The sequence below is a fragment of the Streptomyces sp. CMB-StM0423 genome (genome assembly GCF_002847285.1).
Lineage (GTDB): Bacteria > Actinomycetota > Actinomycetes > Streptomycetales > Streptomycetaceae > Streptomyces.
This window is the reverse complement of sequence record NZ_CP025407.1, coordinates 7849001-7906671: the sequence shown is the minus strand read 5'-3', so window position 1 is coordinate 7906671 and position 57671 is coordinate 7849001. Positions and strand designations below refer to the sequence as shown.

Here is a 57671-nt window from a genome sequence, read left to right as displayed (position 1 = left end):
CGCCGTACGTACGGTCGGGAATCAGGCCCGTCAGCGCAAGCCGGACGTGCGTCGTGCCGCGCCGGGCCACCTCGACCACGCCGATGCCGGCTCCCGCGGGCACGAGCGCCGGGTCGTACGTGAGCCCGTCGTCCGGCTCGGCGTCCTCAGGCGGCAGGAAGTACGCCTCGCGGGCGACGACATCGAGGCCCGCGCCCTCCGCGGCCGAGGCCGGCGCGGGGCCGGCCGCCCCGGACACCAGCAGCGCCACCGCCGCGGGCACCGCGGCCAGCGCCGCCGCCCTGCCCTGGTGCCGCCGCACCGCCTTCGCCGCTCTCGCCACCGCCTGCATCGCCACCACTCCTCGCCGCCGCTCCACGCGCCTGCACGTACGCCTCCACCCTGGCGGCGGCGGGGGTGGCAGCCGGGTCGTACGCGCGTGGCGTCCGGGTGAAGCGGCGGGCGACGGGGCCCGGGGCGCGCCTACTTGCCGTGGTGCGAGCCGCTGGAGCCGGTGCGGCTCCAGGTCTGGCAGCCGGTGCTCCGGACGAATTCGCCGTCGTGGACCGTGATCTGGGTCGGACCCGAGGTGGAGCCGCTGATGATCGGGATCAGTTCGCCGCGGTTGTCGGCCAGCCGCGCCCACCGGCACCCGCCCGGTTCGCCGTCGGAGCCCTGGGTCGCGTACGTGCCGGGGGCGATGGCGCCGCCGACGAAGACCGTGCTGTTGTCGAACGAGGTGGCGAGCCGGTGTCCTTCGCCGGCGGAGCGGCGCTGCGGGTGGTGCTCGCCGCCGGAGGGCGCGGGCGGCTGCTCGCCGCGCTTCGCCGAATCCTGCCCCCGCTCCGGGGTTCTGCGGCCTGCTCCTGGCCGGACTGCGCCCCGGCCTCCTCTTCGGCCTGCTCCCCCGACTCTTCCTCGGACCGGTCCTCGGGCTCGGCGACCTCGGCCGCGGTGTCCCGTACGGCCGATTTGGCGTCGCTGACCGGTTCTGTTCCGCCGGTGGTCAGCATGGCGGCCGCCACCCCCGTCACCACCATGAGCGCGCACGCGGCACCGATCGCCAAGCGGTTGCCCAGGAACCGCTGCACCAGCGGCAGATCAAGGAATTTCGTCAGTCTCTTCATGGCCCCATCGCTCGCATGCGCATAGTGGATGATTAGCTACATAACCTACTTTTCGCATGCAGGAACCGGGCCCTTGTCCGGCCGCGCCACGGCGCGCGTCACCGCATTGGCGCAGAGAACTCCGTGCGGCACCCACCGGTTGTCGGCGCTCTCTGCCCACGGAGGGGGTCAAGCCCGGCGGGTACCGCACGGAGGCTTTACCCCGGCTCGGCGGGCGCGGCGTCGGCCGCGACGGGTATGCAGGGCATGGCCGGGTCCTCCGGTAGCGGTGCCGGGCGCGGTATCCGGGCGCGGCGGATGGGGACTTGCTGCTGATTCGAGGAAAGCGGTGAATTCGGCGGGGTGCATATCCATGCCCCGCCGGTACGGGCCGCGGCCGCCCCGGATTGCCATGTCTGCGCAGCTCAGGGGTGATGTGGGCGCCGCCGTACAGGTTCTGGCGGCCGTGCCCCGTCCGGGTGAACGGGGCGCGGGGCGGCGGCCGGTGCAGGGTGCTCGCCCGGTCGGGTGTCCGGGTGCGGAAGGGAATCCGGGTTACGGCGCGGGGGCGATTGTCCATGCCATGATCACGACCGTTTCTCGGCGCCTATTTCGCAGGGGAAGAAATGTCAGCGCGGATCCGTACGCTCGTGTGCGTCGTGCTTCTCGGGGTCGCCCTCGGCTGCCCGCCCCCGGCCGTCGCCCGGGATGCCGCGGGCGGACGGGTGGAGCCGGCGGCCGCCGCCGCACCCTTGTGGGTCGACCCCGACTCCGCCGCCGCCCGGCAGGTGCGGGAGTGGCGGCGGCAGGGGCGCGGCGAGGACGCGGAGTTGCTCAAGCAGATCGCGGAGCGCCCCGTGGCCACGTGGCCGCGGTGGGACGATCCCCGCCCCGACGTGGAGCGGGCGGTCGCGGGCGCGGCGGCAGCAGGGCGCCGGGCGGTGCTCGTCGCGTACAACATCCCGCACCGCGACTGCGGCCAGCACTCCGCGGGCGGCGCGGCGGACGCCGCGGCGTACCGCGCCTGGATCGGCGCCTTCGCGGACGCCATCGGGGACGGCCCGGCGCTGGTGGTCCTGGAGCCCGACGCCGTCGCGCACATGGTTGCGGGCTGCACGCCGCCGGAGTACCACGCCGAGCGCCTGGAGCTGCTGTCCGACGCCGTCACGCGGCTGAAGCAGCACCCGGGGGCCGAGGTCTACCTCGACGCCGGCCACTCCAACTGGATCGCCAACGTGGCCGACGTGGCCCGGTCGTTGCGCTCCGCCGGTGTCGACCGGGCCGACGGCTTCGCGCTGAACGTCTCCAACTTCCAGACCACCGAATCGGAGATCGGCTACGGCCGCCGGCTGTCCGAACTGCTCGACGGCGCCCGCTTCGTCATCGACACCAGCCGCAACGGCAACGGCCCGCTGCGCGGCGGCGCGGACGAGGCGTGGTGCAACCCGCCCGGCCGTGCGCTGGGCCGCCCGCCGACGACACGGACGGGCGTCGAGGGCGTGGCCGCGTACCTGTGGATCAAGCGGCCCGGGGACTCCGACGGCACCTGCCGCGGCGGCCCGCCGGCCGGCCGGTGGTGGCCGCAGTACGCCCTGGGCCTGGCCCGCGCCGCCGCGGCGAACGACGGCGGGACGCCCGGCGGCTGAGCCGCGGCGCCCCGTCCCCCGGATCCCGGCGGCGCAGTCGGGGGCGCGGGCGTACCGCGGGGGCGCTTTAGTGCACGCGCTTTCACTTTCAGTGTCCGTGCAAACGCTATGGGTAATCAACGAGCGATCTAGTGGTGCCCCCATCGCCCGGATCGGTTCGCCATCCCTCGTATCCCGCCCCGGGCTCCGCCCCCGTCACCGGCGGGAACCTCTCGGAGGTGTCCCTGGTGGAATTCACCGACACGCCCCTGACACCGAACTGCGCCCGGGTGTTCGACTCCGGCGTGCACGTCGTCGTCGGAGTCAGCCTGGGCAACAGCTACTTCAACGGCGACGTGCTGCGCGGGCTGCTGCGGTGGCTGCACGTGCGCTTCGAGACGATCGACATCGTCGTCCCCGACTCCTCCTATCACGACAACCTGCTGGTCGCGGGGCACCCGGCGGCGTACGCGAAGCGCAAGACCACCCGGGAGACCGTCACCGCGCGCAGCCGGATCCTGCGGTCGTGGCAGCAGGCGGGGATCGGCGCGCCGGGCGCGGAGCACCTGCACCTGCTGTCGGGGCTCGCCGGCGACGCGGCCTACCGGAGCCTGCGCGCGCAGGTGGTGCGGGGGCTCGCGGAGGACGCCGAACTGCGGCGCTGCTGCCTGGAGATGAGCGCGTCCGCACTGCGTTCGCAGTTACGGGGCGCGGAGCCCTCGCCGGGCCAGGTCGAGGCGGGCCTGGGGTACTTGGAGGCCGAGCTGCCGTTCTTCCTCGGCTCCGCCGACGTGTTCGGCGTCGCCTCGTCGCTGTGCTTCTACCACCGGCCCATTCCCGTGGCGGAGCTGCTCTTCGCCCGCGGCGGGAGCCTGCGCCCGCCGCCGTCGCAGGGGTACGCGCTGATCCGCCCGGCGCACGAGGCCGGCCCGGTGCCGGCGGAAGGGGAGGTGCAGGGTGTTCGCTCATGAACTGAACGCCGCCGGGCTGCGCGGCGCGGAGGCGGAGGCCGCGTACACCGCCTGCGGGCGGTACTTGAGGCGCCGCAACTCCGCGGCGTTTCCCGTGGCGCGCTTCCTGCTGCCGCCCGGCAAGCGCCCGTACTACGACGCGATGCTCGCGTTCTGCGGGTACGCGGACGACGTCCTCGACACCACCGAGCAGGGCATGCACGAGCGCGCCGAGCGGTTCGACGCGCTGCGGCACGAGGTGCTGCGCCGGATCGACCGGGGCACCGCCGCGACCGCGGCCACCGGCGCCGGGCCCGTGACCGCGGAAGCCGTGCTGATCTGCCGGGCGCTGGCCCACACGGTGCGTACCTGGGACATGGATCCGGAGGGGATCCGGCGCTTCCTGCGCACGCTGCGGACGGACCTGGACACCAGCACGTACGCGACGTTCGAGGATCTGGAGCTGTACATGCGCTCCGTCAGCGGGGACATGAGCATCTGGGTCAACACGCTGCTGGAACCGGTCGACGACGAGGCCACGGTGAAGGCCATCGCCCTGGGCTACGGCGTCTACATGCTCGACTTCCTCGACGACATCGCCGAGGACGCCGCCCTGGGCCGCGTCTACCTCCCCCTCGCCGACCTCGAACGCCACGGGCTCAGCCGCGACGACCTCACCACCGCGGCCGCCCGGCAGCGCATGACCCCGTCACTGAAGGAGGCCGTCCGCTTCGAGGCCGACCGGGTCCGGCGCTTCTTCCGGCTCGCGGACGGCTGGCACCGCCACGTCCACCCGTCGGGGCAGGAACTGCCGCGGCAGTATCTGGAGCTGGGCCGCACGGTCCTGGCCGAGCTGATCCGCGACGACTACGACATCTTCCAACGCCGCCGCAGCACCCGCCTGCTGTGCACGGCGCGCGCCGGCGGCACCACCGCGCGCTCCTACCTGCGCACCCTCCGGCACCGCCGCGCGCACCCCCACCACATCCCCGGCATCCCCGCACAGCGGGCGGACGGGGAGGCCCAGGGCGGGTAGGCCCTGTCCGGCCGCCCACGCGAACGCCCGGCCGGTGGGACCGGCCGGGCGTGGCGGCGGGGGTGAGCCGCGGCGGGGTCACCGCCGGCAGAAGGGAATCTGGTCCAGGTTCTGCACGTAGCGGGCGGACATGTAGCCGTGGCCGCCCCTCACGGGCACGCGGTACCACCTGTCGTTGCCCAGCACGTTCTGACCGATGACCTTGCACTGGATACGGACGATCGTCCCGGAGTCCGCCCACCCGAGGATGTCGCTGCGCGTCGTCGGCTTGGCCCGCTTGTAGACCACGCTGTTGCCGAGCACCTTGCCCCGGTACGGGTAGGGGTTGGCCTGCGCGACGGGCGCGGCCTGCGCCTTCTGCCCCTCGGAGTCGGCTGCGGCGAGCGACGGCGTCGTGGCGAGCGCGCCCAGGGTCAGGGCGGCGGTGGCCACCAGGGTGGCGGCAGCCTTGCGGATCGACATCGGGGATCTCCTTTCGCGGTGCTACGCACCAGAGCGGGGAGGAACGTGAGAACCGTAGGAGAAGCCGGTCGCGGCACCGCCCTATTGCGGGCAGACACACCCAACTGCCCCCCGTCCAGCCCAATCCGGGCGGGACCGTGGGCCACCGATACGTACGTCCGTGACGGAATCCGTGGTCGCCACGGAGGCGTTCCGCGGCTCCCCGGAGCGAGGCTGTGCGCATGGCGGGCGGACCGGTGCAGGACCGGGCCGGAGCCGGGAACACGGGAGTGATCATGGGCAAGAACGAGACGGGCAGCACGTACGAGGGTTTCTCGGCCGAGGAGCGGGCCGCGATGAAGGAGTACGCCCGGGAGCAGAAGAAGGCGGCACGCCGCGGTTCGAAGGCGGACAAGGCGGCGGAGGCGGCGCGGGACGTGCTCGCGAAGATCGCGGAGATGGACGACTCGGACCGGGTCATGGCGGAGCGCATCCACGCGGTCGTCACGGCGACGGCGCCGGAGCTGGCGCCGAAGACCTGGTACGGCATGCCGGCGTACGCGCGGGACGGCAAGGTCGTCTGCTTCTTCCAGAGCGCGGGGAAGTTCAACGCGCGCTACGCGACGCTGGGGTTCAGCGATCTGGCGAACCTGGACGAGGGCACGATGTGGGCGGCGGGCTTCGCGCTGACCGCGGTGACGGACGAGGTGGAGGCGCGGATCGCGGCGCTGGTGAAGCAGGCGGTCAGCTAGCGGAGCGCGGGTGCTGCGACGGCGGTACGGCGTCCTTCGGTGCGGCGTTCGCCGGTCCGGCGTCGTTCATTCCGGGTCCTTCGGTCCGGCGCCCTGCGGGCCGGTGTCCTTCGGTACGAGACCGAGGCCGGTCAGCGCCGCCTCTCCCGTCGCGGTGTGGTCTCCGCCGGCGAGCAGCAGGGTACGGGCCGCCTGGTACGGGCTTCCCGCCGCGGCGAACGCCCCCGCAAGGGCAGGCAGCCGGCGCAGGTCGCCGTCGAGCAGCGCCTCGGCGCGGTCGACCTGGGCGGCGGCGACCGGGTGGCCGGCGACGACGGCGCGGGCCGCGGCGATCCGCTCGCGGGCGGCCGGGTGGCCGGCGAGCACCGCCGCTTCCGCGCGCAGCGCGACGTACCAGTGCAGCCAGATCCAGCACACCCACTTCCACACCTCGTCCGGCTCGGGCGCGACCCGCTCCAGCGCGGCCTGCGCGTCGCCGCGGTGGAGCAGGGCGGTGGCGTCGAAGACCGCGCCGTAGCCGTGCCGGTGGTTCGGCGTGGTGTCCGCGCGGGCGGCGAGGTCGAGCCAGGTGGCGCGGGCGGCGTCGTCGCTCCGCAGCCCGTGGACCATGGCGACCGACGCGGCTCCGGCGGCGAGGGAGAGCGACTGCTGCCCGCCGCTGTGCTCGAAGGAGTCGCGGAAGCGGACGGCGTGGGCGAGGGCTTCGTCGGCGCGGCCGGCGAAGGCGTCGGCGACGAGCAGCCAGGAGGTGGCGTGGTGGCCGGCTTCCGCGAGCAGCGGGTGGGCGGCGAGTTCCCTGCCCCACTCGCGGGCGCGCTCCAGTTCCCCGGCACCGACCGCGGTGCCGGCAGCCATGGCGAGGGCGTCCACCCGCTCGTGGGTGACGGCGGGGGTGGGCGGCAGGGGCGCCAGCGCCTCGGTCCTGCGGCGGGTGGCGGCGGCGGTGGCGAAGGCGTCGCCGGCCCAGCTCAGGGCGCCGGACAGGGCGTCGAGGGCGGCTGATTCCGTCACCGGGTCGGCCGCGCGGCGGGCCAGGTCGACGGCCCGTTCGACGCGCTCGATCGTCTCCGCCACGGCGTTGTCCGCATCGCCCTGCACAGCGCCGTAGGCGTCGCTGACCACCGCCGCCTCGGCCAGCGCGACGGCGGCGCCCGCGCGGGGATCGGCGCCGGCCAGGTCGCGGGCGCGGGCGAGCATCGCCGTGACCTCGGCGACGGCGGGGAGCCGGGTGAAGGAAGTCGAGAAGCGGTACGCGGCGGTCGCGGCTTCTGCGAGGTCACGGCCGGCGCCTGCGGCGTCCCCCGCGCGCTCGGCGGCCCCGGCGGCGGCGCGGTGCAGGCGGTACATGTCGTCCCCGAGCCGCCGCGTGCCGGCCACTGCCGCGGCGTGCCGCAGCGCGACCGCGGCGCCCGCGTCGTCGGCGAGGGCGGCGGCCTGCTCGTACCGCTGCTGGGCCTCGCCGAGCAGGGTGCGGGTGAACGCCAGCCCGGCCAGCGACATGGCGAGCCGGAGGGCGTCGGTGCGCAGCTCCGGCCGGGCGGCGGCCCAGCCGAGCGCGACCCGCAGGTCCTCGGCGAGGTCGTCGAACCGGGCACGCCAGTCCGGGCCGCCGGCGCCGGTCAGGGCGTCGGCGGCGGCGGTGCACCAGCCGAGGTGGCGGGTGCGTACGGCGGTCTCCTCGCCCGCGGCGGCGAGGTGCTCGGCGCCGTACCGGCGGATGGTCTCCAGGGCCCGGTAGCGGGTGCCGGTCGCGCACGGGGCGACGGCGAGGAGGCTCTGCTCGGCGAGCCGGGCGAGGCCGTCGGCGACGCCGGCGGCGTCCTTCGGGCCGTCCCCGGCGACCTCGGCGGCCGCCGCGGCGGTGAACGGCGCGACGCACACCGACACCCGGCGCAGCAGCACCTGGTCCTCCGGCTGCAGCAGGTCGTGGCTCCAGTCGAGGACCGCGCGCACCGAGCGGTGGCGGTCGTCGGCGCGGGCGCCGCCGGTGAGGATCCGGAGCTGGTCGCCGAGGCCGGCGGTCAGGCCGTCGAGCCCGAGCGTCGCCCAGCGGGCGGCGGCCAGCTCGATGGCCAGCGCCATGCCGTCGAGCCGTTCGCAGACGGACGCGACGCCCTCGCCGGCGCCCGGTCCAGGAGGCCAGCCGACCGCGGCGGCTCGTTCCATGAACAGGGCCACGGCGTCGGATTCGTCGCCGCCGTCGCGGGACAGCGGGGGCACCGGGAAGGCGCGTTCGAAGGGAACCAGGAGGCGGGCCCTGCTGGTGGCGAGCACGCGCAGCTTGGGGCAGGCGGCGAGCAGCCGTTCGAGGAACGGGGCGACTCCTTCGCGTACGTGCTCGCAGTTGTCCAGGACGAGCAGCGCGTCGTGGTCGGCGAGCGCGGCGAGTACGGCGTCGTCCACGTCGCGTCCCGGCTGCTCGCCGACGCCCACGGCGGCGGCGACCGCGGCGCCCACCCGCGCCGGTTCCGTGACCGGGACGAGGTCGGCGAACCACACGCCGTCGGCGAACTCGCCGGCCAGGTCGCCGGCCGCGGCGAGGGCGAGGCGGGTCTTGCCGACGCCCCCGGGGCCGACGGCGGTGACCTGCCGCCCCGCCCGTACCGCGGCGGCCAGCTCGGCGCGCTCCCGCGCGCGGCCGACGAAAGCGGTCAGCGGCGCGGGCAGGGCGGGCGCGTCCTTCCCGGGGCGGGCGGAGGCGGTGGAGGCGGCGTGCCGGGCGAGGGCGCGCCGGTCGGGCAGGTGCAGCTTGCGCAGGAGGGAGGAGACGTGCGATTCGACGGTGCGTACGGAGATGAAGAGGCGGCCGGCGATCTCGGCGTTGCTCAGGTGCTCGCCGAGGAGCGCGAGCACTTCGGCTTCGCGGGCGGAGATCGACGGGGTGGACACGCTCTCATTATCCGGGGTGTTCTCCGTGGTCAGCACGGAGGCGGTGCGGGGGTGGGCGGGGCGAGGCTGGGGTGGCGGCGATCGGCCCGGTGCGGATTCGGCCGAGGCGGATCGCGTACGAGCCTCACGACGACCAGGAGCGAGAGATGACCGCAGCCACGCACCCCGCCGAGCCCCGCACCCGCGCGCTGCGCCGCCGGGACACCGAGCACCGGCTGGCTCACGACGTCGACGTCTGGGTGGCGAGCGCCACGCCGGACGGCGTGCCGTATCTCGTACCGCTGTCGTTCTCCTGGGACGGCGAGGCGCTGTGGGTGGCGACACCGGCGGAGAGCCCGACCGGCAGGAACCTGGCCGCAACCGGGGCCGCGCGGCTGGCGCTGGGGCCGACGCGGGACGTGACGATGATCGACGGCGAGGTCGAGGTCTTCGAACTGGACGCGCTGCCGCGGGAGCACGGGGACCGCTTCGCGGCGAGCTCGGGGTTCGACCCGCGAGGGCTGGCCGCCCGGTACCGCTGGTTCCGGATCAACCCGCGGCGGATCCAGGCGTGGCGCGAGGTGAACGAGCTGCCGGGGCGCGAGCTGATGCGCGGGGGCCGCTGGCTGGACTGACGCCGCAGCACGGCTGTGTCGCGCTTCACACCCTCCCGGGCGGGGGCATGGAACAACCGGAGGTCCCCTCCCGTTGAAGACGGTGTGGGTACGGAGGGAACAGTGTCCCCGGGCCTCACCTCTCGCCTGTGGGGAAGATCGTTCGGCTGAAGCCCCATGGAGCCTTTCGCCGCGAGGCGACCGCCCTCCGTATCCGCCCCGGACCGCCCCGGTCGGATCCCCCCTCCGGCCGGGGCTTCCCCTTACCCCCGCCGCGTACGGCGGCTCCTCCGCCCTCGTCCGGGCCCTTCCCGCTGCCTGACCGCCGGCGCCCGGGCGGTTACGCGCCCGGGCTTTTCTCCTCGCCGATGGCGTCGGGCAGGGCTATGTCGTCCAACTGGCGGCGCAGGGCTTCCTCTTGCTCCGTGAGCGGGAGGTCGGGGCGCAGGCGTTCGGGGTGGCCTGGGACGGGGCCCGGTGGGGGTGGGGGTGGCGCGGGGGGCTGAGCGGGGGGCGGGGGCGGGATGAAGAACCAGACCCGACCGAGCGACGTCAAGGCTTCCTGCAGCGCGCGCAGCAGCCAGGCAAGGGCAGCAACCATCCGGGCAGAATGTTGCGCGGCGCCAAAGTCCCGCCAAAATCTCGCTGCGCCACCCCCCTGCGGACCGGCCGCGGCGCCACGATGGGACCCGCGGGCGCACTCCGGGGGCTCACGCCCCGTCCGGTACGCCCGCCTTCGCTCCCGTAAGTCGGGAGCGGCGCTCGCGGACCGATGCGATTGTCCCAGGGGATGTATACTCCGCAGCACCACAACAAGGCCGGGATGAATGACGCAAAACGGACCTAGGCATTATCTCGCGACCTGAGAAAACCCGGCCTTGCGTAACCAAACTCGACCTGTGAAACTACTAACCGAATACGCGGTACGGCGCTTCCCCTGAGCGCCGTATGACCTGGACTTGCTCAGGTGCGTTGATTCTCACGACGAATCAATTGCGCCAACGGGAGGTGAGTAATCCGGTATGGCTTTCGTCATCCGTGCGGCCGAATTCGAGGCGCTGCGGTCTGCTTTCTCTCGCTGTCTCCACGGAATGTCGCGCACAATTCTGATCGAAGGCGGCGTGGGTTGCGGCAAGAGTGCGCTTTTACACGCCATCACAGAACACGCGGCCGACATGGGCGCGACCATCCTCAGCGTCCAGGGCAGGAGCACCGCGGCGCATCCGCCCATCTCTCTGTTCCAGCAGCTCGTCGCGCAAGTGCCCGCCCCGCCGCCCGGCGAGGGCCCCGCGGGGGCCACGCCCGCGCTGCAGTTCAGTGCCGCGCTGCCGCATGTCGCGGAGAACGGCGCGGTGGTGATCAGCATCGACGACGTGCAGGACATCCCCTGGGCCGAGCTGGACTTCCTGCTCCAGGCGGTCGGCTGGCACCGCAGCCGACGCACCCTCATCCTGCTGTCCCACTGCCCGCACCTGCGCCATCGCGACCAGCCGGTCAAGACGGAGCTGCTGCGGCGGCCGAACGCCCAGCGCATCCACCTGGGACCGCTGGACGAGCGCGGGGTGCGGGCGGCGGTCACGACGCGGGTGAACCGCCCGCACGAGCAGTGGATCGAGCTGCTGCACCACCTCAGCGGCGGCAGCCCGCTGCTGCTGCGCGCGCTGCTTGAGGATCTGCGCGACGAGGACATGGAGGCCCGGCCGACGGGCGCGGAGTCCGCGGCGGAGCTGGGCATGTACGGCCGTGCCGTCGTGTCCTGCCTTTACCGCAGCGGCGCCACCGCCGTCGAGCTGGGGCGGCTGATCTCCGTTCTCGGGGATTCCGCGGCGCCCGAGCTGCTGGCGGGCATGACCCGTATTTCACCGGCCGTCATGGACCAGCAGTTGGAGGCGCTGCGCCACTCCGGCCTCCTGGACGGTACGAATTTCCGGCACGAGAGCGCTCCCCGGGAAATTCTTGCGGACCTGGGCACCCTGCAGCGAAACGAATTGCACCGGCGCGCCGCCGTGGTCCAGAACAATGCCGGAAGTCCCACCACGGAAGTGGCCCGGCATCTCCTCGCCGCCCGGCACGCGGCGGAGGCGTGGCAGCGGTCCGCGTTGCGCGACGCCGCGGAGACGGCCATCGGACAGGAAAACATCCGGCTGGCCGTCAGGTATCTCGAACTGGCGCTGGAAAACAGCCCGAGCAGCCCGGACCGTATCGAGATATACATGCGCCTGGCGCTCATCACGCAGCGCATCAGCCCCGCGGCCACGGAAATCCGGCATCTGACCGCATTGCTCAGTGCCTTCCACGCGGACAAGATGCCGAGCACGGCGTACGACGGGCTCGCGGACCTGCTCTTCAGCTACGGCAAGGTCCAGGAGGCGTTCGCCGTGCTGCAGCGGCAGGGCGCCGAGTCGAGCGCCGCCGACGTACGCGCCGGAGATCATCCCAGCATCGCGTGGCTGTGGGCCTGGTACAGCCAGCACTCATCCGGGCAGGAGGACGGGCAGGAAGGGGCCGCGCAGACCGCGCGCCTCCCGCCCGCCGACGGCGGCGCGCGGAGCCCGTACGCGTCGGCGACCTCCTTGTTCCAGACCTTCGAGGGCTCGTTCCTCTTCGGCGGACGCGGCGACTGGGCCGCCGCCGCCGAGAACCTGCTGGAGGTCTCGACCCTCTCCGACGCCACGGTCTGGTCGCTGGCCAGCTCGATCAAGGCCCTCGTCATCGCCGACCGGCTCGACGCGGCCTGGCAGTGGTGCGAGTGGCTGGTCAAGGAGTCTGCGAGCCGGGACGCACCCGGCTGGCAGGCCATCTTCTCGCTCCAGCAGGCGATCATCGCGCTGCGGCAGGGCAAGCTGGCCGCGGGCCTGGACTGCGTCCGGCTGGTGGAGAGCGTCATCACCGAGCGCAGCACGGGATACGCGTGCGCGGCCGAGGCCGTACTCGCCGCGCTGCACATGGAGATGGGGCGCTACGACGAGGTGGCGCGGGTGTTCGCCAAGCCGATTCCCCCGGCGTGGGAGAAGAGCGTCTACTGGCTGAGCTACCTGTGCATCCGCGGCTGCTTCCACCTCGCCACGAACAGGCCGCACTCGGCGCTCGCGGACTTCCTGCGGATCGGGAAGGTGGCCGAGCGCAGCCTGGTCGACCACCCCACGCTGGTGCCCTGGCGGCTCTACGTCGCCCAGGCGTGGCTGCACCTGGGCGACAGCCAGATGTCCGCCCGCATGCTCGACGAGCACACCGCGCGCGCGCCCGGCCACGGCGGTCGCGACCACGCGATGGTGCTGCGGCTACGGGCCCGGCTGGCGCCGCCGCACAAGCGCCCCGGGCTGCTGTTCCGGGCGATCGACGAACTCCTCGCCACCGGCGACCGGTTGGACCAGGCACGTACGCTGCACGAGCTCGGCGTCGCGCTGCGCGGGCTCGGTCACGAGTCCTGGGCCGCCAGGGCGCAGGCCGCGGGGGCGCACATCGCCCGCAACTGCCTGCCCGACCACGCCGTGGCGCGCACGCCGGTACCGGAGCGGACGAGCAAGGCCGTGCACGACGCCCTGGGCAAGGAGAGGCTGCTCACCAGGGCCGAGCACCGCGTGGCCGCGCTCGTCGCCAAGGGCCTGACCAACCGTCAGGTCGCGAACCGGCTCCACATCACCGTGAGCACCGTCGAGCAGCACCTCACCCGCATCTACCAGAAGCTCGGCATCTCCCAGCGTGCCGACATCGGCACGCGGCTGAAGAGCATCCCGCCCTGACCACCGCACGCCGCAGGGGCGCGGCCGACACCGCGCCCCGCGGCACCGTCTCCCGGTCCCGTACCTCTTTAGAAGCTCTTTGTCGGGCTTTCAACCGGTGTCCGTAGCGTCGCGGTTCACAAACGAGTCGGAGTGCTCAAGGTGCGCTCTCCACCGTGTGCCGCCTCTCGCACCCGGGAGAGCGCGGGAAGGCGTTGGCACGGTGCCCACTGAGATCCCGTTCGACGAGACGTGGCTGCGCCGCTTCGGCACGGCCCGGCAGCCGGACGTACGGCTTGTCTGCCTGCCCCACGCGGGCGGCGCGGCAACCACGTTCTTCCCGCTGCAGCGGGAACTGCCGCCGTCGGTCGAGTTCGTGGCCGTGCAGTACCCGGGCCGGCACGACCGCAGGCACGAGCAGCCGCTGCGCGACGTCCGTACCCTCGCCGACCGCGTGGCCGCCGCGCTCAGGCCGCTGACCGACCTGCCGCTGGTCCTCTTCGGGCACAGCATGGGCGCGGTCGTCGGCTTCGAGACCGCCGCCCGGCTGGAGCGCGACGGCGCCAACCCGCCCCTCGGGCTGGTCGCCTCGGGCCGGCACTCGCCGGCGACGCCGCGCGTCGAGACCGTGCACCAGCGCGACGACGACGGGCTCATCGACGAGATCACCAAGCTGAGCGGCACCGACCCGCAGATCCTCGCCGACCCGGACATGCGCGCCATGATCCTGCCGGCGCTGCGCGCCGACTACACCGCCGTGGAGACGTACCGCTACGACCGGAGCTTCCTGCTGCGCTGCCCCGTCAGCGTCTTCACCGGCACCGCGGACCCGAAGGTGACCGAGCACGAGGCGGCGGCCTGGGAGCCGCTGACCTCCGGCGCGTTCCGCATCGAGCGGTTCCCCGGTGGCCACTTCTACCTCGACGGCGCGGAGCGGGCCGTCGCCACCGCCCTCCTGCGCGACATCAGGGCGTTCACGAACGCGCCCGCGCCGCAGCCCCGTTGACCCACCCCCGAAAGGTAGTGCCCGCTTCATGACGACCATCGACGATCTTGTGGTGCTGATCCGCGACGAACTGGGCCTGCCGGTGTCCGTCGAGGACGCCGACCGGCCTCTGGACGAGATCGCCGGCTGGGACTCGGTGCACCTGCTCTGGCTGACGGCGGCCATCGAACGCCGCACCGGCCGCAGCGTGTCGCTGCCGGACCTGCTGGAGGCCGGCAGCCTCAGCGGCATCCACAAGGCGGCGGTCGCGGCGTGAGCGTCAGCCGCTTCCCCGCCGAGCGCCGCCACACGCTCTACCACTGCGACGAGATACGGGCCACGGCGCCGGTCTTCCTCGACACCGAGGTGGACATGAGCCGGGTGCAGGAGCACCGGGCGGGGGCCAGGCGGGACGGCCGCCGGTACTCGGTGGTCTCGTACGTCCTCAAGGCGTCCGGCAGCGTGCTGGCCGCGCACCCGGAGGCCAACGCGGCCATCCGCGGCCGGCTCCGCCCCAAGGTCGCGCGCTACGCGACCGTCGGCGGCAAGGTGACGCTGGACAAGACCCTGGGCGGGCGCCGCGTGGTGCTGTCCTCGGTCGTGCCGAAGCTGGAGCAGTCGAGCCTGGACGACGTGCAGCAGCACGTGGACCGGCTGCGCGACGGAGACCCCGAGACCATGCCGGAGTTCGAGGCGGTACGCAAGCTGCACCGGCTGCCCGTGCCGGTGGGCCGCACGCTGTTCCGGCTGGCCACGCGGTCGTTCGCGCACCGCCCCGAGCTGCGGGGCACCGTCGCCGTCACGTCGCTGGGCCACCGCGCGGTGGACGGCTTCCACTCCGTCGGCGGCACGACCGTCACGCTGGGCCTCGGGCGGATCGTGGACCGCCCGGTGGTCAGGGACGGCGCCGTCGTGGTGGCGCCGGTGATGCGGCTGAGCCTCGCATTCGACCACCGGGTGATCGACGGGGCGGAGGCGGCAGACGTGCTGTCCGAGCTCAAGGACTTCCTGGAGGCGTACGCGCCGGAGGCGGCCCCCGAGACGGCTGCGGCCGGGAAGGCGGGCGTCACCGAGCCGGCCGCGGCGGAGTCGTCCGAGGAGCCTGCCGCCGAGGAACCTGCCGCGCAGGAGGAGGCCGTCGGCGAGGAGGCCGTGCACGAGGCGGTCGACGCCCGGGACCCGGCCTCTCCCGCCCCGAGTACCTGACCCTCTCCGTACCGCCCGCGGGGTTCACCGTCCCCGCCGCCTGCTCCGCCGGCCCGCGTACTCTCGTCGCGGGCCGGCGGTCTTTTCTTCCGCCCCGGTCCACCGGCCGGGAGGGGCGCGGGAGTCAGTCCCGGCCCAGCTCCCGGTCGATCATCGCGAACATCTCCTCGTCGCTCGCCGCGTCCAGCGCGCCGCCGGGCTCCTCGGCGGCCGGACCGGCCTCCTCGGCTCCGCCCTGCCGCACGTCTTCGAGCTGCCACAGCAGGGCCTTCAGCCGCGCGGCGAGCCGCGCCTGCTCCTGCTCGTCGAGCGTGCCCGCGGCCAGCATGTCCTCCAGCTCACCCAGGCTCCCCGCCCCGGCATCCGCCGGGGCCGCCGCGGCCGGCGCACCCGGCAGCTCCCCGTCGATCAGGGCGGCGAGCGCCTCCGCGGTCGGATTGTCGAAGACGGCCGTGGCCGGGAGCCGCAGGCCGGTCGCGGCGTTGAGCCGGTTGCGCAGCTCCACGGCGGCCAGCGAGTCGAAGCCGATGGTCTTGAACGCGGCTTCGCGCGGTACGGAGTTGGCCGAGCCGTGCCCGAGCACCGCGGCCGCGTGCGTACGTACGAGCCGCACCAGTGCCTCCGCCCGCTCCGCCGCCGGCAGCTCGGCGAGCTGTGCCCGCGACCCGCCCGAGGAAGGCGAGTCATCCGCCGCGACGGTGCGCCGCGCCGGCCTGACCACCTGCCTCAGCACCGCCGGCACCGCCACGCCCTCCTCGGCGCGCGTGCTCAGCCGCGCCGGCACGACGGCGGCGTCGCCCAGCGCCATGGCCTCGTCGAGCAGCGCCAGGCCCTCGTCGGTGGCCAGCGGCAGGATGCCGGTGCGGCTCAGCCGGGCCACGTCCGCGTCGCTGAGGTGGCCGGACAGCTCGCTCTCCTCGGCCCAGTAGCCCCAGGCGAGCGAGACCGCCGGGTGGCCCTGGGCCTGCCTGCGCTGCGCCAGCCCGTCCAGCCAGGCGTTGGCGGCGGCGTAGTTGCCCTGTCCCGCCGTGCCGAGGGTGCCCGCGATGGACGAGAACAGCACGAAGCCGCTGAGGTCGTGACCGCGGGTCAGCTCGTCCAGGTGCGCGACCGCGTCCACCTTGGGCGCGAACACCCGGTCGACGGCGGCGGCGTCGAGCGTCTCGACGGTGCCGTCCGCGGTCACGCCCGCCGCGTGCACGACGGCGGTGAGCGGGTGCTCCGCCGGTACGCCGGCCAGGAGCCGCACGACGTCCTCGCGCCGCGACACGTCGCACGCGGCGACGGTGGCCTCGGCCCCGAGACCGGCCAGCTCGTCGCGTAGCGCCGCGGCCCCTGGTGCGTCCATCCCGCGGCGGCTGGTGAGCAGCAGGTGCCGTACGCCGTGGACCGTCGCCAGATGGCGCGCGACCTGCGCGCCCAGCGCGCCCGTGCCGCCGGTGACCAGCACCGTGCCGGCCGGGTCCGGCGGCGCCGGCACGGTCAGCACGATCTTGCCGACGTGCCGGGCCTGGCTCATGAAGCGGTACGCCTCGGGCGCGCGCCGTACGTCCCAGGTGCGCAGCGGCAGCGGGGTGAGCACGTCCGACTCCAGCAGCATGACGATCTCGGCGAGCATCTCGCGGATCCGGTCGGGGCCCGCCTCCATCAGGTCGAACGCCTGGTACGCGACCCCCGGGTGCCGCTCCGCGACGTCGGCGGCAGCCCGGATGTCGGTCTTGCCCATCTCCACGAACCGCCCGCCCGCGGGAAGCAGTTCAAGCGAGGCGTCCACGAACTCCCGGGCCAGCGAGTTGAGGACGACGTTCATGCCGGCGCCGCCGGAGGCGCGCCGGAACCGCTCGACGAAGTCGAGGTCGCGGGAGGACGCGATCCGCTCCTCCGGCAGCCCCAGCTCGCGCAGCAGCCCCTGCTTCGGCGGGCTGGCGGTGGCGTACACGTCCGCGCCCCAGTGCCGCGCCAGTTGGACGGCCGCCATGCCGACGCCGCCGGTGGCCGCGTGCACGAGCACCGCGTCACCCTTGGCCAGCCGGCCCAGGTCGCGCAGGCCGTAGTACGCGGTGAGGTAGACCACGGGCACGGCGGCGGCCTGCGCGAAGGTCCAGCCCTCGGGCATCGGGGCCAGCATGCGCCGGTCGGCGACCGCGAGCGGGCCGAAGGAGTGCGGGAGCAGACCGAGCACCCGGTCGCCGGGCGCGAGGTCCGTCACGCCGGCGCCGACCTCGGTGACGACGCCGGCGCCCTCGCTGCCCATGATCTGCTCGCCGGGGTACATCCCGAGCGCCATGAGCACGTCGCGGAAGTTGAGCCCGGCGGCGCGTACGGACACCCGCACCGTGCCGGGGGCGAGCGGCGCCAACGCCTCGGGGTGGGACAGCAGTTGCAGGGACTCGATGGTGCCGGGGGTGGCGGTGTCCAGCCGCCAGGCGCCCGCGTCGGCGGGCGGGGTCAGCGGCGGATCGTCGCGGAGGTGGGTGAGGAGGGGGGTGTGGGCGGTGCCGTGGTGGAGGGCGAGTTGGGGGTTGGTGAGTGCGTGGGCGAGGGCGCTCGGGAGGTGGGTGCGGGTGTCGGGGTGGTCGTCGGTGTCGACGAGGTGGATACGGCCCGGGTGTTCGGCCTGCGCGGAGCGGGCCAGGCCCCACAGCGCGGTGTGCGCGGGGTCGGTGGCGGGGTCGGGGTCGGTGGGCAGGGCGTGGGCGTGGCGGGTGAGGAGGACGAGGGGGGTGTCGGTGAGCCGGGGTTCGGCGAGGTACTGCTGAAGCAGGGTGAGCAGGTCGTGTACTGCCAGGTGGGCGGCGGCGGGGGTGGCGTCGCCGGGGCCGGGGGCATAGACGACGGCGGTGGGCTGGTCGTCGGCGGCGAGGAGGTCGGCCAGGCCGGAGTGGTGCCGGACGGCGGTGTCGGGGACCGGCGCGGCGGGGCCGAGGGTGGCCCAGCCGGTGAGGTCCGTTGCGTCGGCGGGGAGTTGCTGCGGGGTCCAGCGCAGGGTGTAGAGGTGGTCGGGGATGCCGGTCGGCCGGGGGCCGGCGGGCAGGGTGCGCAGGGTCAGCTCGCCGACCTCGGCGATGAGGCCGCCCTGCGTGTCGTACAGGGTGAGTTCGACGGTGTCGGGACCTGCGGTGGCGGCCTTGACGCGCAGGTGGGTGGCGGCGGTGGCGTGCAGCGCCACCTTGGACCAGGCGAACGGGACACGGATGCCCGCGTCGGGGGTGTCGCCGCTGTCGACGAGGAGGGTGTGGAGGGCGGCGTCGAGGAGGGCGGGGTGAAGCCCGAAGGAATCGGGGCCGTGTTCCCCGCTGTGCTCCTCGGGCAGTACGACCTCGGCGTAGCGGGTCGAGCCGTCCTGCCACAGCGCGGTCAGGCCGCGGAAGCCGGAGCCGTACTCGTAGCCCTGCTTCGCCAGCCAGTCGTACGTGTCGGTGAGGTCCACGCTCGTGGCGCCCGCGGGGGGCCATGCGGCCTGCCACGGCTCGCCGTTCGTGTCGGCGGCGGGGGTGAGGCGGCCGGTGGCGTGCCGGGTGAAGGGGCGGTCGGGGTCGTCGTCGGTGCGGGCGTGCACGCTGACCGTACGAGCCGATCCGTCGTCCTCAGCGGGGTCGACGGTGACCTGGATCTGCGTACCGCCGGTCTCCGGCAGCTCCAACGGCGCTTCGAGAGTGAGGTCTTCGAGGACCGGACACCCGGCCTCGTCTCCGGCCCGCAGCGCCATCTCCACCAGCGCCGCTCCCGGCACCAGCACACGGCCCTGGATCCGATGCCCCGTCAGCCAGCCGTCGCCGGCGCGCGAGATACGACCGGTCAGCACCACCGCACCGGACGACGCCACGGTCACCGCCGCGCCCAGCAGCCCATGCCCGAACGCACCCAGGCCGAGCGTCGCCGGGTCACCCGCGGAGACGGGACCGGAGAGCCAGTAGCGACTGTGCTGGAACGCGTACGTCGGCAGCGCGACCGGCCGTCCGCCGGACCCGGCGAACACCGCGCGCCAATCCACCCGCACCCCGGCCGCGTAGGCGGAGCCCACACCGGACATCAGCATGCCCGCGGCACGGGAATCTGCCGCGTCGTTCGGCTCCTCGTCGCGCGGTGCGCGGGAGAGGGCGATCCACTGGATCGGCTCGTCCGGGAGGCATTCCTGTCCCATGGCGGTCAGGACGGGGGCGGGCCCGACCTCGATGAACGTCGACACGCCACTCCGGGCGGCGGCCTGCACGCCGTCCGCGAAGCGGACGGCGTGGCGTACGTGCCGGACCCAGTACTCGGGATCGCAGACGGTCTCCGCGTCGGCGAGTTGGCCCGTGACGTTCGAGACCAGTGTCAGGGAAGGCCGGTGGTACTCGACGTCCTCGGCCACCCGGCGGAAGCCGGCCAGCATCGGCTCGATCAAAGGCGAGTGGAAGGCGTGGGACACCCGCAGCCGACGGGCCCGGCCGCCACCCGCCTCCCAGCGGGACACCAGCCCTTCGATCTCCCGCTCATCACCGGAAATCACCACCGAACGCGGCCCGTTGACCGCCGCCACGTCGACCTGAGAACTGCCCTCCAGCAGGCCGTGAACCTCGCCCAAGCTGCCCCGCAGCGACACCATCGCACCACCCGCCGGCAGCGCATCCATCAACCGTCCACGCGCAGCCACCAGACGGCACGCATCTTCGAGCGACCACACGCCCGCACAGTGCGCGGCGGCCAGCTCGCCCACCGAATGCCCCACCAGCACGCCCGGCTCCACACCCCACGCACACAACTGGCGGAACATCGCCACCTCGAACGCGAACAACCCCGGCTGCGTGAACTCCGTGCGATGGATAAGCCCGTCGGAACCGGTGTCGGCCAGCACCTCGCCCAGCGGGCGGCTCAGCAGCCCGTCGAACCCGGCACAGACCTCCTCGAACGCCTCCCGGAAGACCGCAAAACCCGTCAGCCCCGCACCCATCCCCGACCACTGCGCACCCTGACCGGTGAACAGAAGACCCACACCACCGCCCGGCGCCACCGGCGTGGCCTCCTCCTCGGCCAACCGCGCCAGTCCGGCGCCGAGTTCGTCCGCGTCGGCGCCGACGACCACGGCTCGGTAGTCGCCCGTCGCCCTCGACAGCAGCGACGAACCGATGTCGACCGGAGACACCTCTCCCCCGGCGGCCGCGACGAACTCCGCCAGCCGCGCCGCCTGTTCCCGCAGGGCCTCCGCGCTACGCGCCGAGACCACCCACGGCACCGCCGGAAGCACAGCAGAACCCGGCTCCTCGCGCACCGGCTCGGCTGCCGGCTGCTCCAGGATCACGTGCGCGTTCGTGCCGCTGATCCCGAACGACGACACCGCGGCCCGGCGCGGCTCCCCCGTCTCCGGCCACTCCCGCGCCTCCGTCAGCAAGGAGACCGCACCCGCGTCCCAGTCGACATGGGTGCTCGGCGTGTCCACGTGCAGGGTCTGCGGCAGCGCGCCGTGCCGCATCGCCTCGATCATCTTGATGACGCCCGCGACACCGGCCGCGGCCTGCGTGTGCCCGAGGTTGGACTTGATCGAGCCGAGCCACAGCGGCCGCTCGTCGGAGTGTTCCCGCCCGTACGTCGCCAGCAGCGCTTCGGCCTCGATCGGGTCGCCGAGCTTGGTCCCGGTCCCGTGGCCCTCGACCGCGTCGACCTGCCCTGCGCTCAGCCCCGCGCCGGCCAGTGCCTGCTGGATAACCCGCTGCTGGGAGGGCCCGTTGGGTGCGGTCAGCCCGTTGGACGCACCGTCCTGGTTGACGGCGGAGCCGCGGAGCACGGCCAGCACCTCGTGCCCCTGCCGCCGCGCCTCCGACAGCCGCTCCACCAGCAGCAGCCCCACGCCCTCGCTCCAGCCCGTACCGTCTGCGCCCTCCGCGAACGCCTTGCAACGACCGTCCGGCGACAACCCCCGCTGCCGCGAGAACTCCACGAAGGTGTTCGGCGTCGCCATCACGGTGACGCCGCCGACGAGCGCCCGGTCGCACTCCCCGTTCCGCATCGCCTGCGCCGCCAGGTGCAGCGCGACGAGCGACGACGAGCACGCGGTGTCGATCGTCATCGCCGGGCCTTCGAGCCCGAACGCGTACGCCACCCGGCCCGACAGCACGCTCGACAGGTTCCCCGTCAGCGCGTAGCCCTCGATCTCCTGTCGCTCGGTCGACATGCGGGGCACGTAGTCGTGGTACATGACGCCGACGTAGACGCCGGTGCGGCTGCCGCGCAGGCTGTCGGGGTCGACACCAGCGCGCTCGCACGCCTCCCACGACGCCTCAAGCACCAACCGCTGCTGCGGATCCATCGCCAGCGCCTCACGCGGCGAGACACCGAAGAACTCCGCATCGAAATCCCCCGCATCATGCAGAAACCCACCATGACGCGCGTACGACTTCCCCGACTTACCCGGGTCCGCATCGAAAAGATCGGCGCCCCAGCCACGATCCGCCGGAAACTCCGAGATCCCCTCGCCGCCGGACCAGACCATGTCCCACAGCTCCGCCGGAGAGGTCACGCCGCCCGGATAGCGGCACGCCATCCCCACGACGACCACGGGGTCGTCCGCATTCACGGCGGTCACGGGCGCCGTCGCGGCGGAGGCGGTGACGGCTCCGAGTACTTCGTCGCGCAGGTGGCGGGCGAGGCCCGCGGGGGTGGGGTAGTTGAAGACGACCGTGGGGGCGAGGCGCACGCCCGCCGCGGCATTGACGCGGTTGCGCAGCTCGACGGCGGTCAGGGAGTCGAAGCCGAGTGCCTTGAAGTCCTGCTCGGCGTCGACGGCTGCCGCGTCGTCGTAGCCCAGGACCAGCGCGGCCTGGGTGCGGACGAGCCCGACCAGTTCGGCGTCCTGTGCCTCCGCGTCGAGCCCCGCCAGCCGGGCGGCGAGGGCGGACGTGCCGGCCGCCGTCCCGGCCGCCGCCACCCGGCGGGCGCGGCGGCGGGGGGCGAAGTCGCGGAGGAGGTACGGGACTTCGCCGACCTCGGCCTGCGCGCGAAGCGCGGGGAGGTCCATGCGTACGGGGATGACGTTCGGCGTACGGGTGCGCAGGGCCGCGTCGAAGGAAGCGAGCCCCAGCTCCGGCGTCAGCGGGGCGATGCCGCTGCGGTGCCAGCGCGCGAGTTCGGCCTCGCCGAGTGCGGCGCCCATGCCGCCGTTCCCGCCGACGTCGCCCCACAGGCCCCACGCGAGGGCCTGTCCCGCCAGCCCCTGGGCCCGGCGGCGGGCGGCCAGGGCGTCGAGCCAGGCGTTGGCCGCGGCGTAGTTGCCCTGGCCGGGGGTGCCGAGCACGCCGGCGATCGAGGAGAAGAGGACGAAGGCGTCGAGATCGAGGTCGCGCGTCAGCTCGTCGAGGTGCGTCGCGGCGTCGATCTTGGGGGCCAGGACGTCGCGCAGCGCCTCGGGCGTGAGGGACGCGATCGTGGCGTCGGCGACGACGCCTGCGGCGTGGATGACCGCGGTCAGCGGCCGGTCGCCGGGAAGGCCGGCGAGCATCCGGGCCACGGCGTCGCGGTCGGTGAGGTCGCAGCGGGCGAACGTGGCCTCGGCACCGGCGGCCCGCAGTTCCTCCTGCAATTCGGAGGCTCCGGGCGTGTCGATACCGCGGCGGCCGGCGAGCAGCAGGTGCCGTACGCCGTGCGTCGCCACCAGGTGACGGGCGACCAGCCCGCCCAGCGCCCCGGCCCCGCCGGTGATCAGCACGGTGCCGTTGCGGCGGCCGAGTGCCTGTCCTGCGTCGCCCGGGGGCGGCAGGTGGGTGAGGTGCGGGGTGTGCGGGGTGCCGACGTGAAGGGCGAGTTGGGGAGTGGTGAGCGCGTGGGCGAGGGCGCTCGGGAGGTGGGTGCGGGTGTCGGGGTGGTCGTCGGTGTCGAGGAGGTGGATACGGTCCGGCTGCTCGCCCTGCGCCGTACGGGCCAGGCCCCAGAGCGCCGCGTGGACGGGGTCGGGCTCGGCGGTGTGGGCGTGGCGGGTGAGGAGGACGAGGGGGGTGTCGGTGAGCCGGGGTTCGGCGAGGTAGTGCTGAAGCAGGGTGAGCAGGTCGTGTACTGCCAGGTGGGCGGCGGCGGGGGTGGCGTCGCCGGGGCCGGGGGCATAGACGACGGCGGTGGGCTGCTGGTCGGCGGCGAGGAGAGCGGTGAGGTCGGGGTGGTGCCGGGCGGCGGTGTCGGGGACCGGCGCGGCGGGGCCGAGGGTGGCCCAGCCGGTGAGGTCCGTTGCGGCGGCGGGGAGTTGCTGCGGGGTCCAGCGCAGGGTGTAGAGGTCGGCGGTGGCCTGGGGCTCGGCCGCGAGCGTACGGAGCGTCAGCTCGCCGATCTCGGCGACCGGACCGCCTTCGGCGTCGAAGAGGGTGAGTTCGACGGTGTCGGGGCCGACGGTGGCGGCCTTGACGCGCAGGTGGGTGGCGGCGGTGGCGTGCAGCGCCACTTTGGACCACGAGAACGGCACACGGATGCCCGCGTCAGGGCTGTCGCCGCTGTCGACGAGGAGGGTGTGGAGGGCGGCGTCGAGGAGGGCGGGGTGAAGCCCGAAGGAATCGGGGCCGTGTTCCCCGCTGTGCTCCTCGGGCAGTACGACCTCGGCGTAGCGGGTCGAGCCGTCCTGCCACAGCGCGGTCAGGCCCTGGAAGCCGGAGCCGTAGTCGTAACCAAGCTCGGCCAGCCGGTCGTATGCGCCTGCCAGGTCTGCGCCTTCGACCCCGGCGGGCGGCCATGCGCCCTGCCACGGCTCGCCGGCCGCGTCATCGATGACGGGGGTGAGGCGGCCGGTGGCGTGCCGGGTGAAGGGGCGGTCCGGGTCGTCGTCGGGGCGGGCGTGCACCGTGACCGTACGAGCCGATCCGCGATCCTCTGCCGGGTCGACGGTGACCTGGATCTGCACGCCCCCGGTCTCCGGCAGCTCCAACGGCGCTTCGAGAGTGAGGTCTTCGAGGACCGGACACCCGGCCTCGTCTCCGGCCCTCAGCGCCATCTCCACCAGCGCGGCCCCGGGGACCAGCACACGGCCCTGGATCCGATGCCCCGTCAGCCAGCCGTCGCGGGCGCGCGAGATACGACCGGTCAGCACCACCGCACCGGACGACGCCACGGTCACCGCCGCACCCAGCAGCCCATGCCCGAACGCACCGAGACCGAGACCCGCCGGGTCACCGCTCACCGCCGACCCGGACAGCCAGTAGTGGCGCCGCTGGAAGGCGTACGTCGGCAGCGCGACCGGCCGTCCGCCGACGCCGCCGAACACCGCGCGCCAATCCACGCGCGCGCCCGCGGAGAACGCGGCGCCCACGCCGGACATCAGCACACCGGCGGCACGCACGTCCTCGTGCGCAAATTCTTCGTTTGCCTTCGCAGATTGTTCGATCCGCGATTCTTTGGTTTCTTCCCGGGGCGCGCGGGAGAGGGCGACCCAATTGACGGGCGCGTCCGGAAGGCATTCCTGTCCCATGGCGGTCAGCACCGGGGCGGGCCCCACCTCCACGAAAACGGAGACGCCCGTACGAGCTGCCGACTGCACGCCCTCTGCGAAGCGGACGGCGTGGCGTACGTGCCGGACCCAGTACTCGGGATCGCAGACGGTCTCCGCGTCGGCGAGTTGGCCCGTGACGTTCGAGACCAGTGTCAGGGAAGGCCGGTGGTACTCGACGTCCTCGGCCACCCGGCGGAAGCCGGCCAGCATCGGCTCGATCAAAGGCGAGTGGAAGGCGTGGGACACCCGCAGCCGACGGGCCCGGCCGCCACCCGCCTCCCAGCGGGACACCAGCCCTTCGATCTCCCGCTCATCACCGGAAATCACCACCGAACGCGGCCCGTTGACCGCCGCCACGTCGACCTGAGAACTGCCCTCCAGCAGGGCGTGAACCTCGCCCAAGCTGCCGCGCAGCGACACCATCGCACCACCCGCCGGCAGCGCATCCATCAACCGTCCACGCGCAGCCACCAGACGGCAGGCGTCTTCGAGCGACCACACGCCCGCGCAGTGCGCGGCGGCCAGCTCGCCCACCGAATGCCCCACCAGCACGCCCGGCTCCACACCCCACGCACACAACTGGCGGAACATCGCCACCTCGAACGCGAACAACCCCGGCTGCGTGAACTCCGTGCGATGGATGAGCCCGTCGGAACCGGTGTCGGCCAGCACCTCGCCCAGCGGGCGGCTCAGCAGCCCGTCGAACCCGGCACAGACTTCCTCGAACGCCTCCCGGAAGACCGCAAAACCCGTCAGCCCCGCACCCATCCCCGGCCACTGCGCACCCTGACCGGTGAACAGAAGACCCACACCACCGCCCACCGAAGCCGGGGACCGCTCGGAGTCGTCCGCCGCCACCCGCGCCAGCGCCCTCGTCAACTCCTCGATGTCGGAACCCGCCACCACGGCCCGGTAGTCGCCCGTCGACCGCGACAGCAGCGAGAGCCCCACGTCGACGGGAGACACCTCTCCCCCGCCCGCCGCCAGGAACTCCCCCAGCCGCGCGGCCTGTTCCCGCAACGCCTCCGCGCTACGCGCCGACACCACCCACGGCACCACCGGAAGCACACCGGACCGCTCGGCAGTCGCCGGCTCCTCCTCCGGTGCCGCCTCCAGGATCACGTGCGCGTTCGTGCCGCTGATCCCGAACGACGACACAGCCGCCCGCCGCGGCTCCCCCGTCTCCGGCCACTCCCGCGCCTCCGTCAGCAAGGAGACCGCACCCGCGTCCCAGTCCACGTGCGTGGTGGGCTGATCGACGTGCAATGTCTGCGGCAGGGACCCGCGCCGCATCGCCTCGATCATCTTGATGACGCCCGCGACACCGGCCGCGGCCTGCGTGTGCCCGATGTTGGACTTCAACGACCCCAGCCACAGCGGCCGTTCCGCCGAATGCTCTCGCCCGTACGTCGCGAGCAGCGCCTGAGCCTCGATCGGGTCGCCGAGCTTGGTGCCGGTCCCGTGCGCCTCGACGGCGTCGACCTGCCCTGCGACGAGTCCCGCGCCGGCCAGCGCCTGCTGGATGACCCGCTGCTGGGAAGGCCCGTTGGGCGCGGTCAGACCGTTCGACGCACCGTCCTGGTTCACCGCCGAGCCCCGGAGCACCGCCAGCACCTCGTGCCCCTGCCGCCGCGCCTCCGACAGCCGCTCCACCAGCAGCAGCCCCACGCCCTCGGCCCAGCCCGTACCGTCCGCGCCCTCCGCGAACGCCTTGCACCGGCCGTCCGGCGACAGCCCCCGCTGCCGCGAGAACTCCAGGAACATCCCGGGCGAGCCCATGACCGTGACGCCGCCGACGAGCGCCCGGTCGCACTCCCCGTTCCGCAGCGCCTGCGCCGCCAGGTGCAGCGCGACGAGCGACGACGAGCACGCGGTGTCGATCGTCACCGCCGGGCCCTCAAGACCGAACGCGTACGCCACCCGCCCCGACAGCACGCTGACCGTGGTGCCGGTGAGCAGGTGCCCGTCGTGGCCGTCGTGCCCGTCGGCGAGCCGGGGCCCGTACTCCTGCGCGGTGGCGCCGATGTAGACGCCGGTGCGGCTGCCGCGCAGGCTGTCGGGGTCGACACCAGCGCGCTCGCACGCCTCCCACGACGCCTCAAGCACCAACCGCTGCTGCGGATCCATCGCCAGCGCCTCACGCGGCGAGACACCGAAGAACTCCGCATCGAAATCCCCCGCATCATGCAGAAACCCACCATGACGCGCGTACGACTTCCCCGACTTACCCGGGTCCGCATCGAAAAGATCGGCGCCCCAGCCACGATCCACCGGAAACTCCGAGATCCCCTCGCGCCCCGACCACACCAGGTCCCACAGCTCCGCCGGCGACGTCACACCACCCGGATAGCGGCACGCCATCCCCACCACGACGACCGGATCGTCCGCGTCCACGGTGGTGGCCGTCGTCACGACGCCGTCGTCGGCGCCGGTGAGGCGGGCGTGCAGGTGGGCGGCAAGGCGTTCGGGGGTGGGGTGGTCGAAGAGGACGGAGCTGGGCAGGTCGAGGCCGGTGGCGTCGGCCAGCCGGTCCCGGAGGGTGACGGCGGAGATCGAGTCGAAGCCCAGGTCGCGGAAGGCGCGCCGGACCTCGACAGCCGATGCGTCGGCGTACCCGAGGACACCCGCGGCCTCGCCCACGACGAGCGCCAGGGTCGCCGCCGGGTCGCCGCCGGTACCGGCGGCGGGGGCCGTCGGCGCGGAGGAGACAGACGATTCCGTACGGGCCCCGCCGGGGTCGTCGGCCGGGCGTACCGCCGGGGCCTGCCGCTCCCCCGTGAGCCAGTGGCGCTCGCGCTGGAACGCGTACGTCGGCAAGTCGACATGCCCGGCGTCCGCGCCCTGGAACACGGCGGACCAGTCGACGGCGACGCCGTGCAGATGGGCCCGTACGGCCGCCGTCAGCACCTCGCGCACCTCGGGCGTGCCGCCGCGGCGCAGCGGTACGGTCACGGCGCTCGGCAGGCAGTCCTTGGCCATGGCGGACAGGACACCGTCCGGACCGATCTCCACGAGCGTGGTGACGCCGGCCGCGCCCAGCCAGCGCACGCCGTCGTGGAAGCGGACGGTCTGCCGGACGTGCCGCACCCAGTAGCCGGGGTCGCAGACCTCGTCGGCGCCGACCTCCTGGCCGTCGAGGTTGGACACGATCGGGATGCGCGGCGGCCGGAAGTCCAGCTCGGCGGCGACGGCGGCGAAGTCGGCGAGCATGCCGTCCATGTGCGCGGAGTGGAAGGCGTGGCTCACCCGCAGCCTGCGCGTCTTCCAGTCGCGCTTCGCGCACACCGCGGCCAGCCGCTCGACCGCCTCCGCAGCGCCGGAAACGACCGTGGCCGCGGGGCCGTTGACCGCGGCCACGTCCAGCCCGGGGAGGGCGTCGGGGCCGGTGAGCAGCGCCTCGACCTCGTCGGCCGGGGCGCGGACGGACATCATCGCGCCGCCTTCCGGCAGCGCCTGCATGAGCCCGCCGCGGGCCGCGACCAGGCGGCAGGCGTCGGGCAGCGTGAGCACCCCGGCGACGTGGGCGGCGGCGAGTTCGCCGATGGAGTGTCCTGCCACCGCGTCCGGGCGCATGCCCCAGCTCTCCAGCAGCCGGAAGAGGGCGACCTCGAAGGCGAAGAGCGCCGGCTGCGCGTAGACCGTGCGGTGCAGCTCCGGGTCGTCCTCGGCGAACATCACGTCGCGCAGGGGGCTGTCGACGTACGGCGCGAGCGCGACGTCGAGCGCGGTGCACAGCTCGTCGAGCGCGGCGCGGAAGACCGGCCAGGTCGCGTGCAGTTCGCGGCCCATGCCCGCGCGCTGGCTGCCCTGGCCGGCGAAGAGGTGCGCGACGCGGCCGTCGCGGACCGTGCCGCGCAGGACGCCGGCGGCGGGGGTGTCGTCGGCGAGCGCAGCCAGGCCGGCGAGCAGGGCGTCGAGCGTCCCCCCGGCGGCCGGAGCCGCCGCCTCCGCGGGGGTGAGGGCGGGGAGGACGGCGGCCCGGTACTCGAAGGCCGCGCGGGTGGTGACGAGGGCGCGGGCGACGTCGACGGGAGGGGCGACGTCGCCACGCGCGGTCAGGTGGTCGTGCAGCCGGCGCGCCTGGGCCCGCAGGGCGGCGGCGCTGCGGGCGGAGAGGAGGAAGGGCAGCACGCCGGCGCCGGTGGCGGGCGCCGCATCCTCCGTGAGGTCGTCTTGCGCGGTGCCTACGCGACCGGGCCCCACCGCGGCGTCAGCGCTCCGCGCCGGCGGTTCCGCCACCACCACGTGGGCGTTCGCCCCGCCCATCCCGAACGAGCTGACGCCGGCGATCAGCCGCCGGTCCTCATGCGGCCACGGCCCGTGCTCCTCCTGCACCCGCAGCCCGAGGTCGGCGAGCGGGATCGCGGGGTTGGCGGAGCGGAAGTGGAGGCTGCGGGGCAGCTCCCGGTGGTGCAGGCTCAGCAGCGTCTTGATCAGGCCGGTGATGCCCGCGGCGCCTTCCAGGTGGCCGACGTTGGTCTTGGCGGAGCCGACGCGCAGCCGGTCCCCGTCGCCGCGTCCCGCGCCCAGGGTCTCGCCGAGTGCCGTCGCCTCGACGGGGTCGCCGAGCCGGGTGCCGGTGCCGTGCAGTTCGACGTACTGGACGTCGGTGGGCACGACGCCGGCGCGGTCGCAGGCCAGTCGCAGCAGGTCGGTCTGGCCCCGGCTGCCCGGGGTGGTGAGGGTGTCCGTGGTGCCGTCGTTGTTGACGGCGCTGCCGAGGATGACGCCGAGCACGCGGTCGCCGTCTTCGAGGGCGTCGGCGAGCCGCTTGAGCAGCACGAGCCCGCCGCCCTCGCCGCGTACGTAGCCGTTGGCGCGGTCGTCGAAGGTGTGGCAGCGGCCGTCGGGCGACAGGGCGCCGAAGCTCTCGGTGATCTCGTAGCCGTCGGCGGTGAGGTTGAGGTTCACGCCGCCGGCCAGGGCGAGGTCCGCCTCGCCGCGCAGCAGGCTTTCGCAGGCGAGGTGGACGGCGGTGAGGGAGGAGGACTGCCCGGTGTCGACGGACATGCTGGGGCCGGTGAGGCCGAGGAGGTACGAGACGCGGTTGGCGATGATGCCGCGGTGCAGGCCCGTCGCCGTGTGCTGGCCGACGGCGGCCGGGCCGAGCTGCTGGGTGAGCCGGGCGTAGTCGTCGGCCATGGCGCCGACGAACACCCCGGTGTGGGTGCCGGCGAGCGACGCGGGCACGATGCCGGTCCGTTCGAGCGCCTCCCAGGCCAGCTCCAGCACGAGGCGCTGCTGCGGGTCCATGGCGGCGGCCTCGCGCGGGCCGATGCCGAAGAAGGCGGGGTCGAAGAGGTCGACGTGGTCGAGGAACGCGCCCCGGCGCGCCTTCTGCCGTTCCCCCGGTGCGTGCAGGTCGGGTCGGCTTTCGGGGAGCCCGGTGACGGCGTCGCGGCCGTCGCGCAGCAGCTCCCAGAACGCCTCGGGCGTGTCAGCCTGCGGGAGACGGCAGGCCGTCCCCACCACGGCGATGGACGCCGGGCCTTCCGGTCGCGCGAGGGCCTGGGCCGCCGGTTCCGACACTGTCCACACTCCGATCCGTCGGGGGCCCGGCGGGCGCGCGGAGGCGACACCGGGCGCGGTACTGGCTCATGCTGGGCAGCCGGGCTAAAGAGGGCCTAACCGTGGGCTGAGTGCTTACGGGCAGGTCACGCCGACTCCGCCGGGGCCTCGCTGCGCTCCCGGCGCCGGGCCCGCAGCCGGACGACGACGAACCGCACGACGAGCACGAGGAGGATGGCGCCGACGACTGCGGTGAACCCGTTGGCGTACTGCTCCACGGTGTCGTGACTGCTGCCGACCGCGTAGCCGACGGTGAGCAGCACGAGGTTCCACACCAGCGAGCCGATCGCCGTGTACGCCACGAACAGCGGCATCGCCATGCGCTCGATCCCGGCGGGGAGCGAGACGTAGCTGCGGACGATGGGGATCAGCCGGCCGACCAGCACGGCCTTGGCGCCGTAGCGGCCGAACCACCCCTCGGCGCGGTCGAGGTCGGACTCCTGGACCAGCGGGAAGCGGATGAAGATGGCGCGGGTGCGGCGTCTGCCGAGGAGCGCGCCGACGTAGTAGTGGAGGACGGATCCGATGACGGACCCGATGGTGCTCCAGCAGACGAGCGCGAAGAAGTTGAGGTCGCCGAGGCGCGCCGTGTACCCGCCGAGGAGCAGCACCAGCTCGCTGGGCACGGTGGGGAAGAGGCTTTCCAGCCCGGTGGCGATCGCGACCCCGGGCGAGCCGAGGCTCTCCATGAGGTCGGTGGCCCAGTTGCCTGAGCTGTCCGAGGGGGCGGCGGCCCACACCTGAGGTTCGAGGATCATCGCACTTCCCGGGCTCTGCTGGTCGGGGGCGGGCAGGAGTGACCGGCGGGGGTGTGCCCGCCGGTCTCAGCCCGTCGTTCGGCTGCGGACCGCGACGTCAGTCGCAGAGCGCGATGGAGTTGAGCGACTCGGTCTCGCTGACGAGAGTCCACGTCAGCTCGCCGACCTTGCCGGCGTAGCGGCCGCCGGTGCCGTAGGCCGGGAGCTTCTGCTCCTTGCCCGCGGCCAGTTGGGTCAGGTTGACCAGGCCCGCGACGTGGATGGTGCCGTCGTCGAGGGTGTACTCGGAGGCCGAGAACGAGAACAGCTCGCCCGTCTCGGCGTCCTTCTTGATGATGATGCCCTTGATGTCGTTGGTGCCGATGCGGTTGCGCTGGTCGTCCAGCACCGCGTCCTCGGTGATCACGACGTCGCCGACACTGGGACCGACCGGAGCCGCGTCCTTGGTCTCGGTGGTGACCAACTGCTCGATGAAGGAGATGGTCATGCACTCGGCCTTGTGCGTGTCCGCGGCGTGGGCCTGGCTCGCGCCGATCGGCACGGTGAGCACGATGGCCGCAGCCCCGGCGGCGGTCAGCCGGGAGGAGATCTCTGTCGGGCGCACTGCTGTCCCTTCTGGTGGTGTACTGCTGGGCGAAAGCGCCGGGCCCCGCTCAGCAGAGCAGGCACCGGCGCCGACGCGGTCATGCTGGTCCGTTGGCCTAAAGCCGCCCTTGCCCGGTTCTCACCCTTCGGCGTATGGGCGGCGGGCCGCCCGGAGAGCGCGGGGCGCGGAGCCTCGCGCGCTCTCCGGGCGCGTACCGGATCCGGTCAGGCGGTGGGGGCGCCGAACCAGGCCCGGAGCGCGATGCGCAGTTCGTCCTGGCCCCAGCCGCCGCCGTCGTGCCAGGCGACGCAGCCGTCGGGGCGCAGCAGCAGGGTGCGCGGCAACTCCGGTACGGGCTGGGCGCGGACGACCTCGACCCGGTCGGCCCAGCCGCTCTCCTCCTGCACCGAGGCGTCACCGGACAGGTCCAGCAGCACGCCGCGGCCGGACTGCAGGGTCTCGGCGACTCCCATGTCGCCGGCGGCGGTCTTGATGCGCACCTGCGGCAGCCGCCGGCCGAGCAGCCGGTCGTCCTCGTCGCTCTTCGGCACGCCGTCGTAGGCGATGGGGACCGCCGGGCCGAGGTTGGTGACCAGCTCGGCGAGGAACACGTTCACGTCGTCGAACTTCAGGAACTCGGCCATCATCTCCCGCATGTAGCGGGCGAGCGGGCGCGGGTAGAGGAGGGCGAGCTGCGCCTGGATGTTCATGCAGGCCAGCCGGCCCGCGAGGTGCCGCTCGTCGTGGTACGAGTCGAGCAGCGCCTCCGGCGCCCAGCCGTGCACCTCGGCGGCGATCTTCCAGCCGAGGTTGACCGCGTCGCCGATGGCGGTGCCGATGCCCTGCCCGTTGTACGGGTAGTGGACGTGCGCCGCGTCGCCGGCGAGGAACACCCGGCCCTTGCGGTACTGCTCGGCGTTGCGGGTGACGATCGAGTAGTGCCGCAGCCAGTGCGCCTCGGTGGCCTTCAGCTCCTTGCCGGTGAGCCGCTCGACGGTGTCGCTGAGCTGCTCCAGCGTCGCGGGGCCGTCCTCGAACTCCGGCGGCTCGGTGGAGAACTCGGCGCTGAAGACGCGCATGACGTCGGGGCTCAGCGGGGCGCCGAGGAACTGGTCGCCGTTGTCGGTGTAGGACAGGCCGTACTGCTCGCGGGCCACGTCCTCGCGGTTGATCGCGACGTCGCCGACGATGCCGCGGACGATCACCCAGTCGTCGCCGACGTAGTCGATGCCCGCGCCCTCGCGGACGACGCTGTCCCGCCCGTCGCAGCCGACGAGGTACCGGCAGCGCAGCGTCTCCCCGCCGGCCTCGGAGGCCAGCGTGACGGTGATGCCGGACCCGTCGGCGGCCTCCTCGAAGCCGGTCAGGCGGGTGGCCCAGCGCAGGTCGACGCCGAGTTCGACCGCGCGGTCGATCAGCACCTTCTCCAGCCGGGACTGCAGCACCATGTGGGTGGGCTCGCGCGGCCCCTGGACCTTCTCGAAGGCCAGGCGCAGGTCCGCGAACCGCACCTCGGGGAAGGTCACCGTGCCTTCCCGCAGCCCGGCGGCCAGGCCGCGCTGGTCCAGCATCTCCAGCGTGCCCGCGTTGATCGCCATGGCCGGAGCCTCGGCGCGCTGCGCGGGGTGGACGTCCACAAGGACCGCGGGCACGTCGCGCATCGCCAGCTCGCAGGCGAGCATCAGACCGGCGGGCCCGGCGCCCACGACGACGACCGGCTCACTCATAAAGGCTCCTTCGGAAGGTACGAACGTACGTCGGTGCGGGGCGCGTTGCCCGGGTCCGCGCTCGGCGCGTCACCGGGCCCCGGCCGCTGGTGCGGGGGAGGTCTCCCCCTCGAACGTGGTCATCAGATAGCCCGCCAGCGCCTGCGGCGTGGGGTTGTCGAAGATGGCCATCGGCGGGATCTGCAGCCCCGACACGGCAGCGACCCGGTTGCACAGTTCGAGGGCCGTGAAGGAGGAGAACCCCAGCTCGGTGAACTGGGCGTCTTCGGGGATCTCCGCGGTGCCCGCGTGCCCGAGTACCTGGGCGGCGGCGTCCCGCAGCAGTTCCAGCAGCAGCTCGGCGCGCTGGGCGGCGGGGGCGGTGTCCAGCCGGTGGCGCAGCCGCGCTGCGGCCTCGCCGAGGGGTCCGGCGCCGTCGGCATCGGGCTCCCGGGCGCCGCTCTCCGCCGCGTCGGCGCCGCCGGCCTCGGGGATCGCTCGCAACAGGGAGCCGACGGCGCCCTGTTCCGACTGCCTGACGTAGCGGTCCCAGTCGACGTCCACGAGCACGGGCGCGGCGGAGCGGCCGGAGAGGGCTCGTACCGCCAACCGGGCCGCGGGCGTCGGCGCCATGGGGCGGATGCCCTGGTACCGCAGGTGCTTTCCGGCCGCGGTCTCCGCCGCCTCCGGTGCCTGCAAGGGTCCGCAGGCCAGCGAGGTGACGGGCAGGCCCCGGGCACGGTACGTGTGCGCCAGCGCATCCAGGTGGGCGTGCACGGCGCCCTGGGCGCCGAACCCGGCCGCGCCGAGGACGCCGACCGCGGAGGAGCAGAGCACGAACGCTTCCAGCCCGCGGTCCAGGGTCAGTTCGCAGAGGTTGGCCAGGGACGCCGCGGCCGGGTCGAGCAGCCGGCCGATGTCGTCGCCGTCCACGGCGCCGACGACGGCATCGTCCAGCTCGGCGGCCGTGTGCACCACGGCGGTCAGCGGGTGCTCGGGCGCGACAGAGCGGAGGAGGGCGGCGACGGCGTCGCGGTCGGCGAGGTCGACAGGGGCGACGGCCGCCTCGGCGCCCGCCGCGCGCAACTGCGCGACCAGCGCGGCGGTTGCGCCGTCCGCCCCGTCCGTCCCCGGCTCGGCGGCCAGCAGCAGGTGGCGTACGCCTTCGCGTACCAGCTCCGCGGCGACCTCGCCGGCGAGCGCGCCGGGCGCCCCGGTCACCAGCACGGTGCCGTCCGTGGCGCGCAGCCACGGCTCGGTGGCGGCGGCGAGGTCCGCGGGCCGCAGCCGGCGGGCGAAGAGCGCGCCAGGCCGGATGGCGACCTGGTCCTCGCGGGCGCCCGAGCGGTCCGCCCGGCCGGCCAGCGCCGCCCGGAGCCGATCACGCACGTCCCGGTCGCCGGCGCCGCCCGCGGGCAGGTCGGCCAAGCCGCCCCAGCGCTCGGGGTGTTCGACGGCGAACGCCTGCGCCAGCCCCCAGATCCGGGCCTGCGCGGGGTCGGCGAGCGGGTCCTGGCGACCCGTTGCGGCACCGCCCGCGGTCACGAACCACACGGGTGTCCGCGCGGCGGCGTCGTCGAGCGCGTGCAGCAGCGCGGCGGACAGCTCCAGCCCGTCGGGGCCCGGCCGCACCGGGTCGGCGAACGCCAGCAGCGACAGCACACCGGTGAGCCGGGGCCCGCAGGCGCCCAGCGCGGCGCGCAGCCGGCCGGCGAACGTCGTACGGGCCATCTCCCGCTCTACGGTGACGACTTCGGCGCCGGCCCCGCCCTCGTCCAGGGCAGTGAGCACGGTCCGTACGGCCGGCTCCTCCTCGGCGCCCTCGGGGACCAGGACGACCCAGGCGCCGTCCAGCGGGGGCGGCGGCGCGCCGCCGTCCACGGCCTCCCAGCCGAGGCGGTGGCCCCAGCCGCGCTGCCGCCGCCAGGTGATCAGCGCGGGCAGGACGGTCTTCCACGCCGTGACGTCGGCGTCCCGCACGCCCATCGCGGACAGCACGCCGTCCAGGTCCTCGCGCTCCAGCGCGTCCCACAGCTCGGCGTCGGCGGGGCGGGCGTCGGTCGCCTTGGTGGGGTCGGCGCGCAGCCAGTAGGGGCGGTGCTGGAAGGGGTAGGTGGGGAGGGTGGGGAGTTTGGCTGTGGTTTCGGGGAGGTGGGGGGTGAGGTCGGTGGGGTGGTGGTGGGTGTGGAGGCTGACCAGGGTGGCGAAGTGGGCGCGGGTCTGGTCCGGCAGATGCGGGGTGGTGCGGACGCCGGACGGGAGATGCGGGGTGAGGGTGGGGTGCGGGGCCACCTCGGTGAAGAGGCTGATGCCGTTGTTGTCTGCGAGGTGGGTGATGCCTTGGTGGAAGCGGACGGGCTGGCGGATGTGCTGGGCCCAGTACGCCGGGTTGTGGTGCTGGTCGCTGGTAGCGGGTTGGCCGGTGACGTTGGAGATGACGGGGATGTCGGCGTTGCCGAGGGTGTGGTGGGCGAAGAGGCCGGTCAGGTGGCTGGTGAAGGTGTCGAGGATGGGCTCGGTGTGGGCGGTGTGGAAGGCGTGCGCGACCTTGAGCGCCTTGGTACGGATGCCCGCCTCGGTCAGCTCCGCGGCGAGGGCCTGGAGCGGCTGGTGCGGGCCGGCGACGGCGAGGGAGGTGGCGGAGTTGTACGCGGCGATGGCCACCTGGGGGTGGTTCTGGAGGTAGGGGGTGAGGGTGTCGGCGTCGGTGTTGACGGCGAGCATGCCGGTGCCGTCGGGGAGGGTGTGGAGCAGTTTGGCGCGTGTGGCGACCATGTCGGCGGCTGCGGCGAGGGGCAGGATGCCGGTGAGGTGGGCGGCGGAGAGTTCGCCGATGGAGTGGCCGATGAGCGCGGTGGGCTCGACGCCTGCCGTCTGGAGGAGGCGGTAGCCGGCGACGTGGTGGGCGAAGAGAGCGGGCTGGGTGTAGAGCGTGGTCTCCAGCAGGGCGGCGTGTTCGCTGTCCTTTTCGGCGAACATGACCTCGCGCAGCGGTGTCCCGGTCCCCAGATGCTCGTCGAGCGCCGCGCAGACCTCGTCCAGGGTCTCGGCGTAGACGGGGAAGGTCCCGTGAAGCTCGCGGCCCATGCCCGGGCGCTGGCTGCCCTGCCCGGAGAACATCACCGCGAGGCGGCCGCCGGACTCGGCAGGGCCCAGGCCGGTGACCAGAGCGGGGTGCGTGGCACCGGTGGCCAGTGCGGTGAGGGCTGCACGGAGTTCGTCGCGGTCGGCGGTGACGACGCCCGCGCGGTGCTCCAGCTTCGCCCGCCCGGACCACAGCCCCGCCGCCAACCCACCCACCTCGACCTGCGGGTGCCCCTCCACGTACGCCGCCAGCCGCTCGGCCGACTGCGCGAGCGCGGCCGTCGTACGAGCGGAAATCACCACCGGCACGGGCGAGGGCTCGGCCTTCGTGTCGGCCTCGGCAGACTGCTCCGGCGCGGCTTCGAGGATGACGTGGGCGTTGGTACCGCTGATCCCGAACGACGACACCGCAGCGCGCCGCGGCTCACCCGTCTCCGGCCAGGGCTGGGTGTCGGTCAGCAGCGAGACATGGCCCGCGGTCCAGTCGACATGACTGCTGGGCTCATCCACGTGCAGCGTGGGAGGCAGGACACCGTGGCGCATCGCCTCGACCATCTTGATGACACCCGCGACACCCGCGGCGGCCTGGGTGTGCCCGATATTCGACTTCACCGCACCCAGCCACAACGGCCGCTCAGCACTGTGCGCCTGACCATACGTCGCCAGCAGCGCCTGCGCCTCGATCGGGTCACCCAGCGTCGTACCCGTACCGTGCGCCTCCACCGCGTCGATCTGCCCGGCACTCAGCCGCGCGCTGGCCAGGGCCTGCTCGATGACCCGCTGCTGCGACGGCCCGTTCGGCGCCGTCAGACCGTTCGACGCACCGTCCTGATTGACCGCCGAACCACGCAGCACCGCAAGAACCTCGTGCCCATTGCGCTCCGCGTCCGACAACCGCTCCAGCAGCACGAAACCGACACCCTCACCCCAGCCCGTACCATCCGCAGCCTCCGCAAACGGCTTGCACCGCCCATCCGGCGCCAAACCCCGCTGCCGCGAAAACTCCACGAACACACCCGGCGTCGCCATCACCGTCACACCACCGGCAAGAGCCAACTCGCACTCGCCATTACGCAACGCCTGGGCGGCGAGGTGCATGCCCACCAGCGACGACGAGCACGCCGTGTCGACCGTCACCGCCGGGCCTTCGAGACCGAAGGTGTACGCCACCCGCCCCGACGCCACACTCGCCGCACCACCGTTACCCAGGAAACCGTCGAACCCCGGGGGCAGCCGGTCCATGAGCCGGGCGACGTAGTCGCTGTACATGACGCCCGCGAAAACGCCGGTCCTGCTGCCCCGCAGGCTGTGCGGGTCCAGCTCCGCGCGCTCGAACGCCTCCCACGCGGTCTCCAGCAGCAGCCGCTGCTGCGGGTCCGTCGCGGTCGCCTCCCGCGGGCTGATCTCGAAGAACGCCGCGTCGAACGCGGCCGCGTCGTGCAGGAAGCCGCCCTCGCGGGCGTAGCTCGTGCCTGATCTGTCGGGGTCGGCGTCGAAGAGCCCCTCCAACTCCCAGCCGCGGTTGAGGGGGAACCCGGAGATCGCGTCCGTACCGCCGGCGACCAGCCGCCACAGGTCCTCCGGCGAACGCACCCCGCCCGGGTACCGGCAGGCCATCGAAACGATCGCCACCGGCTCCCGGTCCCCGGTCTCCAGGACGGACAGCCGCTGCTGGGCCTCATGCAGCTCGGCGGTGACCCACTTCAGGTACTCGACGAGCTTCTCTTCCTTGGACATCCGCTCTCGATCCCGTTGCGACGAAAGGCGATGGCGCACTTTCGGGGAGTCTCGGCACGGCGGCTAAAGGGGTCCCTAAGAATCTCCGAAGCCCCGGCCGCCCCCGCCGGGACGGCGCCTCAACGGAAGCGCGCGGCGTCCGCGGCCTCGGCCGCGTCGTGCACCGCCATGTCCGTGCGGCCGCTGATGACCCGCATGTGGCGGATGAGGCCGCTGGCGCCGATCCGCATGACGGCGATCAGGGAGATGCGGACGAACTTGCCCTGCGGCACGCCCTGCGGGCGCAGCTCGGCGGTGATGGGCAGGGCGACGTGCTCGCGGTCCAGGCCCGCGACCGGGGCGCCGGGGAGCTCGTGCACGCGGTACGACACCAATTGGGCGATGTGGGCGCGGTACGCGGCGCGTTCGATGAAGGTCTTGTCGCCGACCGGGTCCTCGACGTGGAGCGGGTCGGCGAAGAGGCCGAGGACGCCGTCGACGTCGCCCTCGTTGATCCGCCGGCAGTACTCCAGGGCGACTTCCTTGCGCGCGTCCTCGTCCAGCATCGGTTGTGCTCCTTCACGACGGCGGTGCGGGCCTGCCCGCGCCGGGGAGAGCATGTTCGACGCCGCCGCCAAAGCCGCGCCAAAGCGCTTGGCACCGGCCTAGTTCGGACCAAGGCCGTCTTTAGACGGCGCTCCTAGTTTCGCCTTTCGTCAGATGTGGATTCCGCGGCCGTCTCGGTCGGCGACCGATCGCAGAAAGGGATTGCCGTTGTGAAGCTGTCACTGTGGGAAGACTTGCGGATGCTGGGAAACCTCGCCCTGGTCCGTACGACGTCCGACCCCGAGAAGAAGACGGCACGGCTGTACGAGATGTACCCGCCGGACCGGCTGGTCGTCGAGGACACCAACTACTACAACCTCGGCTACTGGCCGGGGTGCACGAAGCTCGACGAGGCGGCGCAGGCCCTCGCCGATGAGGTGGCCGACACGGCCGAGTTCAAGCCGGACGACACGATCCTCGACGTGGGCTTCGGCTACGGCGACCAGGACTTCCACTGGATCGACAAGTACGGCCCCAGCAAGATCATCGGTATCAACATCACCAAGACGCACATCCGGATCGCCACCGACCGCGCCAAGGAGCGCGGCCTGACGGACCGGATCGACTTCCGCGAGGGCTCCGCGACCGCGATCCCGCTGCCGGACAACAGCGTCGACAAGGTGGTGGCCCTGGAGTCGGCGTTCCACTTCGCCACCCGCGCGGACTTCTTCGCCGAGGCGTACCGCGTGCTGCGCCCGGGCGGCGTGCTGGTGACCGCCGACATCATCCCGATGGAGGGCGGCAAGCCGAAGGCGGACATCCGCTCGCACGCCATCAAGTGGATCCGCGTCATGATCGACGACGCCAACTGGTACCCGCGGAAGCAGTACGGCGAGAAGCTGGAGTCCGCGGGCTTCGAGAGCGTCGAGGTCAGGTCGATCCGCGACGAGGTGTACGAGCCGTGGCGCGAGTACCACGTGCGCCGGCTCCAGGACCCGACGTTCAAGAGCCGGTCCAGCAAGCTCTTCTACAAGATGGTGGCCGTCGCCCACCGCGACCAGGACCTGCTGAAGGACGAGCTGACGTCCCTGGACTACGTGGTGTCCGCGGCCCGCAAGCCGCAGCAGCCGTAGCGGCGGCCGGCCACGGGCGCGGCGGCCCCGCGGCCACGCCATCGGTCCGCAGCCGCCCGTCTCGCCCTCCCGCGGGCCTCGCGCCCCGGGAGGGCGCAGCCCGGTCGGCGGCCGCGGGCGTTCTTCGTCCCCCGTCCCTGTAGCTCCGCCGGTACGTAACCGCCGCGCGGTCCCTGCCCGCAGGCGCCGCCGGCGCCGTCTCCACGAAGGCGTTCGATGGCCAGCAGCAACGAGGAAAAGCTCCGCGACTACCTGAAGGCGGTCACCGCCGATCTGCGCCAGACCCGGCAGCGGCTCCAGTCGCTGGAGGAGCGCGACCACGAGCCGATCGCGGTGGTCGGGATGGCGTGCCGCTACCCCGGCGGCGCGGTGTCGCCGGACGCGCTGTGGGAGCTGGTGTCGGCGGGCGGGGACGCCATCGGCGAGTTTCCCGCCGACCGGGGCTGGGACCTGGAGGCGGTCTTCGACGCGGACCCGGACCGGGCGGGCACGAGCTACGCCCGCCGCGGCGGCTTCCTCTACGACCTGCCGGAGTTCGACGCCGGGCTGTTCGGGGTGTCGCCGCGGGAGGCCGCGGCGATGGACCCGCAGCAGCGGCTGCTGCTGGAGCTGGCCTGGGAGGCGCTGGAGCGGGCGGGGATCGCCGCCGACGGGCTGCGCGGCTCCGCCACCGGCGTGTTCGCGGGCACCTCCGCGGCGGACTACGGGCCGCGGCTGCATGAGGCGACCGCCGGTGCGGAGGGCTACATGCTGACGGGGACGACACCCAGCGTCGCCTCCGGGCGGATCGCATACACGCTCGGTCTCGAGGGGCCGGCGCTGACGGTCGACACCGCCTGCTCGTCCTCGCTGGTGGCGGTGCACCTGGCCACGCGCGCGCTGCGCGCGCGGGAGTGCACGATGGCGCTGGCGGGCGGGGCGACGGTGATGTCGACGCCGGGCATGTTCGTGGAGTTCTCGCGGCAGCGCGGGCTGGCCTCCGACGGGCGCTGCAAGTCGTTCTCTGACGACGCCGACGGCACGGGATGGAGCGAGGGCGCCGGCATGCTCGTGCTGGAGCGGCTCTCCGACGCGCGGGCGGCCGGGCACCCGGTGCTCGCGGTGATCCGCGGCAGCGCGGTCAACCAGGACGGCGCCTCCAACGGCCTCACCGCCCCCAACGGCCCGGCCCAGCAGCGGGTCATCGCCCAGGCCCTCGCCGACGCCCGGCTCACCGCGCGCCAGGTCGACGCGGTGGAGGCGCACGGCACGGGCACGTCGCTGGGCGACCCCATCGAGGCACAGGCGCTGCTGGCGACGTACGGCCGGGAGCACAGCGCGGAACAGCCGCTGTGGCTGGGCTCGCTGAAGTCCAACATCGGGCACACCCAGACCGCCGCGGGCGTGGCCGGGATCATCAAGATGGTGCAGGCCATGCGGCACGGCACGCTGCCGCGCACGCTGCACTCCGAGACCCCGTCCCGGCACGTGGAGTGGGCCGGGGGCGGCGTCGCGCTGCTGGCCGAGGAGGTCGCCTGGCCGGAGTCGGACCGGCCGCGGCGGGCGGCGGTCTCCGCCTTCGGCATCAGCGGCACCAACGCGCACGTCATCCTGGAGCAGGGCCCGGCCCCGGCAGAGCCGGAGGAGCGCACGGACGAGGATGGGCCGCGTACCGCGCTGTGGACGCTGTCGGCCCGTACGGGCGAGGCGCTGCGGGCGCGGGCCGCGGAGCTGGCCGAGGCGGTACGCACCGAACTCCCGCCCGCCGCGGGGGACGTGGGCTGGTCGCTGGCGACCACGCGGGCGGCGTTCGACGAGCGGGCCGTGGTGCTGGGCGGCGACGCCGCCGAGCTGGCCGAGGGCCTGGCGGCGCTGGCCGCGGACCGCGGCTCCCCGCGGGTGGTGCGCGGCAGCGCGGTGTCCGGCGCGGCGCGTCCGGTGTTCGTCTTCTCCGGGCAGGGCGCGCAGTGGCCGGGCATGGCCGTGGGACTGTGGGACTCCGAGCCGGTGTTCGCCGCGTCGATGGAGCGCTGCGCCGCTGCCCTCGCCCCGTACACGGGCTACGCGCTGCGCGAGAAGCTGACCCTCTCCGCGGACGACGCCGCGTGGGAGCGGGACGACGTCGTACAGCCGCTGATGTGGGCGGTGATGGTCTCGCTCGCGGAGCTGTGGCGCCACCACGGCGTGACGCCGGCGGCGGTCGTGGGCCACTCGCAGGGCGAGTTCGCGGCGGCCGTGGCCGCGGGGGCGCTGTCGCTGGAGGACGGCGCCCGCCTGGTGGCCGTACGCAGCCGGGTGGTGCACGCGTTGTCCGGGCACGGCTCGATGGCCTCGGTGTCGCTGCCCGTCGCGGAGGTGGAGAAGCGGCTCGCGGAGACCGGCGGCGACGTCGGTGTCGCGGCCGTCAACGGCCCGTCGGCGACGGTCGTCGCGGGCGTCGACGTGGACGTGCGCGCGTTCATGCGCGACTGCGAGGAGCGGGGCGTACGGACGCGGACCGTGCCCATCGCGTACGCCTCGCACTCGCCGCTCGTCGAGCCGGTGCGCGAGGAGATGCTGCGCGAGCTTTCTGCCATCACCCCGCGGGCCGGGGACGTGCCGTTCTACTCCACCGTCACCGGCGAGCCGATGCCGACCGAGTCGCTGGACGCCGCGTACTGGTACCGCAACCTGCGCTCCCCCGTGCTCTTCGCACAGACCGTGGAGCGGCTGACGGACGCGGGGCACACCGTGTTCCTGGAGATGGGCCCGCACCCGGTGCTCGTGCCCGCGATCGAGCAGGTCCTCGACGCGACGGAGACGGAGGGCCGGGCGCTGGGCACGCTGCGCCGCGACGAGGACGGCGAGCCGCGCTTCAAGCAGGCGCTGGCGGAGGCGTACGCGGCCGGAGTGGTGCCGGACTGGCAGGTGCTCTTCCCCGGCGCGCGTACGGTGCCGCTGCCCACGTACCCCTTCCAGCGCCGCCGCTACTGGCTCGCCGACCGCGACGACCCCGCTCCGCGGGCGGCGGCGCCCCGCGCGGGCGGGTCCGACGAGGCGTTCTGGGCGCTGGTCGAGCAGGCCGACACCGAGGCGCTGGGCCGGGAGTTGCCGGAGGCCGGCGAGGACGCGCTGCGCGCGGTGGTGCCCGCGCTGCACCGCTGGCGCTCCCGGACCCGTACCGACGCGGCGCTCGCCGGTCAGCGCTACGAGATCGGGTGGCGCCCGGCCGCGGAGCGGCGGACGCCGGGGCCCGACGGGCACTGGCTGCTGGTGACCCGTACCGGGGCCGCCGGGCGGCTCGCCGCCTGGGCCGACGCGGCGGGTGCCGCGCTCTCCGCCCGCGGCGCCCGGGTGACCGTGGTCGAACTGGACGAGCGGGCCGACGACGAACGCGCGGACATCGCGCGCCGGGTGTCGGCGGCGCTGGCCGGCGAGGCGGTCGACGGCGTGCTGTCGCTGCTGCCGCTGGACGACCGCCCGCACCCCGGGCACGCGGCACTGCCCTCCGGAGTCGGTGGGCTGCTGGGGCTCGTGCAAGCGCTGGCGGGGCTGGGCGTTGCCGCGCCCGTGTGGTCGGTGACGTGCGCCGCGGTGAACGCCCTGGACGACGACGTTCTTACGCACCCGGCGCAGGCGCAGACGTGGGGTCTGGGCCGGGTGGTGGCGCTGGAGCAGCCGCAGTTGTGGGGCGGCCTGGTCGACCTCCCGGAGCGGCCCGGCGACGAGGACTGGCTGCGGCTGTGCGCGGTGCTCGCGGGCGGGGCGGGCGACGAGGACCAGGTGGCGATCCGGCCCGGCGGCCTGCGCGTACGGCGGCTGCTGCCCGCGCCGGCGCCCGCGGACGGCCCGGCGTGGCGGCCGGGCGGCACGGTCGTGGTCACCGGTGGCTCGGGCTCGCTGGCGCCGCACCTGGCGCGCTGGCTGGCCGACGGCGGCGCGGAGCACATCGTGCTGGCCAGCCGCCGCGGCCCCGACGCACCCGGCCACGCGGCGCTGGCCGCGGAACTCGCCGGGCGGGGCGTACGGGTCACGGCGCTGTCCTGCGACCTGACCGACCGCGACTCCGTGCGCTCGCTGCTGCGGCAGGCCGCGGAGCTGGGCGGGCCGGTGCGCGCGGTGGTGCACGCCGCGACCTCCACCCGGCTGGAGCCGCTGGCCGACGCCACCGCCGCCGGGGTGGCGGAGGTGCTGGCCGCCAAGGCGCTCGGCGCGGTGCACCTGGCCGAGTCGATGGATCCGCTCGGCCCCGCGGAACTGGTGTTCTTCTCCTCCATCGCCGCCGTCTGGGGCAGCGGCGAGCACGGCGCGTACGCGGCGGCGAACGCCTTCCTCGACGCGTACGCGCAGCAACTGCGCGGCCAGGGGCGGAAGGTGACGTCCGTCGCCTTCGGCGCGTGGCGCAGCGAGGAACTGCCGGAGGGCCTGGACGAGGCGCAGTTGGAGCGGCAGGGCCTGCCGCTGCTGGACCCGGACCTGGCGCTCGCCGGCCTCGGCCGGGAGGTGGCGGGCGCGGGCGGCGGGCGGGCGGTGACGCTGGTCGACGTGGACTGGGAGACGTTCGCCCCGGTCTTCGCCTCGGCCCGGCCGCGGCCGCTGCTGGACGAGATCCCCGCGGTACGGGGCGCGCTGCGGCGCTCCGCGGAGGCGGGCGGCACCGGCGCGGCGGACGGCGGCGACGCCGGGGAGCGGCTGCGGAAGCTGGCCGGGCTGCCGGAGGCGGCGCGCGGACGCGAGGTGCTGGACGTGGTGACCGCCGAGGTGGCCGCGGTGCTGGGCCACGGCCCGGCCGACCGGCCCACGCCGATGCGGACGTTCAAGGAGCTGGGCTTCGACTCGCTGACCGCGGTGGCGCTGCGCAACCGGCTGCGCGCGGCGACGGGCCTCCCGCTGCCGGTGACGCTGGTCTTCGACCACCCCAGCCCGCAGGCACTCGCCCGGTTCCTGACCGGGCAGTTGGGCGCGGCCGGGGAGCGGGCGGCGCCCGGCTCCGTAGACGAGGAGCTGGACCGGCTGGCCGCCGCCCTGGACGCGGTGCCCGTCGAGGGTGCGGAACGCGCGGCCGTACGCGACCGGTTGCAGGCGCTCGCCGCCGCGCTGGCCGGCGGCGGCACGGCGGCGGCCGGCGCGGGCGAGGACGACGACGCGGACCTCGACGACGCCAGCACCGACGACCTACTGAAGATCATCGACGACGAGTTCGGCCCGGCGGAGCCGGGACCGACGGCATCCACCACCGGCTGACCAGCGCCGGAGCGGCACACGGAGAGGAGCAGTTCCGGCCATGGCCGAGGAAGACAAGCTGCGCGACTACCTCAAGCGGCTCACCGTGGACCTGCGCCGCACCACCCGCAGGCTGCGGGAGGTGGAGGAGCAGCGCCGGGAACCGGTGGCGGTCGTCGGCATGGCCTGCCGCCTCCCCGGCGGCGTACAGAGCCCCGAGGGGCTGTGGGAGCTGCTGCGGGACGGCCGGGACGCCATCTCCGCCATGCCCGCGAACCGGGACTGGCACCTGGACGACCACTTCGACCCGGACCTCGGGGGGCCCGGCACCTCGTACGTGCGCGAGGGCGGGTTCCTGGACGACATCGCCGGCTTCGACGCGGCGTTCTTCGGCATCTCGCCGCGCGAGGCGCTGGCCATGGACCCGCAGCAGCGGCTGCTGCTGGAGCTGGCGTGGGAGAGCGTGGAGCGGGCCGGGATCGACGCGCACGCGCTGCGCGGCTCCCGCACGGGCGTGTTCGTGGGCAGCAACCCCACCGAGTACGGCGGGCTGCTCGGCGACGCCGCCGCGCAGGTGGGCGGGCACCTGCTCACCGGCACGGTCCTCAGCGTGCTGTCCGGCCGGCTCGCGTACACCCTCGGCCTCGAAGGCCCGGCCCTGAGCGTGGACACCGCGTGCTCCACGTCGCTGACCGCGGTGCACCTCGCGGTGCAGGCGCTGCGCCGCGGCGAGTGCACGATGGCGCTGGCCGGCGGGGCGACGGTGTTCTCCACGGTCGGTCCCTTCACCGAGATGAGCAGGCAGCGGGTGCTGGCCGCCGACGGGCGCTGCAAGGCGTTCGGCGCGGGTGCCGACGGCATGGGCATGTCCGAGGGCGGGGGCGTCGTGCTCCTGGAGCCGCTGAGCGCGGCCCGCCGCAACGGCCACCGCGTGCTCGCCGTGATCCGCGGCAGCGCCGTCAACTCCGACGGCTCCTCCAACGGGCTGACGGCGCCGAGCCGGCAGGCGCAGGAGAAGGTGATCCGCGCGGCCCTCGCCGACGCGGGCCTCGGCGCCGCCGACGTCGACGCGATCGAGGCGCACGGCACGGGCACGGAGCTGGGCGACCCGATCGAGGCGCAGGCGCTGCTGGAGGTCTACGGCCGCGGCCGGGCCGCCGCCGGGACGCCCCTGTACCTCGGCTCGGTCAAGTCGAACATCGGGCACACGCAGGCCGCCGCGGGTGTGGCCGGGCTGATGAAGCTCGTACTGGCGCTGGAGCACGGGCAGTTGCCCCGTACGCTGCACGCCGATACGCCCAGCCCGCACGTCGACTGGGACCCGGCGACGCTCGCGCTGCTCGGCGAGGCGCTGCCGTGGCGCGGTGGGGAACGCACCCGCAGGGCCGCCGTGTCGGCGTTCGGGATCAGCGGCACCAACGCGCACGTCATTCTGGAGCAGCCCCCGGCGGACGAGCCGGAGCCGGAGCCGGCGGCGCCTGCCGGCGGTCCCGCCGGCCCGTGGCTGGTCTCCGCCGCCACCGCGGACGGGCTGCGCGCCCAGGCCGCCCGGCTGGCCGGCCACCTCCGCGCCCGGCCGGAGCTGTCCGTCGGCGCGGTGGGCCACGCGCTGGCGACCTCCCGGGCCACGCTCGGGCACCGCGCGGTGCTCCTCGGCACCGACCGCGGGGAGTTGCTCGGCCGGCTCGACGCCCTCGGCCGCGGCGACGCCGCCGCCGGGCTGGTCACCGGCGTGCAGCAGAGCGGCCGACTGGCGCTGATGTTCTCCGGGCAGGGCAGCCAGCGCCCCGGCATGGGGCACGAGTTGCACGAGGCGTTCCCGGTGTTCGCCGAGGCGCTGGACGAGGTGTGCGCGGCGCTCGACGCGCATCTCGACGTCCCCGTACGCGAGGTGATGTTCGCCAAGGCGGGCACCGAGCGGGCGGCGCTGCTGGAGCACACGCTGTACACCCAGCCCGCGCTGTTCGCCGTGCACACCGCGCTGGCGCGGCTGCTCCGGTCGTGGGGCGTGCGGCCGGACCACCTCATCGGCCACTCCGTGGGCGAGTTGTCGGCCGCGCACGTGGCCGGGGTCTTCCCGCTCGACGTCGCCGCCGACATGGTCGCCACCCGGGCGAAGCTGATGCACTCGCTCCCCGAGGGCACCGGCATGCTCGCCGTACGGTCAGGACCCGAGCCGCTGGCCGGGCATCTGGAGCGGCACGCGGGGGTGGAGATCGCCGCGTACAACTCCCCCGCGGCGACCACGCTCGCCGGGACGCTCGACGCGCTGGACGCGCTGGCACGGGAGCTGGCGGACGCCGGGATCCGCGCCAGGCGGCTGAAGGTGGCGCACGCCTTCCACACCGCGCACACCGAGCCGGTCCTCGACGCCTTCGCGCGCCATCTGACGGACCTCTTCGAGCGGCACGCCCCGGGCGAGGCGGAGATCCCGGTCATCTCCAACGTCACGGGTCTGCCCGCGACGGACGCGCAGCACCACGACCCCGCTTACTGGGCCGAGCACATCCGCCGGCCCGTCCGCTTCCACCAGGGCGTCGACGGCCTGGCCGGCCTGGGCACGACGACATACCTGGAGGTGGGCCCCGACGCCACCCTCAGCACCCTCGCGCAGGCGGTGCTCGACGAGGCGGACCCGGCGCAGCCGGGCGAGACGGCCGTGGTCACTTCTACGCTGCGCCGCGACCACCCCGAGGTCCCCGCCCTGTTCGCCGCGATCGCCCGGCTGCACGTGCACGGCACGGAGGTGGACTGGCGCCCGCTGCACGCCGAGGGCCGGCCGGCAGAGCTGCCGACGTACGCGTTCCAGCGGCGGCCGTACTGGCTGCGGCAGGCGCGTCCGGCCGCCGACCAGCCGGGCGTACGGGTCACCCGGCACCCGCTGCTCGGCGCCGTGCTGGAGACGGCGGACGCCGAGCGTCCCGGGGCCGTGTGCACCGGCCGGATCAGCGCGCGTACCCCCGGCTGGCTGGCGGACCACGTACTGGGCACCACCGTGGTGCTGCCGGGCACGGGCGCGGTGGAGATCGCGCTGTGCGCGGCGCGGCACGTCGGCTGCGCACGCGTCGAGGAGCTGACGCTGCGCCGGCCCGTGGTGCTGCCGGCAGAGGGCGCGCTGCAACTCCAGGTGGCGGTGGACGCCCCGGACACCGACGGCCGCAGGGCACTCTCCCTGTACGCCCGCCCCGAGCCTGACGCCGCCGAGGACACCGCTGAACTCGCCGCGGACTCCGCGTGGACGCTGCACGCGACGGGCATGGTGGCGCCCGACGCGGGGGCGGCGCCAGGGGCGTGGGACGGCACGGCCTGGCCGCCACCGGGTGAGCCCGCCGCGGTCGTGGACGACCTGTACGACCGGCTGCACGAGCGCGGGATGCGCTTCGGCCCGGCCTTCCGTTCGCTGCGCACGGTATGGCGCGACGGCGAGCACCTGTACGCCGATCTGGCGCTGCCCGAGGCGCAGCACGCGGATCTCGACGAGTACGGCATCCACCCCGCGCTGCTCGACGCCGCGCTGCACACCGTCGCGCTGCTGGACGCTTCCGGAACGGAGCTGCGGCTGCCGTTCTCCTGGTCCGGCGTACGGCTGCTGGCGCGCCCCGGCGCGGCGGCGCTGCGCGCCCGGGTGACGCCCACCGGCCCGGAGACCGTCGCCCTGGACCTCGCCGACGCCGCGGGCACGCCGGTGCTGCGGGTGGACGAGGTGGCACTGCGGCCCGTCCCGGCCGACAGCATCGGCGCGGTGTCCGCCGACCCGTTGTACGGGGTGGAGTGGCAGCGGCTCGACGCGGCGCCGGAGGCGGCGGACAGCGGTGAGCTGTGGGAGACGGACCTCGACGCGTTCGCCGCGGGGACCGTTCCCGAGCGGGCAGGCGTGGTCGTCGTACGGTGCCCCGCCGCGGACGGCGCCGACGAGGCGACCGCGGAGAGGGCGCGTACGACCGTAGCCCGGGTGCTGGCCGCCGTGCAGCGGTGGCTGTCCGACGACCGCTTCGCCGACAGCCGGCTCGCCGTGGTCACCCGCGGTGCGGTCGGCGCGGACGCGGCCGGGGACGTAGCCGCGCTGGAGTCCGCCCCGGTGTGGGGGCTGCTGCGCTCGGCGCAGTCGGAGCACCCGGACCGGATCGTGCTCGTCGACGACGACCCGGCGGAGCCCTCGGCGCTTCCCGCCGCGGATGCGGTACGGGTCGCGCTGGCGGCCGGTGAACCGCAGCTCGCGATCCGCGACGGCGCCCTCCTCGCCCCGCGCCTCACCCGGATCACGCCGGACGGCCCCGCGGCTCTCGGCCCCGAGGGCACCGTTCTGGTCACCGGCGCGAGCGGCACGCTCGGCGGGCAGGTCGCCGCGCACCTCGTCACGGCCCACGGCGTACGCCGCCTGCTCCTCGTCAGCCGCCGCGGCGAGGCCGCCCCCGGCGCCGGCGAGCTGCGCGCAGAACTCACCGGGCTCGGCGCCGAGGTGGCCTTCGCCGCCTGCGACGTCGCCGACGCGGACGCCCTCCGCCGGGCGCTGGCCCGGATCCCGTCGGAACACCCGCTGACCGCCGTGGTGCACGCGGCGGGCGTGCTGGACGACGCGACCGTCGGCGAGCTGACGCCCGCTCAGCTCGACGCCGTGCTGCGGCCGAAGGCGGACGGCGCCTGGCACCTGCACCGGCTGACCGCGGACCTGCCGCGGGTGGCCTTCGTGCTCTTCTCGTCGTTCGCGTCCGTGGTAGGCACCCCCGGCCAGGCCAACTACGCGGCCGCGAACAGCTTCCTGGACGCCCTCGCGCAGCACCGCCGCGCCCGCGGGCTGCCCGCCGTCAGCCTCGCCTGGGGCCTGTGGGAGCAGGGCGGCATGGGCGGGGGTCTGGACCGGGCGGCACGGGCGCGAATCGCCCGCGCCGGCGTACGCGCCATGCCCGCGAGCCGGGCGCTCGCGCTGCTGGACACGGCGCTGCGCAGCCCCGTGGCGCTGGCCGCCCCCGTGGTCCTCGACCGCCGCGCGCTGCGTACGCAGTCCCGCGCCGGGACGCTGCCCGCCGTACTCCGCGCGCAGGCACCCGCGCCCGCCGCACCCGCCGAGGGCACCGCCGCCACCGCGGCCCCGGCCACCGACCCGCTCGCCGGGCTCGCCGCGCTGGGCCGTGCCGAGCAGGACCGCACGCTGCTGGCGCTCGTACGCCGCACCGCCGTGCTCGCGCTCGGCCTGCCCGAGGGCGAGTCGGTGAGCCCTGGCCAGACCTTCCGCGACCTCGGTTTCGACTCGCTCACCGCGGTCGAGATGCGCAACCAGCTCAGCGCCGCCACCGGCCGCCGGCTCCCCGCCACCGCGGTCTTCGACCACCCCACGCCCCAGGCGCTCGCCGACCATCTGCGCGCGGAGCTGCTGGAGTCCGAGGAGGCCGCCGTCCCGGCCGTACCGGCGGCCGCCGCCCGCGCGGCCAACGACGACGACCCGATCGCCGTCGTCGCCATGTCCTGCCGCTACCCCGGCGGCGTGGACTCCCCCGCCGACCTGTGGGACCTGCTCAGCCGGGGCGCCGAGGGCACCAGCACGTTCCCCGAGAACCGCGGCTGGGACATCGACGCGATCTACGACCCGAGCGGGGAGCGCCCGGGCACCACGTACACGCGGGCCGGCTCCTTCCTGCACGACGCCGACCGGTTCGACGCCGAGTTCTTCGGGATCTCGCCGCGCGAGGCGGCCTCGATGGACCCGCAGCAGCGGCTGCTGCTGGAGCTGTGCTGGGAGGCCGTCGAGGACGCCGGCATCCCCGCCGACGAACTGCGCGGCACCTCGACCGGCGTGTTCGCGGGGATCATGTACAGCGACTACGGCGGCCGGCTGCTGCTGCGCACCCCGGCGGAGTACGAGGGGTACGTCGGCAACGGCAGCGCGCCGAGCGTCGCTTCCGGGCGGATCGCGTTCACCTTCGGCTTCGAGGGGCCCGCGCTGACCGTCGACACGGCCTGCTCGTCGTCGCTGGTCGCGCTGCACCTCGCGGCGCAGTCCCTGCGCAACGGCGAGTGCACGCTGGCGCTGGCCGGCGGCGCGACCGTGATGTCGACGCCCGCGGTCTTCGTGGAGTTCTCCCGGCAGCGCGGCCTCGCCCCCGACGGCCGCTGCAAGTCCTTCGCGGACTCCGCCGACGGTACGGGCTGGGGCGAGGGCGCCGGCATGCTGCTGCTGGAGCGGCTGTCGGACGCCGAGCGCAACGGGCACCAGGTGCTCGCGGTCCTCCGCGGCTCCGCGATCAACCAGGACGGCGCCTCCAACGGTCTCACCGCCCCCAACGGCCCCGCACAGCAGCGCGTCATCCGGCAGGCCCTGGCCAACGCCCGGCTGACCGGCGCCGAGGTGGACGCCGTCGAGGCGCACGGCACCGGCACGACGCTCGGCGACCCCATCGAGGCGCAGGCGCTGCTGGCGACGTACGGGCGCGAGCACTCGGCCGAACAGCCGCTGTGGCTGGGCTCGGTGAAGTCCAACCTGGGGCACACGCAGGCCGCGGCCGGCGTCGCCGGGGTCATCAAGATGATCCAGGCCATGCGGCACGGTGTGCTGCCGCGCACGCTGCACGTCGACGAGCCGTCGCAGCACGTCGAGTGGGACGCGGGCGTCGTCTCGCTGCTGACCGAGCAGCGGGAGTGGCCGCGCGCCGGGGCCGCCCGGCCGCGGCGGGCGGGAGTCTCCGCGTTCGGGATCAGCGGCACCAACGCGCACGTCATCCTGGAGGAGGCGCCGGCCGTCGCGCAGGAAGCACCGGCCGAGGCGCCGCGGCCAGCCGGTGCGGCGCTGCCCTGGCTGGTCTCCGGCGCGACCCCGGAGGGCCTGAGCGCCCAGGCCGCCCGGCTCGCCGAGCGCGTCCGGGCGCGCCCGGAGCTGAGCGCGCCCGACCTGGCGTGGTCGCTGGCCTCGCGGCGCACCGCCCTGCCGTACCGGGCCACCGTCCTCGGCCGCGACCGTACGGAACTCCTCGACGGCCTGCGCGAGGTGGCCCAGGACCGGAGCGCGCCCGGCGTGATCCGTACCCGGAGCGAGCAGCGGCCCGGCGGCCTGGTGTTCATGTACTCGGGGCAGGGCAGCCAGCGCCCCGGCATGGGCCGCGAGCTGTACGAGGCGCTCCCGGTGTTCGCCGAGGCGCTGGACGAGGTGTGCGCGGCGCTCGACACGCACCTCGATCTCCCCGTACGCGACGTGATGTTCGCCGACGCGGCCGCCGACGGGTCCGCGCTGCTCGACCAGACCCTCTACACCCAGACCGGCCTGTTCGCCCTGCACACGGCGCTCACCCGGCAGCTCCTGGCATGGAGCGTGCGGCCGGACCACCTCATCGGCCACTCCATCGGCGAGGTGACCTCCGCGCATGTCGCGGGCGTGCTGTCCCTCACCGACGCGGCCCGGCTCGTCACGGCCCGCGCGCGGCTGATGAACGAACTCCCCCACGGCACCGGTGGCATGCTCGCCGCCCAGGCGGGGCCCGAGGCGCTGGCCGAGCACCTGGAGCGGCACGGGCGGGCGGAGATCGCCGCGTACAACTCCCCCGCCGCGACCGTGCTCGCCGGGCCGGCCGACGCGCTGGCCGCGCTCGCCGGGGACTTGGGCGCGGCCGGGATCCGCACCCGCGGGCTGAAGGTGAGCCACGCCTTCCACTCCGCCCAGATGGACCCCGTGCTGGCCGAGTTCACGAGCATCGCGGGCGGGCTCACGTACCGCGCGCCCGACCTCCCGGTGGTCTCGAACCTCACCGGCACCGCGGCCACGGCCGCCGAGCTGACCGACGCCGCGTACTGGGCCGAGCACATCCGCCGCCCCGTCCGCTTCCACCAGGGCCTCGCCCACCTCATCGGCGAGGGCGCCACCGCCTTCCTGGAGATCGGCCCCGGCGCCACCCTGACCGCGCTCGCCCGGGCGGTCCTGCCGGGCGAAGGGGACGCCACGGCGATCCCGTCGCTGCGCCCGGCCCGCAAGGCCGGGGACAGCGAGGCGCCGGCGCCCCCGTCGGACGAACCCACCGCGCTCCTGCACTCCATGGGCGAGCTGCACGCGGTCGGCGCGGGCCCGCGGTGGACGGACGTGCTGCCGCGCGGGCGCACGGTCGAGCTGCCGACGTACGCCTTCCAGCGCCGCCGCCACTGGATCGACCCGGTGGAGCCCGTCTCTGCCCCGGCGGAGTCCGGCCTGCACTACCGGACGTCCTGGGCGCGCCTGCCCCGGGGCGCCGGCGCCGCGCTGGACGGCACCTGGCTGCTCGCGGTGCCGGACGGCGAACGGGCCGGGGAATGGCCGGAGTTCTGCGCCGCGGCACTCACGGATGCGGGGGCGCAGGTCGCCACCGTCGAGATTGCCGCGGGTACGGAGCGCGCGCCGCTCGCCGAGCAGCTCGCCCGCCGGATCGAGGAGACCGGGCAGCCGCGCGGGATCCTGTCGCTGCTGGCCGTACGCGCCGACACCGCCGGGACCACCGCCGCGGACCCGGCCGCCGACGGCGTACCGGAGGAGCTGACCGCGACCGTCGTCCTCACCCAGGCACTCGGCGACGCCGGCGTGACCGCCCCCCTGTGGGCCGCCACCCGCGAGGCCGTGTCCGTGGGCGACGGCGACCCGCTCGGGAACCCGGAGGCCGCCCTGGTGTGGGGCTTCGGCCGGGCCGCGGCGCTCGAAGAGCCCGCGCGCTGGGGCGGGTTGATCGACCTGCCGGGCGCGCCCGCCGACCTCGGCGCGCGCGGGCGCGCCGAACTGGCCGGGCTGCTCGGCGGCGCGCCGGACGGCTCCGGCGCGCCGGTGGAGGACCAGATCGCGCTACGGGCCGACGGGCCGCGGGCGCGGCGGCTGAGGCGTACAACGCCCGCCCGCAAGGCGGACGCCCAGTGGCCGCCCCGCGGCACCGTCCTCGTCACCGGCGGCACCGGCGGACTCGGCGCCCACGCCGCCCGCTGGCTGGCGGCAAACGGCGCCGAGCACCTGCTCCTCGTCAGCCGCCGCGGCCCCGCCGCCCCCGGCGCCGACGAGCTGCGCACCGAACTCACCGGCCTCGGCGCCGAGGTGACGATCGCCGCGTGCGACGTCACCGACCGGGCGGCCCTCGCCGCGCTGCTGGCCGGCGTGCCCGAGGAGACCCCGCTGACCGCCGTGCTGCACGCGGCCGGCGTTAGCGTGGACCGCGGGCTCGCGGATCTGGACGCCAAGCACTTCGCCGAAGTCCTCGGGCCCAAGTCCGTGGCCGCCCGCCACCTGCACGAGCTGACGCAGGAAGCGGACGGCGGCAGCCGGCTCGGCGCCTTCGTGCTGTTCTCGTCGACCGCCGGCGTGTGGGGCAGCGGCGCGCAGGGCGCGTACGCCGCGGGCAACGCCTACCTCGACGCGCTCGCCGAGCACCGCCGCGCCCGCGGGCTCCCGGCCACCGCGGTGGCCTGGGGCGCGTGGAGCGGCGAGGGCATGGCCGGCGACGGGGAGAACTCCCGGCGGCTGCTGCGCCGCGGCATCCGCGGCCTCGACCCGGATGCCGCGGTGGCGGCCCTGGCCGAGGCCGTACGGGGAGACGAGCCGCCGACGACGATCGCCGACATCGACTGGTCGGCGTTCACCCTCGCGTTCACGTCCCGGCGGCACAGCCCGCTGCTGGGCGAACTGCCGGAGGCACACGCGGTGCTGGGCGCGCGGGAGGAGGCCGAGCCGGAGGCCGCGGACACCGACGCCGCCGCGCGGCTGCGGTCGCTGCTGGCGGGCCGTACCCCCGAGGAACAGCAGCGCGAGCTGCTGGACCTGGTGCGTGCGGAGGTCGCGGGCGTGCTCGGGCACGCGTCGGCCGACGGCGTACGGCCCGGGAAGCCCTTCAACGACCTGGGCTTCGACTCGCTCACCGCCGTCGAGCTGCGCAACCGCGTCAACTCCAGGACCGGGCTGCGGCTGCCGACGACCGTCGTCTTCGACTACCCGACGCCGGACGCCCTCGCGACCTGCCTGCGCGAAGAACTCGGCGGCCCCGACGCCGCGGGACAGTCGATCCTCGCCGACCTGGCGCGGCTCGACGGTGCGCTGAGCGGCGCGGCACTGGCGGACGAGGAGGTGCGGCGCCGGGCCGGGGAGCGGCTGCGGACGATGCTCCAGCGGCTCGACGGATCCGCGCCGCACGGGGCGGAGAACGGCCACGCGGCGACCGGCGGCCCGGACGGCGGCGCCGCCGGCGGCGAGGCGGACAGCGACCTGGAGTCCGCGTCCGTCGACGACCTCCTCGACATCATCCAGACGGAGTTCGGCAAGTCATGACGCCCCCCGCCCGTACGCCCCTGAACCACCCCGTACCTCTCCGCACCTCGACAAGGAGCTTGCGCTGATGAAGAACGAGCAGAAGCTTCTGGACAACCTCAAGTGGGTGACCGCGGAGCTCCGCCAGGCCCGCCGGCGCCTGGGCGAGGTCGAGGCGAAATCCACGGAGCCCATCGCCATCGTGTCCATGGCCTGCCGCTACTCCGGCGGCGTGGCCTCGCCCGAGGACCTGTGGCGGATGGTGGCCGAGGGCCGCGACGGGATCGTGGAGTTCCCGGCCGACCGCGGCTGGGCCGAGGACCTGTACGACCCGGACCCGGCGGCGAGCGGCAAGAGCTACACGCGGATGGGCGCCTTCCTCCAGGGCGCCGAGCAGTTCGACGCCGAGCTGTTCGGCATCTCGCCGCGCGAGGCGCTGGCCATGGACCCGCAGCAGCGGCTGCTGCTGGAGACGGCCTGGGAGGCGTTCGAGCGGGCGGGCCTGGACCCGGCCGGGGTGAAGGGCAACAAGACGGGCGTCTTCGCGGGGCTCAACTCGCAGGACTACCTGCTGCGCCTCTACCGCGCCACCGGCGACCTGGAGGGCTACGCGGCCACCGGCAGCGCCGGCAGCGTCGCCTCGGGCCGGGTGGCGTACACCTTCGGTCTCGAAGGCCCGGCGGTGACGGTCGACACGGCGTGCTCGTCCTCCCTGGTGGCGCTGCACCTGGCGGTCCAGGCGCTGCGCAACGGCGAGTGCGACAGCGCGCTGGCGGGCGGCGCCACCGTCATGTCCAGCCCGTCCGCCTTCACGGTCTTCTCGCGGCAGCGCGGCCTGGCCGCGGACGGCCGCTGCAAGGCGTTCGCCGACGCGGCCGACGGTACGGCCTGGGGCGAGGGCGTCGGCCTGGTGCTGCTGGAGCGGCTGTCCGATGCCCAGCGGAACGGCCACAAGGTACTCGCGGTACTGAAGGGCTCGGCGATCAACCAGGACGGCGCGTCGAACGGGCTCACGGCACCGAACGGGCCGTCGCAGCGCCGCGTCATCGAGCAGGCGCTCACCAACGCCAGGCTGAACGCAAGCCAGGTCGACGTGGTGGAGGCGCACGGCACGGGGACGACGCTGGGTGACCCGATCGAGGCGCAGGCGCTGCTGGCGACGTACGGGCGCGAGCACTCGGCCGAACGGCCGCTGTGGCTGGGCTCGGTGAAGTCGAACGTCGGGCACACGCAGGCCGCGGCCGGGGTGGCGGGCGTCATCAAGATGGTCGAGGCCATGCGGCACGGCGTGCTGCCGCCCACGCTCCACGTCGACAAGCCGTCAAGCCACGTGGACTGGGAGTCGGGCACCGTCGCGCTGCTGACGGAGACGCGGGAGTGGCCGGAGACGGGCGAGCCGCGGCGGGCGGCGGTGTCGTCGTTCGGCATGAGCGGCACGAACGCGCACCTGATCCTGGAGGGCGCGCCGGTTGCGGCACCGGACGAGGAGGCCACGGGCGACGGGGAGACGTCCCCGGAGGCGGAGACGGAGGCGGTGTCGTCTCTGCCGGTGCCGGTGGTGGTTTCCGGTCGTTCCGCGGCGGCGCTGGCGCAGTCGGCCGGGCGTCTTGCGGCGTACGTGGAGGAGCACCCGCGGGTCGAGGTGGGTGCGCTGGCGGCGCGGCTGTGGAGCGGCCGGGCGAAGATGGAACACCGCGCGGGCGTCGTCACCGCCGACCGCGGCGAGCTGCTGGAGGCGCTGACCGCGCTGGCCACGGGTGCGGCGCACCCGGCGCTGGTGACCGGTCCGGGGTCGGTGGGCGCGGGGAAGACCGCGTTCGTGTTCCCGGGGCAGGGCTCGCAGTGGACCCGTATGGGCTACGAACTGGCGGCGGAAGAGCCCGCGTTCGCCGCGCACCTGGCCGCGTGCCGGGACGAGCTGTCACGCTGGTGCGACTGGGATCTGCTCGACGTCCTGGCCAGCGAGGACGAAAACGCCCTCGACCGCGTGGACATCGTGCAGCCCGCGCTGTTCGCCGTGATGACCGGCATCGCGCAGCTCCTGCGCCACCACGGCGTTGAGCCCGACGCGGTCATCGGCCACTCGCAGGGGGAGATCGCCGCCGCGTACGTCGCCGGGGCGCTGACCCTGCCCGACGCGGTCGCCGTGGTGGCCCTGCGGGCGCAGGCCATCACCCGACTCGCGGGCACCGGAACGATGGCGTCGTTCCCGCTGCCCCAGGACGAACTGGGCGAGCTGCCCGACGACGTGTACGTGGCCGCCATCAACGGCCCGCACACCACCATCCTCGCGGGCGAGACCCAGCCGCTGACGGACCTGGTCCACACGTACCAGGAACGGGAGATCCGGGCGCGCCTCATCCCCGTCGACTACGCCTCGCACACCCCCCACGTCGAGAACCTGCGCGAGACGATCATCACGGACCTCGCCGA

23 protein-coding genes and 1 pseudogene (2 of these 24 running past the window's edge) are annotated in these 57671 nt (G+C 74.5%); 13 read left to right on the top strand and 11 right to left on the bottom strand.

Going from position 1 to position 57671, the window contains the following annotated elements; genetic code table 11:
* Positions 1–331: the 5' portion of a superoxide dismutase family protein gene (locus CXR04_RS34080; RefSeq protein ID WP_101426033.1), read on the bottom strand. It extends 302 nt beyond the left edge of the window; 331 of the gene's 633 nt are visible here — the first part of the coding sequence; its start codon is at positions 329–331; its stop codon lies off the left edge, out of view.
* 259 nt (positions 332–590) lie between these two features.
* On the bottom strand, positions 591–1106 hold the full coding sequence (locus CXR04_RS34075; RefSeq protein ID WP_234380643.1) for a hypothetical protein: 516 nt from the start codon (positions 1104–1106) through the stop codon (positions 591–593).
* A 605-nt stretch (positions 1107–1711) separates the two neighbouring features.
* Between CXR04_RS34075 and CXR04_RS34070 the strand changes: the two genes are divergently transcribed.
* From CXR04_RS34070 to CXR04_RS34060, 3 genes are all read left to right on the top strand, one after another.
* Positions 1712–2731: a glycoside hydrolase family 6 protein gene (locus CXR04_RS34070; RefSeq protein ID WP_101426032.1), complete on the top strand. Its 1020-nt coding sequence runs from the start codon at positions 1712–1714 to the stop codon at positions 2729–2731.
* 227 nt (positions 2732–2958) lie between these two features.
* Positions 2959–3681, top strand: coding sequence for a tRNA-dependent cyclodipeptide synthase (locus tag CXR04_RS34065; protein WP_234380641.1), 723 nt, complete (start codon positions 2959–2961; stop codon positions 3679–3681).
* On the top strand, positions 3668–4696 hold the full coding sequence (locus CXR04_RS34060; protein ID WP_101426030.1) for a phytoene/squalene synthase family protein: 1029 nt from the start codon (positions 3668–3670) through the stop codon (positions 4694–4696). The genes CXR04_RS34065 and CXR04_RS34060 overlap by 14 nt, the downstream gene beginning before the upstream one ends.
* 78 nt (positions 4697–4774) lie before the next feature.
* Here the strand turns inward: CXR04_RS34060 and CXR04_RS34055 are convergent, their stop codons facing one another.
* On the bottom strand, positions 4775–5158 hold the full coding sequence (locus CXR04_RS34055) for an SH3 domain-containing protein (protein WP_101426029.1): 384 nt from the start codon (positions 5156–5158) through the stop codon (positions 4775–4777).
* Between the two features lie 275 nt (positions 5159–5433).
* Here CXR04_RS34055 and CXR04_RS34050 point away from each other — a divergent pair, with 275 nt between their 5' ends.
* On the top strand, positions 5434–5889 hold the full coding sequence (locus CXR04_RS34050) for an iron chaperone (protein ID WP_101426747.1): 456 nt from the start codon (positions 5434–5436) through the stop codon (positions 5887–5889).
* Positions 5890–5955: 66 nt separating this feature from the next.
* Here CXR04_RS34050 and CXR04_RS34045 read toward each other — a convergent pair whose 3' ends face one another.
* Entirely contained in the window at positions 5956–8778 is a 2823-nt protein-coding gene (locus CXR04_RS34045; RefSeq protein ID WP_101426028.1) for an ATP-binding protein, read from the bottom strand.
* Positions 8779–8924: 146 nt separating this feature from the next.
* On the opposite strand from CXR04_RS34045, the gene CXR04_RS34040 reads away from it, so the two are divergent.
* A complete protein-coding gene (locus tag CXR04_RS34040) occupies positions 8925–9392 on the top strand; it encodes a pyridoxamine 5'-phosphate oxidase family protein (RefSeq protein ID WP_101426027.1) in 468 nt (155 codons plus the stop codon).
* A 319-nt stretch (positions 9393–9711) separates the two neighbouring features.
* On the opposite strand, the gene CXR04_RS34035 is transcribed toward CXR04_RS34040, so the two are convergent.
* Positions 9712–9972, bottom strand: coding sequence for a DUF6059 family protein (locus CXR04_RS34035; RefSeq protein ID WP_101426026.1), 261 nt, complete (start codon positions 9970–9972; stop codon positions 9712–9714).
* A gap of 421 nt (positions 9973–10393) precedes the next feature.
* Here CXR04_RS34035 and CXR04_RS34030 point away from each other — a divergent pair, with 421 nt between their 5' ends.
* The 4 genes from CXR04_RS34030 to CXR04_RS34015 all read left to right on the top strand — a co-directional run bounded on the left by CXR04_RS34030 (position 10394) and on the right by CXR04_RS34015 (position 15284).
* A complete protein-coding gene (locus CXR04_RS34030) occupies positions 10394–13114 on the top strand; it encodes a LuxR family transcriptional regulator (RefSeq protein WP_101426025.1) in 2721 nt (906 codons plus the stop codon).
* Between the two features lie 202 nt (positions 13115–13316).
* Positions 13317–14099 (top strand): thioesterase II family protein, encoded by a 783-nt coding sequence (locus tag CXR04_RS34025; protein ID WP_234380639.1) that lies wholly within the window; start codon positions 13317–13319, stop codon positions 14097–14099.
* Between the two features lie 28 nt (positions 14100–14127).
* Positions 14128–14355: an acyl carrier protein gene (locus CXR04_RS34020; protein ID WP_047014281.1), complete on the top strand. Its 228-nt coding sequence runs from the start codon at positions 14128–14130 to the stop codon at positions 14353–14355.
* Positions 14352–15284 carry a 2-oxo acid dehydrogenase subunit E2 gene (locus CXR04_RS34015; RefSeq protein ID WP_101426023.1) on the top strand — a complete coding sequence of 311 codons (933 nt, stop codon included), beginning with the start codon at positions 14352–14354 and terminating at the stop codon, positions 15282–15284. Before CXR04_RS34020 ends, CXR04_RS34015 begins: the two co-directional genes overlap by 4 nt.
* Before the next feature lie 124 nt (positions 15285–15408).
* Here the strand turns inward: CXR04_RS34015 and CXR04_RS34010 are convergent, their stop codons facing one another.
* From CXR04_RS34010 to CXR04_RS33985, 6 genes and pseudogenes are all read right to left on the bottom strand, one after another.
* Positions 15409–30255, bottom strand: coding sequence for a type I polyketide synthase (locus CXR04_RS34010; RefSeq protein ID WP_234380637.1), 14847 nt, complete (start codon positions 30253–30255; stop codon positions 15409–15411).
* Positions 30256–30380: 125 nt separating this feature from the next.
* Complete coding sequence (locus tag CXR04_RS34005; RefSeq protein ID WP_101426022.1) at positions 30381–31052, bottom strand: DedA family protein; 672 nt, start codon at positions 31050–31052, stop codon at positions 30381–30383.
* Positions 31053–31149: 97 nt separating this feature from the next.
* Positions 31150–31656, bottom strand: coding sequence for an allene oxide cyclase barrel-like domain-containing protein (locus tag CXR04_RS34000; protein ID WP_101426021.1), 507 nt, complete (start codon positions 31654–31656; stop codon positions 31150–31152).
* A gap of 206 nt (positions 31657–31862) precedes the next feature.
* Positions 31863–33365, bottom strand: a complete 1503-nt coding sequence (locus CXR04_RS33995; protein ID WP_101426020.1) for an FAD-dependent monooxygenase — start codon at positions 33363–33365, stop codon at positions 31863–31865.
* 135 nt (positions 33366–33500) lie between these two features.
* Positions 33501–38147: pseudogene (locus tag CXR04_RS33990) on the bottom strand (type I polyketide synthase); the annotation flags it as partial.
* A gap of 137 nt (positions 38148–38284) precedes the next feature.
* Positions 38285–38710 (bottom strand): nuclear transport factor 2 family protein, encoded by a 426-nt coding sequence (locus CXR04_RS33985; RefSeq protein ID WP_101426018.1) that lies wholly within the window; start codon positions 38708–38710, stop codon positions 38285–38287.
* Positions 38711–38920: 210 nt separating this feature from the next.
* Between CXR04_RS33985 and CXR04_RS33980 the strand changes: the two genes are divergently transcribed.
* The 4 genes from CXR04_RS33980 to CXR04_RS33950 form a co-directional block, all read left to right on the top strand.
* Complete coding sequence (locus tag CXR04_RS33980; RefSeq protein WP_234380636.1) at positions 38921–39823, top strand: SAM-dependent methyltransferase; 903 nt, start codon at positions 38921–38923, stop codon at positions 39821–39823.
* Between the two features lie 216 nt (positions 39824–40039).
* Positions 40040–45025 carry a type I polyketide synthase gene (locus CXR04_RS33975; RefSeq protein WP_101426017.1) on the top strand — a complete coding sequence of 1662 codons (4986 nt, stop codon included), beginning with the start codon at positions 40040–40042 and terminating at the stop codon, positions 45023–45025.
* 40 nt (positions 45026–45065) lie between these two features.
* Positions 45066–55259, top strand: a complete 10194-nt coding sequence (locus CXR04_RS33970) for a type I polyketide synthase (RefSeq protein ID WP_101426016.1) — start codon at positions 45066–45068, stop codon at positions 55257–55259.
* A gap of 67 nt (positions 55260–55326) precedes the next feature.
* A protein-coding gene (locus CXR04_RS33950) for a type I polyketide synthase (RefSeq protein ID WP_234380635.1) crosses the window boundary here: on the top strand, positions 55327–57671 show its start. It continues 14671 nt past the right edge of the window; the window shows 2345 of its 17016 coding nt (coding positions 1–2345); it begins with the start codon at positions 55327–55329; the stop codon falls past the right edge of the window.

Coding starts and splice junctions, on each gene's coding strand:
- CXR04_RS34070 (WP_101426032.1), top strand. CDS start 1,712: ATGTCAGCGCGGATCCGTACGCTCGTGTGCGTCGTGCTTCTCGGGGTC.
- CXR04_RS34050 (WP_101426747.1), top strand. CDS start 5,434: ATGGGCAAGAACGAGACGGGCAGCACGTACGAGGGTTTCTCGGCCGAG.
- CXR04_RS34030 (WP_101426025.1), top strand. CDS start 10,394: ATGGCTTTCGTCATCCGTGCGGCCGAATTCGAGGCGCTGCGGTCTGCT.
- CXR04_RS33985 (WP_101426018.1), bottom strand. CDS start 38,710: ATGCTGGACGAGGACGCGCGCAAGGAAGTCGCCCTGGAGTACTGCCGG.
- CXR04_RS34040 (WP_101426027.1), top strand. CDS start 8,925: ATGACCGCAGCCACGCACCCCGCCGAGCCCCGCACCCGCGCGCTGCGC.
- CXR04_RS34055 (WP_101426029.1), bottom strand. CDS start 5,158: ATGTCGATCCGCAAGGCTGCCGCCACCCTGGTGGCCACCGCCGCCCTG.
- CXR04_RS34005 (WP_101426022.1), bottom strand. CDS start 31,052: ATGATCCTCGAACCTCAGGTGTGGGCCGCCGCCCCCTCGGACAGCTCA.
- CXR04_RS33970 (WP_101426016.1), top strand. CDS start 45,066: ATGGCCGAGGAAGACAAGCTGCGCGACTACCTCAAGCGGCTCACCGTG.
- CXR04_RS34075 (WP_234380643.1), bottom strand. CDS start 1,106: ATGAAGAGACTGACGAAATTCCTTGATCTGCCGCTGGTGCAGCGGTTC.
- CXR04_RS33995 (WP_101426020.1), bottom strand. CDS start 33,365: ATGAGTGAGCCGGTCGTCGTCGTGGGCGCCGGGCCCGCCGGTCTGATG.
- CXR04_RS34035 (WP_101426026.1), bottom strand. CDS start 9,972: ATGGTTGCTGCCCTTGCCTGGCTGCTGCGCGCGCTGCAGGAAGCCTTG.
- CXR04_RS33975 (WP_101426017.1), top strand. CDS start 40,040: ATGGCCAGCAGCAACGAGGAAAAGCTCCGCGACTACCTGAAGGCGGTC.
- CXR04_RS34020 (WP_047014281.1), top strand. CDS start 14,128: ATGACGACCATCGACGATCTTGTGGTGCTGATCCGCGACGAACTGGGC.